Here is a 45,264-nt window from a genome sequence, read left to right on the forward strand (position 1 = left end):
GCGAGCCAACCCTCGTCCCGGCCGATCACCGACGCGATGCGCAGCGCGAAACATTTCTTGCCCAGCAGCGCGTTGCCGCCGTAGCCGGACCCGTAGCTCCAGATCTCCCGGCGCTCGGGGAAGTGCGAGATGTATTTGGTCGTGTCGCACGGCCACGCCACATCGGCCTGCCCGTCGCCCAGCGGCGCACCGACCGAGTGCAGGCATTTCACGAAATCGGTTCCCGGCGTGAGTTTTTCCCACACCGGAACGCCGGAGCGGGTCATGATTCGCATGGACACCGCGACGTATTCCGAATCGGTGATCTGCACACCGAATTTCGGGTCCGGCGCATCCAGCGGGCCCATGCAGTACGCGATGACGTACATCGTGCGCCCGGACATCGCACCGCGGTAGTGCTCGGTCATCACCGTGCGCATATCCACCGGGTCCACCCAGTTGTTCGTCGGACCGGCATCCTCGGGGGCCTGCGAGCAGATGAACGTGCGGTCCTCCACCCGCGCCACGTCGTCCGGGTCCGAGACGCACCAGAACGAGTTCGGCTTCGCCTCCAACGGGACGAAGGTGCCCTTGTCCACCAGCATCGCGGTCAACCGGTCCCACTCGGACCGGGAACCGTCGCAGAACACGATGCGGTCCGGGGCGGTCAAGTCGGCGATGTCGCTGACCCAGGACAGGATTCCGTCGTGCTCGGTCGGTGCCTGCACGGTGGCCACGGCGTCGGGGTGATCGGTCACTGCGGAACTCTCTTTCATAACTGCCAGGGTATTCAGTTTAGAAAAATAGCAAACAGGCGGGTCGGGCTGGGTCCGTCCGGAACGGGCCCGGTTCAGGCGGGTTGTTCGAGGGCCTCCGCTTGGCCCGCGACGACGCCGGTGAGGATGGCGCGTGCCGCGGCCAGAAGTTCGGCGACCTCGGGCCTGGTGATCTCGTAGGTGACCGACAGGCCCTCGCGGCGCGCGGCGACCAGCCCGGCGCGGCGCAGAATCGCCAGTTGCTGCGACAGATTCGCCGCCTCCACGCCGATTTCACCCAGCATCTCCGCGACCGTGTGCTCGCGCTGGGACAGCAACTCCAGCACGCGGATCCGCACCGGGTGGCCGAGGGTTTTGAAGAACTCGGCCTTCATCTGATAGAGCGGCCTGCGCACTCCGGGCATGGTCAGCCACTCCCTTCCCGCCGTGGACGGTTTCGCGACACTCATCGGTCGTTGTTTGCGAAGTTTAGCAAACAGGGCAAATACCTGGGATCGGGTCAGGGGCGTTGTCCGCGGGGAGTATCAGTACCTCGTCCCCGATCTCCGTATCTACTAGTTTAGCAAATATGAAATAAACAAACTACCTAGCTAGGGTCTATCGGCCCTTTCGGGCGTCGGGGCGGCGAAGCACCCTGATCCAGGCGATCGGAGCCTGGCCGGTCGAGAAGATGGAGGTGTGGTGGTGTCGCGTGAGTCGCGCCGGTGGGTGTCGACGGCGTTTCCGCATGTGGTCGTGTATGCACGCGGCCGGGTCCCCGCATTGGAAGTCGAGCGGTTCGCCGGTGCGGTCGGCCGACTGCTGGACCGCCTCGACCTCGGGGACGGCGCTCGCCTGCGGATCACCGGCACCAACACCGAAGACGGCCCGTTTCTGGTCCAGGTGAACCTGCGCGTCGGTGACACACCGGCGCGGATCCAGACACCCACACGCGGGCCGGGTGACGCGCTGCCGGTCGTGGTGCGACTCGAACAGCTGATCACCGCGATGCGGGCGCCGTGGCGGCCCAGACCATGGCCGGATCTCAAGCCGCTCCCGGAGACATCGGGGCCGGGCGAACTGGCCCGCCGCAAATCGGTCTCGTTGGCCGCCAGCCGGCCGCTGGGGGCCGCCGCGGTGATGGACGCGATGGACTACGACGTGCATCTGTTCACCGATGCCGCAACCGGCCAGGACGCCGTCATCTACCGCGCCGGTCCCTCGGGATTGCGGCTGGCCCGCCAGTGCGGCGTCCAATCCACGCGCGCGACTCCCGGCGAGCCTGGACCATTCACGGTCAATCCCCGTCCCGCGCCGGCGCTCACCGAGACCGGTGCCGTGGACCGGGTGCGCGAGCGGAGACTGCCGTACCTGTTCTACACCGACCCGAGTTCAGGCCGTGGGCATCTGCTGTACCGCCGTTACGGCACCGGCCTGACCCTGCTCACACCCCGCGGCGACGACGCCGCCAGCACCGGGTAACCGCACTCGGTGACTGCGACATCCAATGTTCGGCAACGAGAAAGGCAGACAACGACATTGACACGTGAATTGACGCAGTTGGAGATCCTCACGGAACTCGAACCCAACGCGGCGAACGCACTGAACCAGCATCTGTCCATGGCCAAGGACTGGCATCCGCACGACTACGTGCCCTGGGACTCCGGGCGCAACTTCGCCCTGCTCGGCGGCATCGATTGGGAACCCGGGCAATCCCGGCTGTCGGATGTGGCCAGAGCCGCGTTGATCACGAACCTGCTCACCGAGGACAATCTGCCCTCCTACCACCGCACCATCGCCGAGAACTTCTCCCAGGACGGCGCCTGGGGATCCTGGGTCGGTCGCTGGACGGCTGAAGAAGCCCGACACTCCACGGTGATTCGCGACTACCTCGTTCTCACTCGCGGAGTCGATCCCGTCGCTCTGGAGAACGACCGCATGACCCACATGACCCACGGCTTCGCTGCGCCGATCGACCAGATCGTCGCCCACGGCCAGGCCGGGTTCCTGTACTCGGTCGCCTACGTGTCGTTCCAGGAGCTGGCTACCCGGATCAGTCACCGCAACACCGCCGCCGTGTGCCAGGACCCGGTCGCCGACCGCATGCTGCAGCGGGTAGCGCTCGATGAGAACCTGCACATGATCTTCTACCGCACGATGTGCGGCGCCGCCCTGGACCTCGTCCCGGATCAGGCCATCGAGGCGATCGACATCATCGTGGAGAACTTCCGCATGCCCGGCACCGGTATGCCCAACTTCCGCCGCCACGGTGTTCTGATGGCCAAGCACGGCATCTACGACCTGCGCCAGCACCTGCAAGAAGTCCTGCAACCCGTCATCCGTCAATGGAATATCTTCGGTCGCAACGACTTCGGTCCTCGCGGTGAGCAAGCGCGCGACCGGCTCGCCGCCTACCTGGACGACCTCGAACACACACAGATACCGCGGTTCGAGGAACAGCGTGACCGCGCCCTCGCGCGCGACGCCGCTCGAGCCTGACGATCAACCCGAAAGATGCTCCAGCAGTAGTTTTTTCATCACAACCCCGCAGGACCGGAATCCCACTCCCTGCCCGCGTGCCGTCTCACCGTGACCGAAGCCCGTTGTCGCGCCGCTGTGCCGCAGCGTTATTCGGTACCTCCTTCTCTTGGAAGGGAGTACGGTACGGTTTCGCGGACGGGAGGGGATTCGCCGCTCCCGGTGCGAGATTGGATTTCCATATATGACATCGCTGGCCAAGCGCGCCGGTCTGCCGCTTGCGGTTCTGGCATCGGCCGTTCTTCTCGCGGGATGTAGCGGTTCCTCGAAAAACGCTGCAGCACAGTCGGACAGCGGTGGCGCCGACACCTCCTCGGCGATCTACCAGAAGGAGTGCCAGGCGATGCAGCCGATCTTCTCCGACTCCAGCGTGCCTGCCACGGCCAAGGATCCGGAGAAGATCATCTCGCAGTTCAAGAGCGGTCCCGGCTGGAGCGCGCTGACCAAGCAGCAGCAGACCGATGCCGTGGCGGGTATCCGTAAGGCCGCCACCGGTTCCTGTAACTGAGACCTGCGCAGCGTCTCCCCGGCGTAGGTGCGCGGCGACAGGAGCCGAGTGCGGCTCGGTCGCCGCTCCCACGCCGTCCGAGAGTGCCGGATTTCTCGAATCGGATACTGCCATCACGATGACGATGGTCGTATGGGCAAGTGCCGCAGCCGTTCTCGGTGCGGTGCGGTGACTGCCGAATCGATGTCGCGGCGTCGATCGGGAGCGCGAATGTCACATGCGAGTCCAGCGATCCGGTCAGCTGGGCAGCGTGCCCGGACCGCCATCGTCGAGTAGACGGTCTTTGGCGCGCTGGAACTCGGCGTCGGTGAGTGAGCCGTCCCGGCGCAACTGGGCAAGGTTCGCCAGCTGGTCGGCCAATCCCGTTGTCGCGGCGGCGAGTTCGAAGGTGAAGCGGTTCGGGTCGTGCGAGTCGTACTCGACCTCGACGCGGTCGCCGCGCCGCGGGATGGCCAACCGCGACACCAGCAGCTTGCTCTCGATATCGTAGGTGTCCTCGCCGGGCGGCTCGAGGCGGATACGGATTCGGATCCGCGGGTTGTCGTTGATCGTCCACCCGGTTTCGGCGACTTCCAGGACTGTGCCGGTGGCGCGCAGCAACCGTCCGGGCACGTGTTTCCGCGACCGCGGTGGGTCCGCGGGTCGGGCAAGTGTGTTGCGCATTTTCCGGGCCGCGACCAGAAACCTCTGGGTAGCCCTGCGATCGAGCAGTTCACGGGTGAGCTCGTTATGAGCTCGTGCGCGCACCTGGGTGAGTGCGGCTTCACCGTCGGCAAGGAGGTCCGCCAGGTCGCCACGATTCACCGAACCCGGCAGCGTTCCGCGGCCGGCCTGCCGCAACGCGGCCAGGTGTTCGGTGATCTCGCGTCCGATCACGTTCGCGGCCGAACGGCGGCCGAACGGGATCCTGCTCCCACAGCCGCAGAAACAATCGCCTGCCACGGTGAAACCCTGGCACAGCGATGAACCGCCGCGCAATCGGCGGTTCCGGCTCGGAGTCGAGAGCCACCGCTGGTTCGGCGCGCGGTGGATACGCCGATCCGACGTCGACGGTGAGAACAGACCGGGAACCAGGCGCTCGGGCGGTGTCGCATCAGGTGAGGGGCGTGGCGGACCGGCCGAATGCTGGCCCCAGGTGGGCGGTGTCGTTGAAGCAGCGCACGATCCACGACTCGCCGGTGACCACGATGTGCGAGATCGAGCCGTTGTCCGCGCCCAGGAAAGCGAACGAGCGGGAGCCGCTGGCCAGCGCCATCACCTGGCCGATGACGCCGCCATGGGTGAACACGGCCAGGCGTCGGTCGGGATGCTCGCCGGCGAGTCGTTGGACCGCCTTACGGACCCGGGTGGCGAATTCTTCGGCCGGCTCGGCGCCGGGGATGACGTCCCAGCGCTCCTCTGCCTGCATCTGTTGTGCGACCGGATCGCGTTCGGCCATCATTTTGCGCAGCAGTCCGCCCTCCCAGCTACCGAGATGCACCTCTCGCAGGTCCGGTTCCACGCGCGCGGTGAGCCCGAGGCGGGCGGTGAGTGGCGCAGCCGTCTGCGCTGTTCGCCGCAAAGTGGTGACATAGACGGCGTCGATGCGTTCCGCGCGGAGCCGTTCGGCCACACGTTCGGCCTGCTGTCGTCCCGCTGGGGCGAGTTCGGGGTCTCCCTGGCCGTTCACCAGGGGAAACGGTTCGTCTGGGTAAGCAGGTGCGGACTCGCCGTGACGGATCAGCAGCAGTTCGGTGGACCCGGTCGGCGGTTGGAAACGAGTTTGGCGGCACCCGGTCCGGGCTCTGGGGGTTGTCACAGCTCGGGAATCCTAGCGCCGCGGACCCGGCGGTGAGGACAACGGATGCTTCTCGTAGCCGCGCCGAGACGCCGGCAATGCCCGTGCACTGCCGCGATCGGGTGCATGCTGTGAATGGACCCGACAGAATGCCCCCGGGGAGGAGGAGTGGTAATGCGGAGTCCGTTTTTCGCGGTCTGGTACAGCATGCTGATGAGCGGTGCCGAACCACTCCTGGTTCGGCCGGTGCGCGCCGGGCTGCTGTCATCCGCGCGCGGCAATCTGCTGATCGTCGGGCTGGGACCCGGCCACGATCTGCGCTACCTACCGACGGCGGTCACCGCGGTGACCGCCGTCGAGCCGAACCCGGTGATGCGGCGAGTGGCCACACGCCGCGCGCGCAAACTCGGCGTCGAGTTGGAGCTGATCGATGGCGTCGCCGAAGCGCTGCCGTTCGCCGACTGCGCCTTCGACACCGTGGTGTCACCGTTTCTGCTGTGCAGCGTCGTCGACGTCGCTGCCGCTCTCGCTGAGTTCCGCAGGGTGCTGAGGCCGGACGGTGAACTGCTCGTGCTCGAGCACATCCGCGCCGGCGACGGCACCCTGCTCGGCCGTCTCCAGGATCTGGCCGAGTCGCCGTGGCACGCGCTCGCCGATGGTTGCCGCCCCAACCGGCGAACGAACAACGCCTTGGCTGCCGCCGGATTCGACGTCTCCGGCCTCGTCACCGGAATGTTCCCGCTCCCCACCCTCATCTCGCTCTATCTGGTCGGCCGAGCCCCCGTCGAGCCGCACCCCGCCGGCACTGCCGACACGGGTCGTGCGGTCCGCTGATCGGTGTCTGCTATGTACATATCGCCTGTGCCGACGTAGCGCTCGAACACGACCGCGATCGGATCGGAGCCGCGTGGGAACTCCCGGGGCGTCTGTCCGGTGAGCATCTACGCGCCCGGCCCGGCATCGACGCTGCTCCACGCTCCCGCCGTCGCAGTACTCGCAGCGACGGCCACCTGCGCCGGTAGCACCTCCAGCGTCCGAGCCTCGCCCGAATCGGTATGGCGGACAAGGTAAACCACGCCCTGGCCGCCACGGCCGGGCTCGCGGACCGGCTCGTAACCGCGGATCGCGATCAGGTCTTCCCGGCCCGCGGCGGCATCGCGGACCAGCGCCAGCGCCATCACGCGCGGATCACGTTTGCACGTGTCGCACACCGGCTTTCCCAGCCTGCGGCCGGGCAGCTCGCGTCCGCGGAGGGATCAAGAGGGCTTGCGGTCGGTGTGTGAACCGGGCGCGGTTCTTCCGGCGCGGCGATGCTGCCGGGCATGATCGTGCGGACATGTCGTCGCAGCAGCGTTACAGCACCCCGGTGACCAGCGGTGCGATGGTTCGGCGGGCGACCTCGCGTGCGACGTCGGGCTGATCGATATCGAAGCGGGGGTTTCCAGCGAGCAGATAGCCCAGTGTGAGCCGGATGATGGCCTCGGCTTGCATATCGGAATTGCCCTGCGGTAGAACACCTTCGGCCTGGCCTGCGACGATGTGGGCGGCGATGAAGCGGCGTCCGATCTCGAGGAGTGCGGGATCGCCCTGTTCGAGTATGGCCAGTAGTTCCCAGCCGTAGTCGGGTGACGAACGGCGTCGCAGGGCCCGGGCGCGCAGCTGCACGCAGGCTACGAAGGCCTCGGCGATGCGTTCGGTGGGGTCGGTGACCACGAGGAACGTATTCGCGATCGAATCCAGAAACCGACGCAGCTCGTGTGCGAGTGCAGTTTCGAACAGGGCGTCCTTACCGCCGAAGCGTCGGAAGAGGGTGGCGCGGCTGACCCCCGATGCCGTCGCCACATCGTCCATCGTCGCCAGGCGAGTGCCCCGCTCGGCGAGCACCGTCAATGCCGCGTCGAATATGTGCGCGTCAGCGTCGTCGTTCGTCTCCGCGGTGGCCGCCCGTTCCACCGCACGACCGAACAGACTGGACAAGGAGGCGCCGGGGCGAGTCACGAAGTCAGTATCGCAGTCGAGACTATTAAATGAGCAGTAGACTCATCGCGACGGCCACTAGTGATTGAATCATTGATTGAAACCTGTTCTAATTTCGGCGGCGGTGTCTGCGAACCGGCCGCCACCGGAATCGAAAGGGGTATTCATGACCGGCAAGACAGTGCTGATCACCGGCGCCGGGGGCGGTTTGGGTGGTGCCACCGCGACGCTGTTCGCCGAACGCGGCTGGCGGGTGCTCGCGGCCGATCTCACCCCACCCGCCGGCGCGGCCGGCCTCGTGTCGATCGAGCTCGACGTCACCGATCCGGAATCGGTTGCCGCTGCACTGAAGTCGGCGCAAGCGCATGCCCCGCAGGGGTTGGACGCGGTGGTGACGTTCGCGGGGACGATGTTCGTCGGCCCCCTGGTCGAGGTCGGCGACGACGATATGCGCCGCATTTTCGAGGTGAATGTGCTGGGCACCTATCGGGTGGTCAAAGCCGCGTTCCCGCTTCTGCGGCGCGCCGGCGGGCGCGTGATCACCATCAGTTCGGAAACCGGCTGGCAGAAAGCCCTGATGCTCAACGGGCCCTACGCCATGACCAAACATGCCATCGAGGCATACACCGACGCACTCCGGCGTGAGCTGATGTTTCTGGGTATGCCGGTCAGCACCGTGCAGCCGGGGCCGTTCCGGACGAACATGGTCGCGGGAATCCGCGCGACCTTCGATCGAGCGCGCCGCGACTCGACCGATTTCGCCGATTTGATCGGCACGGTCGGCGACCTCGCCGTCGAGGAGCAGCGGCGCGCCCACGACCCGGCGGTTCTTGCCGAAACCGTATGGAAGGCAGCCACTTCCGCGAAACCGCGCCGACGCTACTCGGTGCGACCGGACCTGCGCAGGGTGCTGATGCACCGGCTGCCCGACGCGGTGCTCGACCCCCTGCTGCGGAAGATGCTCGCACCGAACCGCCGGTGAGCGCATGGCAAATCGGCCCGGCGTCGTCGTTGTTCCCGTGAGTCCGTAGCGTCCGGGCGAGTCGCGTAACGAGTATCTTGATTGAGACTATTCTGCTAGTAATAGACTCATGACTGACGTGATCGGAACTCCGGGCGCCGCAGCCGTGGATTCGAGACCGGCCGAGCGTGCTCCGCTGGGGCCCGATTCGGTGGCGTGGCGGGTGTTCGGGGATTTGACGTTCGTGTTCGGCGCGTCGCGCCGGTTGCTCATCGACGTAGCTCATCCGGTGGTCGCGGCCGGGGTGCGCGACTACTCGGTCTTCGAAACCGATCCGTACGGGCGCGCGGAACGCACTGTCGACATGATCATGGGCGTTGTCTACGGCCGTGCCGAGGCTCTGGCCACCGCGCAACGCCTGCGGGACCTGCATCGGCAGTTCACCGGCGAACTCCCTGGCGGCGGTCGCTACAGCGCGCTGAACCCCGAGGCATTCCACTGGGTGCACGCCAGCCTGGTGCACGGCGTCGTCACGCTGCAGCAGATCTTGGGGCGGGGCTGGAAGCCCGGCGAGGCGGAGCGGTTCTACCAGGAAATGCGCCAGGTCGGGCGCCTCTACGGTGTGCGCGAGAAGGACATGCCGCCGGATTGGGCGTCGTTCCGCGCCTGGTTCGACGAGATGGCGCGGAACGAACTCGAACGTTCCGATATGACCGACCGGGTGTTCGCCGTGCTCAGTTCCCCGACACCGCCGCCGTTTCCGGTGTTGCGGTGGGGATTCGTCTGGAACCACACGGTGCGCCCGATCGCCGGCGGAACGAACGCCGTGATCACCGCCGGTCTGCTGCCGCCCGAACTGCGGGAACTGCTGGGTGTGCCGTGGGGCCGGGGCCGGCGTCTGCTGTTCACCACCTTCGCGGTGATCCTGCGCAATACGGTGCCCCGGCTGCCGGACTTCGCGCGCCTGGTGCCGCAGGCGCGGCGCGCGATCACCCGGGCGCACCGCGAAGCCGTCCGCCGATGAGCGCCCGCACCGGAGCAGCTCCGGAAATCATGACAGTCGACAGCGCCGACGGTACCCGGTTGTACACCGAGATCCGCGGTCCCGCGCAGGCGCCGACGCTCGTGCTCGCCCACGGCGTGCTGTGCGCAATTCCCTTCTGGCGCAATATCATCGACGAACTTGTCGGCGAGTACCGGGTCGTGTCCTACGATCAGCGCGGTCACGGGCGCAGCGAATCCCCCCGCCGGGACCGCTACACGCTCGACCACCTCGGTGACGACCTCGCTGCCGTCCTGGACGCCACGACCGGACCCGAAGAACGCGTCGTGGTGGCCGGCCACTCGATGGGCGGGATCGCCGTTCTCGCCTGGGCGGCAAGGTATCCCGATCAGGTGAGCGCAAAGATCTCCGCGGCCGCACTGATCAACACCACTCCCGGCGAAATCCTCGACAACGTCCGGTTCCTGCGTGGTCCCGAGCGCTTTCTCGGCGTCCGGCGGCGGCTGGCATGCACCGTCCTACCGCTGGCCGGCATTCCGTTGCCGCGCCGACTTCCGTTGCGGCACAGCCTATTGCGCATGGTGGCTGTCGGCAAGCGGACCCAACGGCCGGTATCCCTGGGCTTGGACCGGATTGTCGCTGCGACATCCAGCCGGGGGCGCGGTGGATACGGCGCCATGCTGGTGCGCATGGTGACCGCGCTGGACGGCGCCGCCCTCACCGTACCCACCCTCGTGATCGCCGGACGACACGACCGCATCACACCGGCCCACCGCTCGCACCGGATCGCGGAGCGATTGCCGCGGCTGGTGGAACTCGTCGAACTCGAGACCGGACATTGTGCCCCGCTCGAGGCGCCCGAGGAAGTCGTAGCGGCGCTGCGGCGGATCCTGCCGTTGTCGGTGGCCGAGGCGGTATAGCCGGTCCCGGTCGCGGCCGTCCGGTTTCGGATCGGAGGCGACGGCCCGCGGCGATCGAGGAAGAGAAGAGGAAAGCAATGACCAGTGGCCCGGACAATGGTGTCGATATCCGCCGGCCACGCCGATGGCGCGGGTCCTGGCCCCGCGAATCACGTTGGCGGGGCAGTCGGATGGCCGTGCGGACGGGGGGCGCGCTGACGGCGGTGGCCGTCCTGATGATCGGCTCGGCCGTCGGCACCGCGGCGCCGCCCCCGGGATTCGACGAGTTCACCGGCGTCTGGCCGACCGCGGTGGACCCGGCGTCGTGCCGTTCCGGAGACCGGGTCGAAACCGGCATCCAGGGTGAGGTTCCGCTCGCCGATCGCAAGTCCGGGCGCAGCAGGGCCGGTTACAACTGCAATCTCGATCTGGTCGGGCAGTATCAGGGTCTCGGTGCGGGCCCGGTAAGCCCCTCCTACGAGCACTGCGCCTATATCGCATCGACCTTCCCGACGAACCTGCTCGGCCCCGAGGCCGGGGTCCATGTCGTCGATGTCAGCGATCCGGCCCACCCGGTCCCGACGACGGTGCTGTCCGAGCCGGCCATGGTCGGCGGTACCTGGGAGTCACTGAAGGTGAACAAGGCCAGGGGCCTGCTCGTCGGCACCGGCGTCGGGCTGATCGAGGGCGCGGGTTTCATCTCGATATACGACATCTCCCAGGACTGCGCACATCCCCGGCTGCTGAACACCACTACCGGCTCGATGCCGCACATGCCGGTTGCGATCACTACACATGAGGGGGACTTCTCCCCGGACGGCAATACCTACTGGGCCTCCGGCATCGCGCCGGGGTGGATCAGCGCGGTCGATATCACCGATCCCGCGAACCCGATGGTGGTGTGGGGCGGGCTGACTGGAATCGAAGCCCACGGAATGGGTTTCACCCCGGATGGAAACACCATGTTCCTGGCGAACCTGGGCGGGCTGACCGTGCTCGACGTCTCCGCGGTGCAAAATCGTGCGCCGCGCACCGTGGTGTCGCAGCCGGTGCCTCATATCGGGCACAAATTCTGGACCGACGGCCAGATCAACCAGCACAGCATTTACGTCACCTACGCCGGCCGGCCCTATATCTTCACCGTCGACGAGGGCGGTTCGGGTGGCGTGAAACTGATGGATGTCAGCGAACCGGCGCGGCCGAAATGGCGCAACAGCATCAAACTGGCGATCAACCTCCCCGAGCATCAGAACCGTTGGGCCTCCAGTAGTTCGGGTAACGGGTTGTTCGGCTACGACGCGCACTACTGCTCGGTGGACCGGCCCGATAATCCGCGCGCCCTGGCCTGCGGCTGGATTCAATCCGGTATTCGGGTCTTCGACGTTCGCGACCCGGAACATTTCCGGGAGATCGCCTACTTCAATCCGCCCGCGCAGACCGGTAAGAATCTCCAGTTGCCGAACTCGTTGCATGCCACGATCGGCTCGATCCTCGGCCCGCCGCTGATCGGCACGCTGGCGCTGGCCCGTGCGGTGATACAGGGGCAGACCGGAGTCGACGGGGTCGTCAACGATCAGAGCCGGCTCGTGGGCAGTGACCTGTCCGCCGACTGGTGCCTGTCGCCACCGGAATTCCACGGCGACCTGCTGTACGTGTCGTGTATGGACAACGGTTTCATGTCCTTGCGGCTGGATCCGTCCGTATATCCGCCGCGATGAGCGACGCGGGTGCAGGCCGGTCGTGGCGCGTACCGGTGGCGGCGGCCGTGACAGCGCTGCTGTGTGTTGCGGCCGGGGTACTGGTCGGATGGTTCGGTCGCGCTGCCGGTCCGGAACCGCACGGGACGGCGATCGTGCTGGCGGACTCCGATATCGCCTTCGCCCAGCAGATGTCGGTACATCACCAGCAGGCGGTCAGGATGGTGGAGATGCTGGGCTCGGCGGTGGCGCCCGATGTCGCCGCGGTGGCCGCACAGATCACAACCGCCCAGTGGCGGGAGATCGGGGCCCTGACCGGCTGGTTGGAACTGGCCGGTGCACCCTTGCAGCAGCCGGTGCCCGCCAATGCGCACTCCCACGATCGCGGGGGGATGGCCGGGATGCCCGGGATGGCCTCGGACGCGGAGTTGACCCGGCTGTACAACGCGAAGGGTGCCGAGCGTGAGGTGCTGTTCCTGCAACTGATGATCAGACATCACCAGGGCGGCATCGACATGGCCGCGGCCGCCGCCCATTCCACCACCGTCCCCGCCGTGCGGGCTCGCGCGGTATCGATGATCAACGAGCAGCAGCAGGAGATCGCGCTGATGACGGTGTCGCTCGATCGGCGTGGGGCGACTCTACTGCCGTACCCGTGATCCCCGCCTGAGCATCCGGCGATGCGGCGGGCCGTACCGCCGCGCCGGACCCGGGCGAGCGGAGGCGAAGCTCACGGCCGAACGGCCGACCCGGGTTCACCGGAGGGAGCGGGCGAAGCGGCCCGGTGTAGTGCCGGTCCAACGGGTGAAGGCGTGAGTGAAGGCGGACGCGTCGGCGTAGCCCAGCCGGCGGGCTACTTCGTCGACAGTGGTGCCGAGGGTGAGAAGTTCCTCGGCGAGGAGGTGGCGGGTCTCGGCCACCAGGCCACGGTAGGAGGTACCTTCGGCGTCGAGGCGTCGGCGTAGAGTGCGCACACTCATGCGAAGGTCGGCGGCGATGTCCTCCTGCGCGGCGGTGACGCCGCGGGCCAGGAGGCCGGCGCGGACGCGGGCCGCGGTGCCGTCGCGCCGGCGCCGGCGTTGCATGATGTCGGCGGCCTGCTGTTCGGCGAGCGCTGCGACGTGTGGATTCGCCTGGGGCATGGGAAGTTCCAAGATTTCCCGCGCGAGGATGAGCCGGGTGACCGGCGCGTCGAAGAGGGGGGTGACACCGAGCAGTTCGGTGAACCGCGCGGCGTAGGCCGGTGCGGGGCAGGCGAGTTCGACCGTCGTCGGTGGCACCGCCGCGCCGAGCAGTTCGCGATCGAGGGTGATGAGTTCGGCCAGGTCGCGTTCGAGCAAGAATTGCCGCAGCTCGGACGGTGCCGCCGAGTAGTCCAGAGTCACCGTCGCGCCGGTGGCGGTTTCCTGGACGCGCCACCGGGCGAAGGAATACGCGATGTCCATATGCTCGATGCCGATACGCAGCGCCTCGCGCACGGTTCCGCTCGTCATCACCGCGAACGCCCAGATGCCGTGTGCGGCCAGGTGATATCGCTGGCCTGCGGACAGACCGAGGCCGGGAATGTGCCCCAGCCATGTGACCAGGTTCTGGACGACCCGCAATTCCTGTGCGGCACGGACCTCGCCGTTCGCGTCGTCCAGGACGGACAGGGTGATGCCCGAGCCGCCGAGGCATTGCGCGATGGTCAGGCCGTGTGTGAGACCGAGTTGAACCAGGATCGCGGCACTGGTGCTGGACCGCGGCATGTTCAGATGGACCGCCATGGGCCCATCGTCGGACAGAATGGCCGGAAAGAACAAATCTTGGCCGGTTACATCATGGAACAGTGGGGATTCGCTTCCTAGCCTCGTGATATGCGAGACAGCGAGGAGTGGGTATGGGTATGCGTCTCCACGGCATGCGGGTGGCGGTTACCGGCGGTGCGAGGGGCATCCGACGAGCAACCGTGGCGGCCTCGGCCGAGTCGGGAGCGCGGGTGGTGATCCCGACCAAACGTCTTGTCGCAATGAGAAATTCATTCATGGCACGGAACCTCGACAGTCTGGCGACCGGGCTCGGTGATGCGGCCGAGACGCTGCGAGCCGTAGTCCGGCTGCACCAGCGCGGCGTGATCGATCTGACGCGCCTGGATCGCGTGGCGCGCATGGCCCGGGAGAACCGGATCTACGGCCCACCGGCGGCGCTGATCATGGCGGGGGCCCGCCACCATCCGCACCGGCCCGCTATCGCCGACGAGCGCGGTGTGCTGACCTACGGCGAACTCGACGAGCAGTCCAATGCGCTCGCCAATGCCCTACTGGCGCAGGGCCTTACGGCCGGTTCGGTGGTCGGTGTCCTGGCGCGCGACCACCGCGGCCTGGTGCTCGCGATCAGCGCGGCCGGGCGTGCCGGACTGCGGCTGGCCATGATGAACACCGGATTCGCCAAGCCGCAGTTCGCCGAGGTGGCCGCCCGGGAGAATGTGCGAGCCATGTTGCACGACAGCGAGTTCGATGACCTGCTCGACGCGCTGCCGCCGACGCTGCCGCGCATTCTCACCTGGGTGGACGAAGGGCACGCGGTACCTGCGGGCGCGCGCACCGTGGATGAGCTGATCAACGGCGGCGACCACCGGATGCCACCGGCGCCGGCGCGGCCGGGTGGTTTCATCATCCTCACCAGCGGCACCACGGGTCTGCCCAAGGGGGCACCGCGCACCAAGGTGACACCGCTGGCGAGTGCGATGATCGCGGACCGTATTCCGTTCCCGCGCAAGGGCTGCGTGGTGATCGTGTCCCCGATCTTCCATTCGACCGGGTTCGGGACGTGGACCGTGGCCACCGCCCTGGGCAACAAGACCGTGCTGTTGCGCCGTTTCGATGCCGAGGCCACGCTGCGCGCGGTGCGCGAACACCGTGCCGAGATGTTGGTCGCGGTGCCGACCATGCTGCACCGCCTGGTGGCGCTGGGCCCGGAGATCATCGGCCGCTACGACCTGTCCTCGCTGAAAACCATTGCCGTGGCGGGCTCGGCGTTATCGCCGGAGTTGGCGACTCGTGTACAGGACACCTTCGGCGACGTTCTGTACAACCTCTACGGTTCGACCGAGGTCGCGGTGGCGACGGTGGCGCAGCCGCACGAATTGCGCCTCGCCCCGGGCACGGTCGGTCGCCCGCCGGTGACGAGCAAGATCGCGTTGTTCGACGACGAGGGTCGCAAGGTGACCGCCCGGAACGTCTCCGGTCGGGTGTTCGTGCGCAGTGGTGCGCCGTTCGAGGGTTACACCGACGGCCGCCACAAACAGTTCATCGACGGCTACATGTCCACCGGCGATATGGGCCGGATCGACGACCACGGGCTGCTGCACATCGACGGCCGCGACGACGACATGATCGTGTCCGGCGGTGAGAACGTCTACCCGCTGGAGATCGAGAACCTGCTCGCGGCACGGCCCGACATCGACGAGGTGGCGGTCATCGGCGTGGCCGACGACGAGTTCGGAAAACGCCTGCGCGCCTACATCGTTCCAGCGCCCGGCGCCACCGTGAGCGCCCCGGAGATCCAGGCGTACGTGAAGCGGAATTTGGCCCGCTACAAGGTTCCTCGCGATGTGGTCGTCATGGACGAACTGCCACGCAACGCCACCGGCAAGGTCCTGCGCCGGGTGCTACAGGAAATGAACTGATCGGGGGAGCCGCCGGGTCGGCTTCGCGAGCGTGTTCGGGCCGCGACAGGCAGCGGCGCCCCACCATCTCACCGCGACCGGTCGACCGGTCGCGGTGAGATGCCGGCTGGTCGAACCTCCGGCTCAGCTGTCGTAGCCGAAGAGCTTGGCCGCCAGATCCGTCATCACTTCGCTGGCGCCGCCGCCGATGCCGAGGATGCGTGCGTCGCGGTAGTGGCGCTCCACCTCCGACTCCCGCATATACCCCATGCCGCCGTGCAACTGGACCGCTTCGTCGACGACGTGTTTGACGGCCGCGACGGCGGAGTTCTTCGCCATGCAGGCTTCTCCGACGACGAATTCGCCGGCCGTGGCGCGCAAGGCGACCTGGCGCGTGTAGGTGCGGGCCAGTTCGATGTGCCGGCGCATCTCGACCAGCTTGTGCCGCACCACCTGCCGGGCGATCAGCGGCTTGCCGAAACTCTCACGCAGCCGGACGTGTTCGAGGGTCAGCTCCAGGCAGCGCTGCGCGATCGCGTACGCGTGCACCGCGATGTTGACCCGCTCGGTGACGAAAGCCGCGCCGAGGAGCGCGAATCCGCTGTTCTCGGCGCCGACCAGATTGGCGGCGGGTACCCGGCAGTCGGTGAAGGTCAGCTCGGCGGTGTCCGAGCACAGCCAGCCCATCTTCTCCAGCTTCCTCGACACGCTGAAACCCGGTGTGTCCGTGTCTATCACGAGCAAGCTGATGCCGCCCGCGCCCGGTCCGCCGGTGCGCACCGCGGTGGTCACGAAATCCGCGCGGGTGCCGGAGGTGATGAACAGCTTCGCGCCGTTGACGACGTAGTGGTCGCCGTCGGGCACCGCGGTGGTGCGCAGCGATCCGACGTCGGAGCCCGCCTCCGGCTCGGTCACCCCGAGCGAGCCGATCAGGTCACCGGCGAGGGTGGGGCGCACGTACCGGTCGATCAGGGTGGAGTCGCCGCTGGAGACGATGTGCGGTAGCGCGATCCCGTGTGTGAACAGGGCCGAATGGCAGCCCGACGAACCGCCGGCCTCGATGAAAGCCTCGGTGGCGATGGTCATATCGACGAGATCCCCGCCGTCGCCGCCGTACGCCTCGGGCGTGCCGATGCCGTACAGCCCGGATTTCGCCGCGGTGCGGTGCAATTCGCGGGGCAGGGCGCCCTCGCGTTCCCAACGGTCGAGATTCGGTGCGATCTCGCGGCGGACGAATTCGCCCACCGCCTCTCGTAGCGCTACACGTTCCGGCGTGCGGTAGGGGTCGGTATAAGCGACAGTCATGATCACTCCTCCAGATGTGCGGGATCGGATGCGCGAGTAGCGCTTTCGGGCGTAGGGGTAACGCCACCGCGGGATACGCGGTGAGGCGAAGGGTGGGCGGTGTATTCGGATGTCGTCGCGGGACGGTCCCGGACGGGTGTCGATCAGTCGATGGTTCCGGTCAGGATCGGCGCGACGGCGGCGCGGGCGACGCGTTCGGCCGCCGCGGGGTCGGCCAGATCGATGGCATGGTGGGGTGTGGCCAGGTAGCCGATTATCAGGTGCACCAGAGCGTCGGCCTGGGCGTCGGGGTCGCGGGCCGGAATCTTGCCGTCGGCTTGGGCTTTGCTGATGTTCGCGCGAATCGCGTTGAAGGCCAATGTGATCGGTGACGGGTCGCCCTGTCCGAGGGCCTGGATGAGTTCGGCTCGGCGGAGCGGGTCGGCATCGCGGAACAAGATGTGGTCGCCCAGCCTCAGCCCGGTGAGGAAGCCGAGCACCACCTGTTCGGTGGGATCGGTGACTTCGGTGAACCGGTCGGCGAGGACAGCCAGTATGCGGCCGATATCGCGTGCCAGCGCCCGTTCGAACAGCTGGTCCTTGCCGGTGTAGCGGCGGAACAGAGTCGTGCGGCCGACTCCCGCCTCGGCCGCGATGTCGTCCATGGTCGCCTCGCGGGTTCCGCGGCGCGCCAGGACCCGCAGCGCGGCGTCGAGGACCCGCGCGTCCGTTGCATCGTCGCTGGGCGCCGACTGCGGAAGCAGGGTCATCGCACGGCTGAGCAGGCTGGACAGCGGCGCACCGGGTCTGGTCACAGGGCCATCTTGACATGCGGAACCACTATCCGTCTAATAGTTCCACGGAACTATCTCGCAAATAATAGTTCCGCCAATGGAAAGGTAAGGTTGTGGCTGACGTGGGTCGACTTCCCAAGGTGGTGCGGCAGGCGCGTGCTCGAGTGCGCGCGGTGCGGGCCCTCGCCGACGCCGTGAAAAGCGATCCGGCGATTCTGCGCGACGTAGTCGGGGGAGTGCTGGGCAAGCCCGCCACGCCGGCCGACGCCCCGGTGGTCTCCGACGCATACACCCCGCCGGATGGGATCGCGGAATTCGACAAACGAGCCCATGCGAGCAAGCATCTCGACCGTCCGGTGGCCGAGGTCGCGGCCTATCTCACCGATCCGGGCCGCTTCGCCGAATGGCTGACCATGCACGCGGCCTTCCGTGGCGACGCACCCAGCGGTGCGTACCCCGGAGCGGAGTTCGCTCAGCAGGTGAAGTTCATGGGCATCCCCGCCGACGTCGCCTGGACCGTGATCGCGGTGGACGAGACCACGCTGGTACTGCGCGGCACCGGGCCGATGGGGCTGACCCTCGGATTCTGGCTGACGGTGCATGCCGATGCCAACGGCGCGACCGCCTACTTCGACGCCGGACTGTCGGGACAACCCGTCGAAGGCCCGTTGGGTGCGTCGCTGGTGCGAAGCCTGTCGGAGGCATTGCGGGGATCGCTGGACCGAGTGCCGGACCGGATCGCTGCGGCGGGCCCTTTCACCGGCGCGAAATCCGTACGGAAGCCGGTGTTGCACAAGGCATCCGGTCGCACGATCGCGCCCAATACGCCGGTCTTGGTCGGCGCTGGACAGCTGGTTCAGCATCATCCGAACACCGCCGAGGACCCGGCGGCGCTGGCGGTGCGGGCGCTGCGGCAGGCCGCGCAGGACACCGGGGTGGGACAGTCGCTGCTGTCGGCCGCCGACGCGGTATTCGCGGTCGCCAGCGCCTCCTGGCAGTACCGAGACCTGGGCGCCCTGGTGGCGCGGTCGGTCGGCGCCGCCGGCGCCGACACCGTGCAGTCCTCGACCTACGGTGGCGATGGTGGCCAATTGCTGGTCAATGAAGCGGCGCAGGCCATCTCCGACGGCACCTACGAGATCGTGCTGGTGACCGGTGCGGAGGCGGGCGCCACCATGGCCGCGGCGCAGCGCGCGGGGACCGAGGTGGCGTGGCCGGAGCAGGGGTCCGAGGTGGAGCCGACTCGTATCGCCGGGATCGACAAGGAGGCCAACAACGCCGCCGAAACGGCAGTCGGGCTGGGTGCGCCCATCTATATGTACGCGCTCATGGAGTCGGCCAACCGGCATCGGCTCGGCCGCGATCCGAAGGAGCATCTACAGGCGATCGGTGAGCTGTGGTCGCGGCTTTCGGCGGTGGGCGCGGACAATCCGAATGCCTGGCTGCCACAGCGGTTCAGCGCGCCGGAGTTGACCACGCCGACCACGGAGAACCGGACCGTGTCGGCCCCGTACACCAAACTGCTGTGCGCCAATCTGCAGGTGGATATGGCCGCCGGACTGGTGCTGTGCAGCGCCGCCGCTGCCGAGGAGGCCGGAATCCCACAGGACAAGTGGGTTTTCGTACACGCCGGAGCCAGCGCGCACGACGAATGGTTCGTCTCCGAACGCGCGGAACTGGCTGCCTCCCCGGCGATTCGGGCCGTCGGCGCGGCAGCGCTGGAGCACGCCGGCGTGACCATCGATCAGATCGGTCCCGCGGATCTGTACTCGTGCTTCCCGGTGGCGGTCCAGATCGCGGCCCGTGAACTCGGTATCGCGACAGACGATCCCGGCCGTTCGCTCTCGGTGACGGGCGGACTGACCTTCGGCGGCGGGCCGGGCAACAATTACGGCACCCACGCGATCGCCACCATGGTTCAGCAGTTGCGCGACGATCCCGATGCCTTCGGCCTGAGCACGTCGCTCGGCTGGTATGTCACCAAGCACGCGCTGGGCATCTATTCCGCCACACCGCCGCAGCGGCCCTACGCCCATCTGCGGCCGGTCGTCGACAATCCGCCCGCCCGTCCGGTCCGGACCGAGTACCAGGGTCCGGCGGTGGTCGAGGCCTACACGCTGCCCTACGGCCGTGACGGCGAGCCGGAGGCCGCCATCGTCAGCCTGATCACCCCCGACGGTGCGCGAGTTCTCCTGCGCAGCAATCGTTCCGACCTCGTCGCCGAACTGCGCGACGGCGACGCGCTGGGACTGTCCGTAACGGTCCAAGATGGCGATATCGCGTTCGACGGCACACAACGCCACCAGTTGCCCGCGCCCCCACCGCCGCCCGTGCTGGTGGAACGCCGCGGACCGATCATGATCATCACGATGAACCGCCCCGAGGTCCGCAACGCGGTCGATCACGCCATGGCCCTCGGACTCGAAAAGGCATGTGATGCGTTCGAAGCCGATCCGAACGCCCGCGTCGCCGTCCTCACCGGCGCAGGCGGCTACTTCAGCTCCGGCATGGATCTGAAGGCGATGGCCCGGGGAGAAGCCCCGCTCACCGAGAACCGCGGCGCCCTGGGGCTCGCCGGTAGACCGCCCCGCAAACCATTGATCGCCGCCGTCGAAGGCCCGGCCCTCGCGGGCGGCTGTGAACTGGCCTTGGCCGCGGATCTGATTGTCGCGGCGAGTGATTCGCAATTCGGCATACCGGAGCCCAAACGCGGCCTGATCGCCGCCGCCGGCGGCGTCATGCGTCTGCGGGAGCGCCTGCCGCGCAATATCGCCATGCAACTGGCGCTCACCGGCGACCCCATGCAGGCGACCCGGCTGGCCGAACTCGGCTTGATCAATGTCCTCGCCGAACCGGGCGGAGCTCTCACGGCGGCTCTCGAATTGGCCGAACGCATCGCCGCCAACGCACCGCTCAGCCTGGCGGGCAGCAAACGCATCGTCGACGAGACATCCGACTGGACCACCGCCGACGCCTTCGCCAACCAGTACGATATCGCCTCCACGGCACTGTTCTCCGAGGACGCGGCCGAAGGTGTGCGCGCGTTCACCGAGAAGCGCACCCCGGTCTGGAACGGCCGCTGAGTCCCGCACGACCGCCGGCGGTCGCGGATCGGCGCCCGCCGGCCTGAGCGAAACTCACGATCCGCGCCGCATCATCTCCGGATCACCCGCGCCGGATCGCTCCGCGACCGGCAGCCAGAACGATTTCGCGGTGGCGGCTGGTCTGCGGGGTCTTTCCGGACGCCGAGGTCGCCGATGAACCCGATCCGGCATTCGTGGCAGATCGGATAGTTGAGCATCCCGACCGGCGCGCCTTCTGGTTCTCGGGCCAGAACGTGATCGAGCGGAAGTCGGTGGCACGGCCCTCGGCGATCGGCGGCCTGTGGTGCTCGTACTGGACCGTGGCGCGTGTGCGTCAGATGGGTGTGCCAGTGGGCACGCCACATGCGGGGCCGTACCGGCCCGAACATTGACGCACCTATTGAGCGGACCGCTGATTGACGGTACATTAAACAGCGATATGATTGCCGTCACCTGAAAGAGGACCTGGGCATGGCAACGGTGCGACCTCCCTCGAAGGTGTCGGCGTCCCCGGATGCGCTGCATGCGGAAGATACGGGTTATCACAAAGCATTACGTCCGCGTCAGCTGCAGATGATCGCGATCGGTGGCGCCATCGGCACCGGGCTGTTCCTGGGTGCGGGCGGGCGTTTGGCCGGTGCGGGGCCGGGATTGTTCATCGTGTACGCCGTTTGTGGCGTGTTCGTGTTCTTCATTCTGCGGGCGCTGGGCGAGTTGGTGCTGCATCGTCCGTCCTCGGGGTCGTTCGTTTCCTACGCCCGTGAGTTCTACGGCGAGAAGCTGGCTTTCGCGGTCGGATGGATGTACTTCTTCCAGTGGTGCATGACCGGGATCGTGGACATCACCGCCGTCGCCACGTATGTCCATTACTGGGGGGCCTTCGCGGCGATACCGCAGTGGCTGATCGCCCTCGTCGCCCTGGCTCTGGTGGTGGGCATCAACCTCGTCTCGGTGAAGTGGTTCGGGGAGCTGGAATTCTGGGCCGCGCTGATCAAGGTCGTCGCGCTGGTCACCTTCTTGATCATCGGCACGGTCTTCCTCACGGGCCGGTTCACCATCAAGGGCGAAACCACTGGTCCGAGCGTGATAGTCCACAATGGCGGGCTGTTCCCGAGCGGCGTCCTGCCACTGGTTCTTGTCACCACGGGTGTCGTATTCGCCTACGCCGCAGTGGAACTGGTTGGCACGGCGGCCGGCGAGACGGAGAACCCGGAGAAGATCATGCCGCGTGCGATCAACTCCGTCATCGCCCGGATCGCGCTGTTCTACGTCGGATCGCTGGTGTTGCTCGGCCTGCTCCTGCCCTACACCGCCTTCAAGTCCGGTGAGAGTCCCTTCGTCACGTTCTTCTCGCGGATCGGCGTGGACGGTGCCGGGTCGGTCATGAACCTGGTGGTGCTGACCGCGGCGTTCTCCAGCTTGAATGCCGGCCTGTATTCGACCGGCCGTATCCTACGGTCGATGTCGATGAACGGCAGTGCGCCGGCGATCGCGGCGCGGATGTCCCGCGGCGGCGTACCTTACGTCGGGATCCTGGCGACCGCCGCGATCGCGCTGATCGGTGTCGGCCTGAACGCGGTAGTCCCGGAGAAGGCATTCGAGATCGTGCTGAATATGTCGACGCTGGGCACCATCACGTCGTGGGGCGCGATCGTCGTGTGTCAGCTGCAGCTGTGGCGTTGGTGGCGCAAAGGGCTCGCGGAGCGTCCATCGTTCCGTTTGATCGGCACGCCCTATACGAGCGTGGCGACGCTGATGTTCCTGGTGACCGTAGTCGCGTTGATGGCGTTCAGCGACGACGAGGTGCAGCGCGGCGCGGTGTTCACCGGGGGCGTGATCATGGTTCCGGCGCTGGTCGGAGGGTGGTTTCTGGCTCGCAAGCGAGTAGTGAGCATCGCACAGCAGCGCGCGGGCATCACAGGTCCGTTCCCGGTTCTGGCCGAGCGTCCGCAGCGCCGGAACGACGGCGGCGAACCGGTCACGGTTCTCGACGAACACGGGCAAGAGTAGGCATTTCTCCCTTCGCGCAGCAGAGGCAGGGCCCCGCCCCTGCCTCGGTCCGGCCGTTCGATGTGAGACAGGGGCGGCGGGGGAGCATCACCACAGTGCGTCAGGTCTGGTCGTCGGTCGCGGCCACTGGCGCATTCTTCATGACCGACTCGATGCCGTTGAGGGCGGCGGCCCTGCTCTCGTAGGCCTGCCCCTGGGCGATGATCTCGCCGTTGCCCGCCTTGAGCCTGAACCGGAATTTGCCCGCGCTGTCCTTGTACAGCTCGAACTTGGCAGCCATGCGATTACCTCGTCTCCACATCGAACACGGATAATGCTTCGGTCCGGAATCGACTGTAGATCTCCGTACCGCGGCCACCCTCGCCGGTTCGTTCATGCCTGCCAACCAGGGCTTACGAGAACTTCGTTGTTTTCCGGCGACTGGTCCGCGATGGAGACGGTCTCACCCTTCCACGCCGGCGAGGAACCGGTTCAGCTCGGTGTGGAAGGCGTCCCACTGTTCGGCGAAGCACAGATGCGACGCGTCCTCGATGGTCACCATTCGTGAGCCGGAGATGCGCCGCCGCATATCCTCGAGGTGCGCCGGGCGGCATTCGTCGTGCCGACCGCCGATCAACAGTGTCGGCACGCGGATCTCGCCCAGCCGCTCGGTGACGTCCCATTGCCTCAACGAGCCGGTCACGGTGAACTCGCTGGGCCCGATCATGGTGTGGTAGACGTCGTAGCCCGCCGCCGCGTACGCACGCTCGAGTCCCAGCGGCCAAGGCCGCATCCGGCACACGTGCTTGCGATAGAAGCCCAGCGTCGCGGCCTGATACTCGGGGCAGCCGGTGAACCCGTTCACCTCGTGTTGCCGAATCGTCCGCCGCACCTCGGCGGGTTCGTCCTCGAGTAGTTCCGCACAGTCCTTCGACCACCGGGGCATGCTGGCCGGAGTGCCGACCAGCACCAGGCTCTCCAGCGCCGGGCGTCGATCGAGCGTGTACTGCAGCGCCAGCATTCCGCCCCACGAATTACCGAGGAGATGGACGCGCCTCAGGCCCAGCGCCTCGCGCACGGCCACCAGTTCGGCCACGAACCGGTCCATCGTCCACAGCGAGGTATCGCTCGGCCGGTCGGAGTTGCCACAGCCGAGCTGGTCGTAGAAAATCACCCGGCGCTCGTCGGCCAACTGCGTGAGCGCCTCCAGATAGTCGTGCGGGAACCCGGGCCCGCCATGCAGGCACAGCAGCGGCGTTGCGTGCTCGCCGAGCGACCGGTACCAGACGCGCCCGCCGGGAACCTCGATACGGCCTTCCTCCGAATGCATGCCCGCTCCCTTCGCCGGGTCGGCAATGACATATCCCTGTTCCGAATCCGTGACGCCTTCGATACCTTCACCTCTCACCCGGCAGCCCGCGCCACCGCCCCGCCCGAGCATCCGCGCCTCGGTGCCCAGCGTCAGGCGCCGCTGCCGCCCGTCCGGATGCGGCGGCAAGGCTCGAAGGTCGCCGCCGAGCCCGGCAGCAAAACCGAAAATACCCTTACCACAACATTATTGGCGACAGTCGACGGTTACTTGCCATTTTAGGCCGGTCTCCGACAGCGTGACATGGGGTCTGGTCGGTCCCACCCGCGATAAACGACGGGGTATCGGTCTGTGGCCCGCTTCGGCCTCGCGAAGGGCCCACGCCACGGGCAGGTCCGACAGTCACCCAGCCGGGAAGGCGTTGATCCCGCAACGGTGCGGGCAAGGCGGGTCCTCGGCCGAATGCCGCCCGATCGGGACTTCGGTGTGCCGGGTCGAGGAACTTCGTCCCTTGCCGGGCACCCGGCCGGCACGATGTGCTGGAGTGCGAGCCGAACCGCTGGGACTCCGTAGACCTCCCCGGAGTCGGTCACGATCGAAGGGAAGACGAACCGTCGGAACCCGGCGGAAAATGTAGGCAGGTTGCAGACATGATGCGTCCACGAGCAACGAGTACCGATTCACTGCTACAGGTTTCGATCGGCCACCACATTCCCGCCGGCGCGGCCGACTACGCACGCGAAAAGATCGGCCACGCGCTCACTTTCGCTTCCGAGCCGGTACTGTCCGCACGCGTCCGTATGAGCCGGCGCGGAGATCCCGCGGCCGCGAAACCGATGATCGCCCAGGCGAATGTGAACATGAACGGCCGCGGAATACGAGTCCAAGTCGCCGCTGATACCGCTCCGGAAGCGATCGACCTGCTCGAGGCGCGGTTGAAGGAGCGATTCGAACGATTTGTCCGGCATTGGGAAGGCATCCGCGGTCGTGTCCCGGAGCTGGGGTCCCGCCAGTGGCGCCACGACGCCCCGCCACGGACGCCGCTCTCGTACTTCCCGCGGCCGCGCGCGGAACGTGAGGTGGTGCGGCACAAGTCGTATGCGCTGATCGATGAGACCTGCGAGGAAGCCGCGTTCGACATGGAGATGATGGACTACGACTTCTACCTGTTCACCGAGTCCGGCAGTGGTGTCGACAGTGTGCTGTACCGCAGCGACGACGGCTACCGACTCGCCCAGGTCGAACCATCGCCCGAAGCTGTCGTTTCCGGCAGCGTACCGATCACAGTCAGCCCGGCAGCCGCGCCCGTGACGACCACCGATGGCGCCATCGAAAGGCTCGAACTCACCGGGTGGCCGTTCGTGTTCTTCAACGACCCGGATCGTCACCGTGGCTGTGTCCTCTACCATCGCTACGATGGTCACTACGGGCTACTTACTCCAGCCGAATGAGCGCAGGTTGATTGCCGTGGGCGGGCGCTATGAACATGGGAACCTGCACGCATCAGCGAGCTCGTTCACCAGCGATCGAAATCTCTCCCTCGGGCAGCCAACGTATTCCTGAAACGCTTCATCCGAAGGAACCAGAGTATCCGCCCAGCCCAATGCCGAAATTATGATCACCAACTCCTCGCGAGTCATCTTGACATCGAACTCTTCCTCGACGAACTCGATTCGCATTTCAATACTCCAATTCGAAGAATTGCCAGGCCTTGTGGACCGGCAGTTTCAGGCGACCCCCGGTGGGTGCGAGTGATCCGGGGGCCGGTTCGGCCGGGGTGATGCCGATCGGCCGTTCGCGAAAGAGCTTTGCGGGCGCGCTATTCGCGGTCGGTCGGCAGCAGCAGCCCGGTTTCCGGGTCGTACCAGCGACAGGATCGCCAGGGGAGATGGAGCGACAGCAAAGCGCCGGGTTCGGCGCGGAAGGCCGGTGGCGCTTGAACTTTCACCGTCTGCCCGGCGATGGTGGTGGTGAGCAGGGTGGCGGAGCCGAGGGGTTCGAAAACCTGGAGTTCGGCGTCCACGGCGTGGTCGCGGTGCTCGCCGTTCACGACGATGGACTCGGGGCGGATGCCGAGCCTGATCTCCTTACCCACGAAGCTGGACAGGGCGGCGGGTGCGGGCAGTGATTGGCCGCCCAGGTCGAGCCGGGGGCCGGACTTGCCGGCCGCGATCGTCCCGGTGAGGAAGTTCATGGGCGGGCCGCCGAGGAATCCGCCGACGAATTCCGTTGCGGGATCGTCATATACGTCGGTGGGTGCGCCGCACTGAACCACCACGCCCGCGCGCATGACCGCCACCCGATCGCCCAGCGACAGCGCCTCCACCTGGTCGTGCGTGACATAGATCGTGGTGGTACCGAGCTCGGCGACCAGCTTCTTCAACTCGGCGCGAAACGACATGCGCAGCAGGGCATCCAGATTCGACAACGGCTCGTCCATGAGCAGGACGTCGGCGTCCATCACGATCGCGCGGGCCACCGCGACCCGCTGGCGCTGCCCCCCGGACAGTTTCGCCGGATAGCGATCGAGATACGGTGTGAGCTGCAGCAGTTCGGCAGCCCATGCGACCTTGCGCCGTACCTCGTCGCCTGATACCCCGCGCATGCGCAGCCCGAAACCGATGTTGTCGGAGACCTTTTTGTTGGGGAACACCGCATAGGACTGGAACACCATCGACAGGTTGCGCCGTCGCGGTTCGAGGTAGGTGACGTCCCGGCCGCCGATCACGATCTGCCCCGAGTCCGGCACCTCCAGTCCGGCGATCATCCGCAGCAATGTCGTCTTGCCGCAGCCGGAAGGCCCCAGCAGCACCATGAATTCGCCGTCGGCGATCGCGAGTGAAACGTCGTCGGTGGCGCGGGCCGTGCCGTCTGGATAGGTCTTCACCAGGTCGCGCAGGACCACCTCAGCCATCGCAGATCCCTGTCGTCGGAGAGTCTTTCATCGAAGCGTCGTCCCCCACATGTTCACCAGATAGCGGCGCATCACCAGGATGAACAACAGCGCCGGGATGATCAGCGCGAACCCGCCCGCGAAGCGGTACGGCGCCGACGCCTCCGACAGCGAGGTGAGTACCTGCGCCGGCAGCGTGCGGTGGCCCAGCGTCACGATCGTCGCTCCCAGGATCTCGTTCCAGGACAGCACGAAGGTGAAGATCGACGAGGCCGCCAGCCCCGGAAGCGCCAGCGGCACAACCACTTTGCGGGCGGCCTGCCAGCGCGTGCAGCCGAAGACCCGCGCGGCCTCCTCCAGGTCGGCCGGCACCGCGACGAAGATGCTCGCGGTGATGAGCACGGTGGTCGGCAGGGCCAGTGTGGTGTGCACGAGCGTCACCGCCAGGACGGTGTCGTAGACGTGGGCGTGCAGGAAGATCGTCGCCAACGGAACCGACAGCACCACGATCGGCAACGCCCGCACCAGCAGAATGAAGACCTGATAGGTGTCCTTACCGCGGAACGCGTAGCGCGCCAGCGCATATCCCGCGGGCGCGCCGATCACCAGCGACCAGAACACCGTGTAGACCCCGACCAGCACCGAATTACCGAAGGCGGGCACCGTCCCCGTCGCCCGGAAGAACGACGACAGCGTTTCGCCCGAAAAGTGATCGGGGATCAACGGTTTCGGAAACCTGTCGAGTGTCTCGCGCGAGGACACCGCCGAAAATCCGATGAGTACGATCGGCAACGCCATGAACACCGTTACCATGGTGCACCCCAGTTGGACACCTACGGCTCGCCACCGTCGCCTGCGCAGCGGTGCCCGGTCGACCGGCGGGAGAACCGTTTGCGACTCGGCGGCAACGGTGTTCGGGATCACCTCGCTCATCGTGCACCCCCCGGCTGCCGCACGGTCCGCAGATACAACACCGCAGTGCCGAGCGAAATGACCAGCACGACAAGGGAAACGCAGCTCGCCACCGCGGGATTCTGCAGATTCGAGTACCACTGATAGGTCTCGCCGACCAGCAGCGGGAAATCCCGCCCGGTCAAGGCCTGCGCGACCGCGAAGGCCTGCAGCGCCAGGATGGTTCGCAGGATCAGCGCCGCCTGCAGGCTCGGCCCGAGCAACGGCAGCGTGACGTGCCGCAGCCGCTGCCAGAGGCTCGCGCCGAAAACTTGTGCGGCCTCGTCGTAATCTCGCGGAATCAGCTGCACTCCCGCGATCACGATAACGAACACCAGCGAAGTGGCGCGCCAGATCTCGGCGACCACGACGGCCAACAGCATAGTGCCGGTGTGCTGGTAGCTCAGCCATTGCACCCCGTCGTGAGACAGCCCGAGCCATACCAGCAGCGAATTCAGGTATCCGCGATTGCCGAAGATCGACAGCCACACCAGGCCCGCGGCCAGCTCCGAGATCGCCAGTGGCAGACACCAGAGATAGAAGTGCCCGCCCGCGAATCCGGGCCGGGCCTGCAACAGCAGCGCCATCCCGACGGCGAGCACCAGCTGGATCGGGACGACGATGACGAGCAGCAGCAACGTATTCCGCAGCGCTTTCAGGAAGTACGGATCACCGAACAGACGCTGCCAGTTGGCCAGCGTGAACCCGTGACCGTTTCCGAAGGCGGCCAGCACGCCCTGTAACAGCGGCCAGCCGAACAGCGCCGTCATCAGCACCAGCGAGGGCAGCAGCAGCATCCACGGAGAGCGCAGTCGTGCGGTCATGGCTAGTCCACCCGGCACAGTTCGGCGGCCGGGTCAGGAGCCCAGCACGGCACCTTCAGGTCATCGAGGATGCCTTGCAGCACCCGCGCCTGCTGATCCAGTGTCGATCGAATATCCGCCCCATCCAGCACGATCGAGCGAAAACTGTCTTGGAACACCTTGCTCACCTCACCCTCGCGCCGGCCCAGGCCCACCGGCGGCAGCGAGACGATCGCGTCCGGTGCCTGCTGCTGGCGTTGCACCGCATCGGCCTCGAGTTCGATCGCCGGGGGCAGATCCTGCGGGATCGCCACGCTGACGGCGGGGAAGAAACCATTGGAGCGCAGCAGCGCAATCTGCTTGTCCGGCTGGGTGAATGCGGTGATCGCGCGCTGCGCCAGCTCGAAATCCGGGCAGCCCTTGGGAATAGCCAGCCCGGCCAGCACGGCCATGTAGCCCTGTCCGTGTCTGCCGCGGGGCGCGGGCATCATCCGCCAATTCTGGGGATCGCGTTCGGGCGCGTGCACCAAGCGCACCACGTGATCCCAAGCCATGCGCACCTCGCCGCTCTCGAGCGGCTCCTGCATGAAGTCGTAGGTCGTGCTCGCCGGGACGCAGTTGGCCCACAACTCGCGCAAGTACTCCCAGGCGGTCACGGCCTCGGCGGAACGAAACGTGGTGATCTGACCGCCGGTGAACGACGGCAGCAGATAGCCCTGAGTGAACCTGTGCAACAGCCCTTTCGGGCCCGCGGGCAGGCCCAGCATCGGGCGATTGCCGTTGGCGCGGCGGGCCGCGACGGCCCAGTCGAGAAATTGGTCATAGGTCAGTGCCGCGGCGTCAGCGCCGGAGGGCAGGTGCTCCAGCGCGTCGGCGTGTGCGGCGAGCACGTAACTCGCGGTGGCCCAGGGGATGTACCAGGTGCGGTCGGTGCCGGACTTGGCGAGCTGCAGGTAATCCGTTGACCAGCCGCGGTTTCCGAGATCGATGAGCAGGCCGGTCAAGTCCTGCAGGTATTTCGGGGCCAGTGGGGCCAGGTCGCCGTGCAGCCCGGCGAGCAGCCCGATCTTCGTCGAACCCGCCACCACCTGACTGCGCACCTGCGTCGAGAACGGGCCCTCCTCGACGGTCACGTAGCTGACGCCGGGTGCGGTCCGGCTCAGCAGGGCCCGGAAGCGTTCGGCCTCGTCTGCGGGCCGAAACTGGGTGGACAGCAGGATCATTGCGCCACCGCCGGTAGTGGCGAAGCCGGTACATGCCGCTGCGGTGAGCGCCGCCGCGCCGATACCCGCCGCGTGCAGCAGGGATCTGCGCGTCGTTCCCGGTGGTGGCATCCCTTGCCCCTTGCAGCGCTAACAGTGACATACAGCACGTTGCCAGGGTGGAACTTAAGTGGCGCAAGGGCGATTGTCAAAGGAACCGACAGGAAGGAACAAGCTCGTTACATCGCGGTTCGTGCCGTTCCGAGTGCTCGTCGACAGCAGCCTGTCGCACCTCAGCAGGGCGATACACACCGTACTGATCGCCCAGCCGCACGACGTCGCCGGCCACCTCGTCGGCTACGACAGCCCCACACGGTTCAACCGCGAATACTGCCGCTTGTTCGGAGCCTCACACAGCAAGGACACGGCCCGTCTCCGTGCCGGCATGACCGTACCCATCGCCGACCCGCTGCCATGACAACTGTTTTCCACACCCTGTCCGGACATTTTCGCCGGTTCTGCGGTAGGTGACATTCTCATGACATCTCAACTACCGATATCGATGACTTCATCGATGTTCAACTGTCACGGAAGGTGAACTGGAGTCCGATTCGCGACCCTTGAGAAGTGCGATGCTGGTGACGAAAGGCTCTGGACACAGTTGGAGAACTTCCTGATAGATTTGTGCGAACAGCCTTTTCCCGGCTCACCCCCCCGCGGGAATCGCGCGAGAAACGTACAACTTCACCTCTGGACCTGCTGCGGCGATCGCTGACGCATTGAGTACCAGATCGTGTACCGCACCCAGCGCACCGCACTATGGCTCCTCAATATCAATCGGAGGATTCATGACCGCCCGATCCGAAACCATAGTCTGCACTCCGAAAAGCTTGCCGAGCGACCAATTGCGCGAGGCCGCCCGAGTTGCGATGGATATCAATCCGGCAAATCGTCCTTATTTGCGACCTGTCGCTGGAATAGTCGGCGAGCGCGCGGTGACCAAGGAGTTCATCTGTGCGCTTACATCGAAATACTGGCAGCCCAATGGTGTTCATCTGCAGGTTAGATTCCTGGACACCAACGACAAGGATTTGAAGAACCGGATCATCAGTCATATGAATGCATGGTCCGAGAAGGCGAACATCTCGTTCAAAGCGAGTCAGAGTAATGACGCTCAGGTCAGGATCGCTCGAACACCTGGAGACGGATACTGGTCGTATCTGGGCACGGACATCGGGCAGATCTCCAGTGACGAGCCGACCATGAATCTCGACTCGTTCGGTATGAACACCGACGAGAGCGAATATAAGCGGGTGGTCAGGCATGAAACTGGTCATACGCTGGGCTTCCCGCATGAGCATCTGCGTCGTGAAGTCGTGGACCGTATCGACAAGGATATGGCGGTACGGTACTTTTACGACACGTGCGGCTGGAGCAAGGCAGTGACGATCGCCCAGGTATTGACTCCGCTGGAAGAACTCGAGCTGATCGAAGGCCAGTTGGACACCGAATCAATAATGTGTTATCAGCTTTCCGCATACATAATGAAAGACGGCACCGCCGTTCCCGGAGGACTCGATATCGACAAGTTGGACCGCATCTTCGTGCAGAGGCTCTATCCGATGCCGGCGCGGGGAGACGTGAGAAATAAACAACGGGCGCGTTCGCTGCGCAAACCGCCGGCCGGTGTAACTTGATCATCCCCGCGGTTGGCCATCTCCGCAGGGTTCGGCCCCTGGGGCCCGGGATGGTTACCTCGGTTTTCTCCGGACTCCGCAAGGGGGTTCCGGCCTCGGCGGCTTCAAGGCCTTGACGCCGCCCAGTACGGGTGCGATCGCCCCAGTGTGAAATCTTGTCGCCGGTTCGAGCAGATCGCTCGAGGGTGCCTGACCCTCGGTATCATAGATGAGCCTGTTCAGGGCGTCGTGCATTGCCTGAAGTTCAAACTGCCGGACAGAATGGCGTCGGCTGGACGTACTCGAGGTCCGAATTCGCGTCCCGGAGCCACTTGCCGCCGGGTTGACTCGAAGTGATCGAAATGCATGAACGGGTGATCCGGTTGCCGCCGGACTTGGACCTGTTCATGGCGCCCTACGTGGACGTCTACGCCGGTTCTGCTGAGGAAATGACATTCCTGCAACACTTCGGCCACCGATATCGATGACGTCATCTATGCGCAACTGTCAACGAAAGTAGCCGACACTCCTGGGAACGGCGATGCTTGTGACGAAAGGCTCTGGACACAGTTGGACAGCTCCCTGAGACTTGACCTGCCATGTGGTTCCGGTCATTGCTCAGATCAGGCGCTTCCCGCTGAGCATGGGTGGTTGAGGCCGTTCTGAATTTTGGCGACAGCTGAATAGATCAATATTGAAACACAATCGGGTGCCGAAGGTCTACGGCGACTCCGAATGAACCTGTCTGCAAGGAAAGAAATTCGGCCCAGCCAATGAGTCCGGCAGCGGGATGTGTACGTTCGACTTTCACTCTCCGGACTACGGCGGATACGCCTTCTGATTCTTCCCGGTACCCCTTTCGGTGCTGCTTCCGGCAGCTGACTGAGGCGTGATTCTTGTCGTGATTCCGTAACAAGAGCAACCACCGCCACAAGGAGGGCATGCGATGCATGAGAAGTACTTCCCTCTCGAAGAGGGGAAATGGTCGCTGGTACAGGTGTACAACCCGGATCAACCCCATTATGGAGTGGATCTGGCTGCTGCTTCGAGGACTCCGGTTTATTCGGTGTCCGATGGTGTGATGGCTCATGTGGGGATTCACGACGATGAACCGAGCGGGTACGGGTCGTGGTTGGTGGTGGATTCGCAGCGGCAGTGGGGTCTGGATTTCACCTATGGACATATGCCGCCGACGTCGTTCGTGAATCCGCGGACCGGGCGGACGTGGGAAGTCGGCGATGCGGTGCGGGCCGGTGACAAGATCGCCGAGGTCGGTTCGGAGGGGGGCTCGACCGGTCCGCATCTGCATTTCGAGGTGTCCGGTCCTCCCGGACGGTTCGGTGGCCGGTGGCTGGATCCGATGAGCGCGTGGTTGGACACGGCGGTAAATCCGGTCCATGCGCATTTGCGGCCGTCGGCCGCACCGTTGGCGGCCGCGCAGCCTGGTGTCGGGTCGGCCGACGGAAGTCTCGTGGGTAAGCAGTTGGCCGATTACTCCGCTGGAGTTCCTTCCGCGGCGGCGTTGAAAGGCGCCGGGTTCGTCGGTGCGGTGCGGTATGTGTCGGATCCGCGTGAGGGGTGGATGAGGGGTAAGCCGTTGAGCCGGGCCGAGGCCGACGATCTGCGCAACAGCGGCATGGTGGTGGTGTCGAATTACCAGTTCGCCAAGGGTGGCAGTGATACTTCGGATTGGATCCGCGGCTACGAGGGCGGCCGCCAGGACGCTGTGCGTGCACAACAGCTGCACGAAGCGGCCGGCGGGCATCGTGAGGGTGTCATCTACGTGTCGGTGGACGCGAACCCGAATCAGTGGGAGTGGGACAACCAGGTCAAGCCGTATTTGACGGCGTGGCAGGAAATTCTGGGCCGGGAACGATTGGGTGTGTACTGCAATGCCCGGGTGATCGATTGGTGCGACCGCGATGGGATCGGCACGTATTACTGGCAGCACAACTGGTCCGGTGATACCTCGATCAATGGTGATCATCCCAAGGCGCATATCCACCAGTTCGAGATCGACAAGGCCAGCGCCGACGGTGTGGGTGTCGATCGCAGCGTCATCCTGAAACCGAACTTCGGACAGTGGGGCAGAGAGACCGCGCCCGCTGGTGAACAGCTCCCGCCGGCCCCCGCGGTGAAATCGCCAGGGGGATATGCGGTCGCGGACGGGTTGGGGCTCGGGTGTGGGTACAACGCGGGTCACGGGCAGCGATTGCGGATCTACATCCATACCACCGAGAACCAGGACTGGATCGGCACCGCCGAGGCGGTGGCGAACTACCAGGCCAATACCCAGGACAGCAGTTACCACGACATCATCGACGACACCCACATCCTCAACGCCGTGCCGTACCAGCACACGGCGTGGAGCATTCTGTCCGACAACCCGGTCTCGATCAACATCGCGCTGGTCTGCACCTCGGGGACGGTCGGACAGTGGAGCGGGAACAACCCGAACGTCGAAGGCAAACCGAAGACTCGCGAGCAGTGGCTCGAACACGAGGCGATGTTGGACATGCTCGCCTGGGATCTGGCTCAGCACTCCCGTCGGGAACGGATTCCGCTGGAGCGGGTCGATATCGAGGGCGTCGGTCAGAACAAGCCCGGGGTGTCGAGCCACAACAACTACTCGTACGGGTCCAGAAAACTCAAGGGTTATCAGGACGGGTCGCATTGGGATGTGCCCGACACTTTCCCGTACGACGTCGTGCTCGCGGCGGCGTGCGCCTACGCCGGACAACCCATACAGCCGCCGAAACCTCCCGATATGGATGTCTATCCGCTGCGATGGGACGGGATCCGCGAATGCTGGGGACCGCTGGAGGGCCCGGACTGGTGTGTCAGCAACCGGTACGGCACCGAGTCGCAGGCGAGCAAGGATGGTTTGAAGCGCTGGCAGGAAGCACTGGGTATTCCGGGCACCGGTGTATACGACGATGCCACCAAGGACGCGGCAACTCGCATGCAGCAACTCAAACAATGGCGACCCCACCCGGATTACGGTTACGGACTGGTGTGGAAGGGGGAGTGGGACGCGGTCATCCGCGAAGGCTGGCGGTTCCCCGCAGCGGCAACCCTGCCCACGCTCGCACCGATCCCGGCGTCGGCCGCTCCTATCGACCCGGGCCCCAAAACCCAGAGAAGCAAGAAGATCGCCGATGTGACGGGTCCCGGCCATACGGACCGCTTCGGTATCGGCGGCACTGATCTGGGCGTCATGTGCAGGACACCATCCGGGCGCATTCTGGCGGTCTTCGGCGACACATTCCTCAACCCGGGCGTCGGGGGACCGGACTGGCGGTCACCGGTCGGGTTGTTGAGCGACACCACCAGTCTCGACCGAGGAATCGGATGGAACGAGGCGTGTGGAGACGATCCTCGATACGCTCGTCAGCTCCTGCCCTATTCCCACGAGACCGGGGAATACACCACCATCCTGCCTTCGGACGTGGTCACCATCGGCGACAAGATCTATCTGCATGTCATGGTGAACAAAGGTTTACACAACGTCATCCGCACCGAGCTGTGGCGCTCCGACGACGACGGCAGACACTGGACCAACACCGGCGTGCGCTTCCCCGGGGACCTGCACCACAACCTGGCCCAACTGATCACCTGGGACTGCCACCCCAACGGCTGGGTCTACATAATGTCCACCAGCTTCACCCGCGACGCCCCGCTGATCCTGCGCCGCGTACCACACGATCAGATCGAGAACCCGGACGCCTACGAAGGCTGGGGCTGGGCCAATGGCAGCTGGAACTGGGGCAACCCACCTACTCCGATCCTCGAGGGTGTCACCTCCGGGGAGAAATTCGGAGAGATGTGCCTGCGCTACATCCAGGGCCAATGGGTACTGGTGAACTTCGATGCCAGCTCCAGCGGCGGCTACGACATCGACGTGCGCGTGTTCGAGAACATCACCGACAATCTCTACGCCGCCCGCAAATCCTCGCCCATCCGCGGCACGGCCTGGGGTATGGAAGGTGACGACGCGGTCGCCCAACTCTACGGTCCCAGCATCGTTCCGGGATCGACGCTCGACGGCGGATTCCACATCTTCGTCAGCCAATGGAATACCGGCGTCGCCAACGGCTGGCCCTACCGGGCCATGCAATTCAAGATCCCCGTCGACCCCGTCGTACCACCGGTCCGTGCCGCCGCCGGAACCGAACCGATGGAACCGCGAGCAGAAAAAGTGGTTCAGCAGGTACTCGAACAATTCCGGGTACCAAGTGGTTAGCCATGCCGAACTGCAAGACAGCCGATGACCGACAGCGCCCGCGACCGGCTCCAGGTGGCGGCGCTGTCGGTCACGGGCGAAATCGGACCGCTACTTCACCAGCGAAGGGGATAGCAGGTGGACACCGAAACGAAGATCGATGAGACATTGGCCCACCGCCTCTCCGAGGCCCTCTGGGTGGTATGGCGCCAGGAGACGAGAACCGGTCGACGTACCGATGGTAGTGATCGACGGCGTTTAGGTGTCGCCCGTTGGATAACAGATGACGACCATCTCGCCAAAGCGATCGCGGCCGAACTCGACGGTCTGTTCGAGCGTGACGGCCAGCTGGTCGAACTCATGGAATCCGCAAAGGGCCCCGAGGGGCGGAAGCGGCTCGAGCATCATATCGAAGAAAGATTACGGCAGGAGGACAAGCGCCATTTACGTCAATCACTGTTGGAGCTTATATCGTATTGCGGCGAATACCAGAAGAGCGGAACCATCCTGGAGAAGAGGACCCGTGAACCGACGAAGCGGATCGGCAGGCTGGAACTATGGCTGTATCGCCGGAGCCGCCGACCCAAGGCGTGGCTCGAGCGGCAGATCCCGCTCATCCTGATGCATGCTCTCATCGCGGTACCGATCGTTGTCGCCCTGGTGGCCGTGCCAGGTGGTGCGGCAGGAACCGGACATTCCACCGGCAACAGTGGCGCCGATATTGCTACCGCGCTCATGAAGATATTTGCGATAGGAGTTCTGTCCTTCCTTCCGCCATGGCTGTACATTCGTTTCCTGCGGCAGCGTGCGACATCTCTGTGGAACGAGTACGTGATCTATCTTCATCGTCTCGGAATGGACGAACCTCAAAATCTTCCGAGGCCGCCCAGATCATCTGAATTCTGGGATCCATGGCTCTACAGCGGCGGATATCTCCAGGACGAGAAGAGCAATCTGTACCGTCAGAAATTCGATGCGTTCTATGGCTCCTCTGCGGCATCGTCGGCCACGGATACAGGCTCGCCGGTGAAGGTGGAGTCATTGTTTCCCATATTCCTGACGACAGCCGTCCTGGCCGTCTGTTGGACGGCTGTCATGTGGAATTTAGATTTCGTCGTCAACCTCGAAACAAGAAATTTCTGGTCGTTTTTGAAATTCGGCTTCCTCGGTGCGTATTTCTTTACGTCGCAAAGTCTCATCCGGCGATATTTCCAGGCTGACCTGCGTCCGAGCGCCTACGCCTCGTTGTTGCTCCGAATCATCATCGTCTTTCTGATCTTGGCAGTGGTATACCCGCTGACCGGAACCATTTCGCGATACGTCCTGGCAGCTACTGCGTTCGTAATCGGATGGTTTCCCATAGCTGGGGAATATGCGATACGGCGAGCCACGATGAGAAGCCTGGGTAAGACCACTCCGACTGCTACCCGAGATTATTCTCTGAATCGAATAGACGGTCTCAATGTATGGTATGCCTATCGGCTCGTCGAAGAAGGTATCGAAGACATGCAGAGTCTCGTCACGGCCAACCTCGTCGACTTGATACTCCATACCAGAGTTCCGGTGGGCAGGTTGGTGGATTGGATCGACCAAGCGCAACTGTATCTCCATTTACCTCCTGAAAACAAAAAGGGGGTCGGTGGTGACTCCGGGGACGTCGGCCCGGAGTTGTCGCGACGAAAGCTGCGCGAATACGGCATTCGCACGGCCACGGACGTGCTGAACACGTTCGGCAGTCACAGGGATGGCGAAGAATATCCGGCTGTTCCGAAACCGGCCGAACTCGACAGCAAGAAGCTCGGAATTCTCGTCCATGTACTGGAGGAGAGTTCTGATTTGAGCCCGATCGAAAAGTGGCAGCGCGGCAGCGCGGACTTCCGCAGAGAACACGGCGAGGATCCGCCACCGCGGAAACTGACACCCCAGCTGGGGCAAGTCTATTCCACCGGCCACTCACCGAAATAGTCGGCAAGTGCGAGAAGAATCACCGAAAGTGAGGTGCGGCATGAGCAAGGACGACTACGCGCGCGCTATCATCGAGGAAGGTCGGCGTATGGGTATCGCGCCGCGGGGCATTGTTATCGCCCTGGCAACTGCCCTGGTCGAATCCGATTTGGTGATGTACGCGAATTCGAATGACCCGGAATCTCTCAACTACCCGCACGAGAAGCTCAGCTACGATGCGAATAGTTGTGGTCTGTTCCAGCAGCGTGATCCGTGGTGGGGCACGGCCGCGGACAGGATGGATCCGGCACGAAGCGCGCGGATGTTCTACAACGAGTTGCAGAAGCTGGACTACAACGACACCTCGTGCTCTCCCGGCTGGTACGCCCAGGAGGTGCAGAAATCTGCATATCCGGGTAGATACGACCAGCGGATGAGCGAAGCGCAAGAACTCTACGACCGCTTGGCGGGAACGCCTACTGCACGAGAAGTACCCGCAGGCAAGCCGGAATATACGGAGATCGACCGTATGGGAAATTCGCGGGATATGCGAAGCCGCCCGCTGACCAACTTCCTCTTGCATACCGAGGAGGGCGATTCATCTGCTGAAGGCCTGGCCGGATACCTGAATAATACGAATAACGGCGTATCGTACCACTACACGCTACGAGATGGAATTCTGGTAGATGTAGTCGACACCGATTACGCATCGTGGTCGGCGTTGAACGCTAATGCCTTCACCCTCAATCTGTGTTTCGCCGGCTCACATGCTGCGTGGTCTCGTGACGAATGGATGCAGCGCGAACGCGACATCGAAATCGCGTCATATATCGCCGTTCAGGACTGCCATAAGTACGGCATTCCACTTCAGGTAATCAAGCCGCCCTATGTCCAGGCGTCGGGAATCACGGATCATCGCTACGTCACCCAGTGTCTCGGCATCGGGACCCATACCGATGTGGGTGACGGATTTCCATGGGATGTGTTCGAAAACTATGTGAACAAATGGTCGGGTGTCTCGGCGCCCGTGGTCACTGGAGGTGAAGATATGGCGTGGGGCGAAATCATTCACAATTTCAATGGTCAGCCGGTCAGCCGGGAGGACATGATCAAATACATGGACGCACGCCTGGAACGGGTGGAGCGGATGGTTGTCGCCCTGCTCGACCAGGTGGCGGGCGCCGGGGCCGGAACCGCCGTGGCGCAGGGGCGGCCGGCCAAGTTCGAGGGATTTTCCGAAGGAGGTAACCGGTCACTGTACGACCTGGCCTCGGCACTCGGTGCCGAGCGCGGCATCGCGGGATGCAAAGACGTGAAGTCGAGCACCTTGGTCGACGCGCACTGATTTTCGAAAGGTGCCGGCAATGGTCGAGACTGTTGCCGGCACCAAGTCACGTCGTGGTCGGTCGGCGAAAGCCTCCGCTGCACAACCTGATTCCTCCTTCGGGACAGTGGATGGCCGGCTTCGATCACCTGTTTCGATCGTGCGAATTACAGTGAGCGCGGGAACCGTTGCGGGCCTGACTGTTTCGAGTGTGGCCAATGGTGTGATCGGGGCTGGGCGACGGCGGAGGAGGGGTGCGGTCGATATGCCTGTGTCCGAGGTCAGCCGGGCAGTGCACGAAAATCGTTGCCGCCAACGCTGAATCTCGGCCGCCGCGGCTTTGGTGCGACGCATCTGATTCGCAGGCGGCGCACCCGCCGGCATCGCAGCTCCGAAACCGTACGAAAACGAACCATGGAACGGTTGTCGAAATACCTTCGCTGGAGAGTTACTGAATATGGCTGACCCGTGACAAGATCGAGAGCCGTTGTCGCGCAACCATTTCAGTCCTCGCGAGCGTTAGGAAGAATACGATGGCACCTCTAATTGTGTCACTTACCCCCTCGTCCGGCCCCGAGGCGGGGTTCAACTCCGTGGTGATTGCCGGCTCCGGGTTCGGTGATGCCGGCCCACTGACGGTGGTTTTCGGCACGACGGCAACGACATTCACCATCGACTCCGACACTCGGATCTCGGCCATCGCCCCGCCGGGGACCGGCACGGTGGACGTCACGGTCACCGCACTGCTGGACGGCACGAGCAACGCGATGCCCTACACCTACAACGCTCCTGCCGAGGGTCTCATCTATGTCAGCGACGGCATAGACACGGTGTATTCGATACCGGCCGCCGGCGGCACGGCGACCCCGGTGGTGTCCGGCCTGAGTCGACCCATGGGAATTGCCCGCGTAGAAAGCACCCTCTACGTGGCGGAATTCGCAGCCAACCGGGTGGTGTCGGTGCCGACAACCGGCGGCGCGGTGACCCCCGTGGTCCCACCGGACGGTGGCCAGGGGGAGCGTTTCGCTGCGAGCGGCCTGTCCGGCCCTACCGACGTCAAGGTTTCGGGTAGAAGGCTGTACATCACCGACAGCGGAAATTTGCGGGTGGTATCCGCGCCGATCGGTGGAGGGAACCCCACCTTGGTCGCCGGTGGTCTTACTGGCGCATCCGGCATCGCAATCTGAGCTGATCATCAGGACCGCAGCGGAGTCCGCATCCGGAGCGCAAGGGGTCCCCGTGGGCCGGTAAGCGCCACGCTGCCCCGGATGCGGCAGTCCAGCCGGCGGTCTCACATCTGCCCTGATGCAGCAACGCGCGTACCGTCCTCACGGCCGCGCTAGCAGTCGACAGCCGGCCACCGTGCTCGGGATTTCGATCATCGAGTGCTGGTGGGAAGCGCTTGACGACAGCGTGGTCGCAATGGTGGGTAGGTCCGCCAACACCGATGTGGTGGCTCGCGATCCGGTTCCCGCATTCGGCATTTATCAGTCGTCCGGCGTGAATGGTCAGTCGCCGGAAGTGGATTCGGGCAGGAATCGACGATTGACTGGTGGTGGGAGGGCTGCGCGGCGGTGGGCGATCGTGCTGGATTGCGCCGGGAAGGGATTGTGGCAAGGCAGTTTTCGTCGACGCAACAGGTACCCGGTCCGCAAGTGATGGAAGCCGGCAGCGGCGTTGGCCACGTTCCGTTCGTGCGATTCGCTCCGAGTCGTGTGCCGTTCGCCGTGGTGTACCGGAGTCCTCGATGCCGGGGACGGAAGGCTCTGTGACAGCCGCGCCGAGCACGGAAGCGTAGCGGGTACGGGCCGTGACTGGGCGGTCCGGGCATCGAAGGAGAAACCGGTGAGCAGTACTTTTTCGCAGCCGCCGTATCACAACCGGCCCGGGGAAAGCATCGCAGACATTCTCAGCGTGCCCATCGTACTGTTGTTTCTCGTCGGTGGCGCTGGTGCGGGCCTGGCGCTGATCAGTGCGGCAGAGCACGCTTACGGTTGGGCCGCGCTGGCCGGCGGTGTCGGTGCTGTGTGCTTCTTCGCGGCGATCACTCTGATCGTGCTCGAACACCAAAAGCTCAGCCGTCGCGAACACCGGGTCCGGCCGCCATGGAACAGCCGGTGAGACGCGGCACACTCATATGAGCCCATTGCGACGCCTCGCTCGCGTGCTGGTGGCGTTCGTGTTGGTGACACTGGCGGGCACCGGCGGTTACAAGCTGCTGGGATTCGGTTTCCTGGATGCGCTCTATCAGACGGTCACAACGATATCGACGGTCGGATTCCGCGAGATCCATCCACTGAACGCGTCGGGCAAGATATTCACCATGGTGCTGATCCTGGTCGGCGCCGGCACTCTTTTCTACATGTTCGGGGTCCTGCTCGAGGTTCTCATCGACGGGCACCTACGGCGCCACTTGGAGCGGAGGCGAATGAATCGCCGAATAGAACGCATGCGTGGTCACGTCATCGTGTGCGGCTGGGGACGAGTCGGCCGCTCTACTGCGCAATACCTGAGCAGTCTCGGCCGTTCGATCGTGGTCATAGATCGCGAGCCCGAACGGTTGCAGGGCCTCGAATTCGAATACATCCCGGGCGATGTGACCGACGACAGCGTCCTCGGTGTGGCGGGTATCGAGCATGCATATGCTTTGATCGCGGCGCTCGACAGCGATGCCGACAACGTCTATGTGACGCTATCGGCCAGATCCCGGCGCCCGGATCTGGTGATTATCGCACGAGCGCGCAACGAGAACTCCGAGTCGATCCTGCTTCGCGCCGGAGCGAATCGGGCTGTCAATCCGCAATTGATCGGAGGCCGCCGGATGGCGGCATTCGCGTTGCAGCCCAACGTGGCCGAGTTCCTCGACGTTGTCATGCACGATGAGAATCTCGAATACCGCATCGAGGAGATTGTGATCAACGCCGAGTCACCGCTGATCGGCCGTTCTCTGACCGATACCGCGCTACGCACCGCCACCGCGGCACTGGTGCTCGCCCTGCGAACACCCAGCGGCCGGTTCATCGCCAACCCCGCGGACGATACCCGAATTACCCCCGGCACAATTCTGATCGTTTTGGGTACTGCGAGCCAACTGGACTCCGTGCGCAGCTTGACCGGGAACTGAGCCATTCTCCCGGCCGGCTCCCTGCGAGATTCGTCATCTCCGCGCCAGGCTCGGGACTGTCCCGAGCCGAACTCGATTTCGCTGCTGCCTGTGTAGCCGACGATAACCGGATTCTGCCGCAACGCCGCAGCGACGGCGCCCGTCGGGTTCGACCGGCGGTGCGACATGTACGCGGTAGCCCGCGATGACCGGCGCACTGTGCTGTCTCGCCGTGCGCCTCTTGACGTTTGTGTCTGGATAGACGACCGTGATCCGGGTGCCTGGCGCAACGAGTGTCTTTCATCTCTAGACTGTGGTGTTGTAGCCGACTATTTGCCTCCATGGAGGAGGGCGCTGTCGTGACTGGTTTTCCGGATCACCACCGGGTGCTTGGATCGGCCGGTAGCGGGGGCGGCCTGGTGCGCGAGACGCTGTCGCAACTGCGGTTGGGGGAGTTGCTGAACGAGGTGCCGATCCATATCCGGGAGGCCGCACGAGCACGTCGAGCGTGGATCGCCGCCATCGCGGATCTCACTACCGCATTCCTGACTGCCGCCGACCCCGACCGGGTGCTCGGCCAGGTCGTCGACCGTGCCCGTGAGCTGTCGGGCTCCGATCGCGCGTGGCTGGCGACCTGCCCCGACCCAGACCTGCCGTCTGCCGAGGTCACCGACCTGGCCATTACACACTGGGCAGGACCGGGCAGCCATTCAGCCCGAGTCCCGATCGCGGGTACTGTCCTGGCCGATGTGTTCGGCCACCACACCCCGCGGGCATTCGACAGCATCGACGCCGAGCTCTCCGCGACCGGGCTGCCGTTGTGCGGCGGACCGGCACTGCTGGTGCCCCTGTATACCGAGAACACCGCACTCGGTGTTCTGGTGGTCGAACGCGACCCGGCACGGTCGCCATATCCGGCCGACACCGCGCGGCTGACAGCGACGTTCGCCGGGCAGGCGGCGCTGGCGATGCAGTTGTCCTCCGCCCAGCAGCAGATGCGAGAGCTGCAAGTGTTGTCCGATCGTGACCGCATCGCCCGCGACTTGCATGATCACGTCATTCAGCGCTTGTTCGGCATCGGATTGGCCGGACACAGCATTGCCGCTCGCATCCGCGACCCCGAATTGCGGCAGCGACAGGCGGCACTGATCGACGATCTGCAAGAGGTCATCACCGAGATCCGCACCGTGATCTTCGACCTGCATCGCGGCGACACCACTCCGACCCGCCTTCGGCAACGTCTCGATGATGCAGTCCGCGACCCCACCATCGATACCGGTATCGCCACCCAGCTACGGGTGGCCGGGGCACTGTCGGCAATCGGTCCCGCCTTGGCCGATCACGCCGAAGCCGTGGTTCGCGAAACGGTATGCAATGTGGTCCGTCACGCTCATGCCGATAGCCTTACCGTCGAGGTCACCGTCGATGACCGTCTCACCATTGTCGTGGAAGACGACGGGGTCGGTATCCCGGACGCCGTCACCCCCAGCGGTCTGACCAACCTGGCGCAGCGGGCCGCGACTGCCGGCGGTCGATGCGAATATGGCACGGCGACCCGACCGGGCAGCCGTGGTCCCGGTACCCGAGTGTGCTGGAGCGTTCCACTGCCGTAGGGAGGGAACCAGGCTGAACCGACTCGCGCGAGGCCCTTCATGCGACGGGGGCCGCCGGTGGGCATCGGCCCACCGACGGCCCCCGTCGGGTCCGCTGTCAGACGTAGAGGAAAGCGAGACCGTTACTGGTGCCACCTGCGGTCGTGGCAGTGATCAGCGCTGTCCCGGCCACCCCCGCCGGGCTGACGGCGGTGATCTGGGTGGCGGAGTCGACGCTGAACGAGGTCGCCGGTGTGCCACCGAAATCCACCGCGGTCGCACCGGTCAGGTCCGTCCCGGTGAGGACGACGGTCGTCCCACCGGCGACCGAACCGGTGGCCGGCACTGCCAGAACCAGGGCAGGAACCGCGGCATAGGTGAAGGAGACACCGTCGACCGTTCCTCCGGGTGTGGTGACGGTGACCAGGACGGTCCCTGCCGTTCCGGCGGGGGCGACCGCGGTGATCTGGGTGCCGGAGTCGACCGTGAACGAGGTCGCCGGTGTGCCACCGAAATTCACCGCCGTCGCGCCGATCAAGCCCGTCCCGGTGAGCACGACCGTCGTCCCTCCGGCGACCGGTCCCACGTTCGGCACCGCCGAGATCAGGGTAGGAACCACCTCATAGGTGTACGAGACACTGTTGCTGGTTCCGCCCGCGGTCGTGACGGTGACGAGCGCCGTCCCGGCTGTCCCGGCAGGGGCGATTGCCGTGATCTGGGTCGCGGAGTCGACGGCGAACGCGATCGCCGGTATACCACCGAAACTGACCCCGGTGGCGCCTGTCAGGCCCGTTCCGGTCAGGGTCACGGTGGTCCCGCCGGTCACCGGGCCTGAGCTCGGAACAACCGACGTCAGCGCGGGAACGGGGGCATAGGTGAAGGAGACACCATCACCGGTACCGCCTGCGGTGGTAACCGTGACCAGCACCGTCCCGGCCGTCCCTGCGGGCGTGACGGCGGTGATCTGGGTGGCGGAGTCGATGGTGAACGAGGTCGCCGGTGTGCCACCGAAATTCACCGCCGTCGCACCTGTGAGGGCCGTCCCGGTCAGTATGACGGTCGTCCCACCGACGACCGGCCCCGCGTTGGGAACGATGGCGGTCAGGGCAGGCACGGCGAGATAGGTGTAGCCGACGCCGTTGCTCGTTCCGCCCACGGTGGTGACCGTGACTTGCACCGTTCCCGCCGCGCCTGCCGGCGCGACCGCGGTGATCTGGATGTCGGAGTCGACGAGGAACGAAGTCGCCGGTGTCCCACCGAAACTCACCGACGTCGCGCCGGTCAGATTCGTCCCGGTCAGTACGACCGTCGTGCCGCCTGCGACCGGACCGACGTTCGGTACCACCGTGGTGAGC

The 45,264-nt window shown here is 65.2% G+C and carries 41 protein-coding genes (1 of these 41 cut by a window edge); 25 read left to right on the forward strand and 16 right to left on the reverse strand.

From position 1 onward, the window contains the following. A protein-coding gene (locus NV1_RS27700) for a phosphoenolpyruvate carboxykinase (GTP) (protein ID WP_067897583.1) crosses the window boundary here: on the reverse strand, positions 1–755 show its 5' end (the start). The gene continues 1,090 nt to the left of window position 1, outside the view; 755 of the gene's 1,845 nt are visible here — the first part of the coding sequence; the start codon lies at positions 753–755; its stop codon lies beyond the left edge, outside the window. Positions 756–829: 74 nt separating this feature from the next. After that, the gene (locus NV1_RS27705) at positions 830–1,159 is read right to left on the reverse strand and encodes an ArsR/SmtB family transcription factor (protein ID WP_067897703.1); all 330 of its coding nucleotides are present in this window, start codon (positions 1,157–1,159) and stop codon (positions 830–832) included. Positions 1,160–1,439: 280 nt separating this feature from the next. Here NV1_RS27705 and NV1_RS27710 point away from each other — a divergent pair, with 280 nt between their 5' ends. The 3 genes from NV1_RS27710 (at position 1,440) to NV1_RS27720 (ending at position 3,780) form a co-directional block, all read left to right on the forward strand. Further along, positions 1,440–2,216 (forward strand): sigma 54 modulation/S30EA ribosomal C-terminal domain-containing protein, encoded by a 777-nt coding sequence (locus NV1_RS27710; RefSeq protein WP_245713957.1) that lies wholly within the window; start codon positions 1,440–1,442, stop codon positions 2,214–2,216. 57 nt (positions 2,217–2,273) lie between these two features. Beyond that, on the forward strand, positions 2,274–3,233 hold the full coding sequence (locus tag NV1_RS27715; RefSeq protein WP_067897586.1) for an acyl-ACP desaturase: 960 nt from the start codon (positions 2,274–2,276) through the stop codon (positions 3,231–3,233). Between the two features lie 223 nt (positions 3,234–3,456). Next, on the forward strand, positions 3,457–3,780 hold the full coding sequence (locus NV1_RS27720; protein ID WP_067897589.1) for a hypothetical protein: 324 nt from the start codon (positions 3,457–3,459) through the stop codon (positions 3,778–3,780). A gap of 237 nt (positions 3,781–4,017) precedes the next feature. On the opposite strand, the gene NV1_RS27725 is transcribed toward NV1_RS27720, so the two are convergent. Then, positions 4,018–4,722 (reverse strand): SHOCT domain-containing protein, encoded by a 705-nt coding sequence (locus NV1_RS27725; RefSeq protein ID WP_157117408.1) that lies wholly within the window; start codon positions 4,720–4,722, stop codon positions 4,018–4,020. A gap of 151 nt (positions 4,723–4,873) precedes the next feature. After that, positions 4,874–5,578, reverse strand: coding sequence for a histidine phosphatase family protein (locus NV1_RS27730; protein WP_067897595.1), 705 nt, complete (start codon positions 5,576–5,578; stop codon positions 4,874–4,876). A gap of 153 nt (positions 5,579–5,731) precedes the next feature. Between NV1_RS27730 and NV1_RS27735 the strand changes: the two genes are divergently transcribed. Next, positions 5,732–6,391, forward strand: a complete 660-nt coding sequence (locus NV1_RS27735; protein ID WP_169813418.1) for a class I SAM-dependent methyltransferase — start codon at positions 5,732–5,734, stop codon at positions 6,389–6,391. 107 nt (positions 6,392–6,498) lie between these two features. Here NV1_RS27735 and NV1_RS27740 read toward each other — a convergent pair whose 3' ends face one another. Both NV1_RS27740 and NV1_RS27745 read right to left on the reverse strand, forming a co-directional pair. After that, entirely contained in the window at positions 6,499–6,768 is a 270-nt protein-coding gene (locus NV1_RS27740; RefSeq protein ID WP_157117410.1) for a hypothetical protein, read from the reverse strand. Between the two features lie 142 nt (positions 6,769–6,910). Further along, positions 6,911–7,555, reverse strand: coding sequence for a TetR/AcrR family transcriptional regulator (locus NV1_RS27745; protein ID WP_067897600.1), 645 nt, complete (start codon positions 7,553–7,555; stop codon positions 6,911–6,913). A gap of 145 nt (positions 7,556–7,700) precedes the next feature. Here NV1_RS27745 and NV1_RS27750 point away from each other — a divergent pair, with 145 nt between their 5' ends. The 5 genes from NV1_RS27750 (at position 7,701) to NV1_RS27770 (ending at position 12,753) form a co-directional block, all read left to right on the forward strand. Further along, the gene (locus NV1_RS27750; protein WP_067897602.1) at positions 7,701–8,516 is read left to right on the forward strand and encodes an SDR family NAD(P)-dependent oxidoreductase; all 816 of its coding nucleotides are present in this window, start codon (positions 7,701–7,703) and stop codon (positions 8,514–8,516) included. Between the two features lie 109 nt (positions 8,517–8,625). Next, positions 8,626–9,519, forward strand: coding sequence for an oxygenase MpaB family protein (locus tag NV1_RS27755; protein ID WP_067897604.1), 894 nt, complete (start codon positions 8,626–8,628; stop codon positions 9,517–9,519). Between the two features lie 29 nt (positions 9,520–9,548). Then, entirely contained in the window at positions 9,549–10,418 is an 870-nt protein-coding gene (locus NV1_RS27760) for an alpha/beta fold hydrolase (protein WP_169813419.1), read from the forward strand. Positions 10,419–10,588: 170 nt separating this feature from the next. Next, positions 10,589–12,115 (forward strand): LVIVD repeat-containing protein, encoded by a 1,527-nt coding sequence (locus tag NV1_RS27765; RefSeq protein WP_067897714.1) that lies wholly within the window; start codon positions 10,589–10,591, stop codon positions 12,113–12,115. After that, complete coding sequence (locus NV1_RS27770) at positions 12,112–12,753, forward strand: DUF305 domain-containing protein (protein WP_067897610.1); 642 nt, start codon at positions 12,112–12,114, stop codon at positions 12,751–12,753. The genes NV1_RS27765 and NV1_RS27770 overlap by 4 nt, the downstream gene beginning before the upstream one ends. 96 nt (positions 12,754–12,849) lie before the next feature. Here NV1_RS27770 and NV1_RS27775 read toward each other — a convergent pair whose 3' ends face one another. Further along, positions 12,850–13,860 carry an AraC family transcriptional regulator gene (locus tag NV1_RS27775; protein WP_084525840.1) on the reverse strand — a complete coding sequence of 337 codons (1,011 nt, stop codon included), beginning with the start codon at positions 13,858–13,860 and terminating at the stop codon, positions 12,850–12,852. 257 nt (positions 13,861–14,117) lie between these two features. Between NV1_RS27775 and NV1_RS27780 the strand changes: the two genes are divergently transcribed. After that, entirely contained in the window at positions 14,118–15,761 is a 1,644-nt protein-coding gene (locus tag NV1_RS27780; RefSeq protein WP_067897719.1) for an acyl-CoA synthetase, read from the forward strand. 123 nt (positions 15,762–15,884) lie between these two features. Here NV1_RS27780 and NV1_RS27785 read toward each other — a convergent pair whose 3' ends face one another. Together NV1_RS27785 and NV1_RS27790 are read right to left on the reverse strand one after the other, a co-directional pair. Further along, a complete protein-coding gene (locus NV1_RS27785; RefSeq protein ID WP_067897722.1) occupies positions 15,885–17,045 on the reverse strand; it encodes an acyl-CoA dehydrogenase family protein in 1,161 nt (386 codons plus the stop codon). Positions 17,046–17,188: 143 nt separating this feature from the next. Then, on the reverse strand, positions 17,189–17,839 hold the full coding sequence (locus NV1_RS27790) for a TetR/AcrR family transcriptional regulator (protein WP_067897613.1): 651 nt from the start codon (positions 17,837–17,839) through the stop codon (positions 17,189–17,191). A gap of 92 nt (positions 17,840–17,931) precedes the next feature. On the opposite strand from NV1_RS27790, the gene NV1_RS27795 reads away from it, so the two are divergent. From NV1_RS27795 to NV1_RS27805, 3 genes are all read left to right on the forward strand, one after another. Then, positions 17,932–20,901 (forward strand): crotonase/enoyl-CoA hydratase family protein, encoded by a 2,970-nt coding sequence (locus NV1_RS27795; protein WP_245713958.1) that lies wholly within the window; start codon positions 17,932–17,934, stop codon positions 20,899–20,901. Positions 20,902–21,095: 194 nt separating this feature from the next. Beyond that, positions 21,096–21,293, forward strand: coding sequence for a hypothetical protein (locus tag NV1_RS27800; protein ID WP_067897619.1), 198 nt, complete (start codon positions 21,096–21,098; stop codon positions 21,291–21,293). A gap of 79 nt (positions 21,294–21,372) precedes the next feature. Beyond that, a complete protein-coding gene (locus NV1_RS27805) occupies positions 21,373–22,911 on the forward strand; it encodes an amino acid permease (RefSeq protein WP_067897623.1) in 1,539 nt (512 codons plus the stop codon). 100 nt (positions 22,912–23,011) lie between these two features. On the opposite strand, the gene NV1_RS27810 is transcribed toward NV1_RS27805, so the two are convergent. Continuing rightward, on the reverse strand, positions 23,012–23,191 hold the full coding sequence (locus NV1_RS27810) for a YegP family protein (RefSeq protein ID WP_067897626.1): 180 nt from the start codon (positions 23,189–23,191) through the stop codon (positions 23,012–23,014). A gap of 162 nt (positions 23,192–23,353) precedes the next feature. Next, positions 23,354–24,388 (reverse strand): proline iminopeptidase-family hydrolase, encoded by a 1,035-nt coding sequence (locus NV1_RS27815; protein ID WP_373864660.1) that lies wholly within the window; start codon positions 24,386–24,388, stop codon positions 23,354–23,356. A gap of 461 nt (positions 24,389–24,849) precedes the next feature. On the opposite strand from NV1_RS27815, the gene NV1_RS27820 reads away from it, so the two are divergent. Beyond that, a complete protein-coding gene (locus tag NV1_RS27820) occupies positions 24,850–25,650 on the forward strand; it encodes a ribosome hibernation promotion factor (protein WP_245713959.1) in 801 nt (266 codons plus the stop codon). 368 nt (positions 25,651–26,018) lie between these two features. On the opposite strand, the gene NV1_RS27830 is transcribed toward NV1_RS27820, so the two are convergent. Genes NV1_RS27830 through NV1_RS27845 form a run of 4 tightly spaced genes read right to left on the reverse strand, consistent with a single transcriptional unit; the run spans position 26,019 to position 30,180 of the window. Next, on the reverse strand, positions 26,019–27,113 hold the full coding sequence (locus NV1_RS27830; RefSeq protein ID WP_067897632.1) for an ABC transporter ATP-binding protein: 1,095 nt from the start codon (positions 27,111–27,113) through the stop codon (positions 26,019–26,021). A 27-nt stretch (positions 27,114–27,140) separates the two neighbouring features. Beyond that, complete coding sequence (locus NV1_RS27835) at positions 27,141–28,025, reverse strand: carbohydrate ABC transporter permease (protein WP_067897635.1); 885 nt, start codon at positions 28,023–28,025, stop codon at positions 27,141–27,143. After that, positions 28,022–28,867: a carbohydrate ABC transporter permease gene (locus NV1_RS27840; protein ID WP_067897638.1), complete on the reverse strand. Its 846-nt coding sequence runs from the start codon at positions 28,865–28,867 to the stop codon at positions 28,022–28,024. The genes NV1_RS27835 and NV1_RS27840 overlap by 4 nt, the downstream gene beginning before the upstream one ends. Before the next feature lie 2 nt (positions 28,868–28,869). Then, a complete protein-coding gene (locus NV1_RS27845; protein WP_067897641.1) occupies positions 28,870–30,180 on the reverse strand; it encodes an ABC transporter substrate-binding protein in 1,311 nt (436 codons plus the stop codon). Positions 30,181–30,301: 121 nt separating this feature from the next. Here NV1_RS27845 and NV1_RS46475 point away from each other — a divergent pair, with 121 nt between their 5' ends. From NV1_RS46475 to NV1_RS27890, 11 genes are all read left to right on the forward strand, one after another. Then, a complete protein-coding gene (locus NV1_RS46475) occupies positions 30,302–30,526 on the forward strand; it encodes a hypothetical protein (protein ID WP_067897644.1) in 225 nt (74 codons plus the stop codon). 370 nt (positions 30,527–30,896) lie between these two features. Next, positions 30,897–31,745, forward strand: a complete 849-nt coding sequence (locus NV1_RS27855; RefSeq protein WP_084525841.1) for a M12 family metallopeptidase — start codon at positions 30,897–30,899, stop codon at positions 31,743–31,745. Between the two features lie 341 nt (positions 31,746–32,086). After that, the gene (locus tag NV1_RS46480) at positions 32,087–32,212 is read left to right on the forward strand and encodes a hypothetical protein (RefSeq protein WP_281181902.1); all 126 of its coding nucleotides are present in this window, start codon (positions 32,087–32,089) and stop codon (positions 32,210–32,212) included. Between the two features lie 458 nt (positions 32,213–32,670). Continuing rightward, positions 32,671–35,967 (forward strand): DUF4185 domain-containing protein, encoded by a 3,297-nt coding sequence (locus NV1_RS27860; protein ID WP_084525842.1) that lies wholly within the window; start codon positions 32,671–32,673, stop codon positions 35,965–35,967. A gap of 117 nt (positions 35,968–36,084) precedes the next feature. Beyond that, positions 36,085–37,911: a hypothetical protein gene (locus NV1_RS27865; RefSeq protein WP_067897654.1), complete on the forward strand. Its 1,827-nt coding sequence runs from the start codon at positions 36,085–36,087 to the stop codon at positions 37,909–37,911. 40 nt (positions 37,912–37,951) lie between these two features. Next, on the forward strand, positions 37,952–39,235 hold the full coding sequence (locus NV1_RS27870) for an N-acetylmuramoyl-L-alanine amidase (protein ID WP_067897656.1): 1,284 nt from the start codon (positions 37,952–37,954) through the stop codon (positions 39,233–39,235). Between the two features lie 512 nt (positions 39,236–39,747). Further along, positions 39,748–40,401, forward strand: coding sequence for an IPT/TIG domain-containing protein (locus NV1_RS27875; protein WP_084525843.1), 654 nt, complete (start codon positions 39,748–39,750; stop codon positions 40,399–40,401). A gap of 175 nt (positions 40,402–40,576) precedes the next feature. Beyond that, positions 40,577–40,873: a hypothetical protein gene (locus tag NV1_RS43870; RefSeq protein WP_157117411.1), complete on the forward strand. Its 297-nt coding sequence runs from the start codon at positions 40,577–40,579 to the stop codon at positions 40,871–40,873. Positions 40,874–41,059: 186 nt separating this feature from the next. After that, the gene (locus tag NV1_RS27880; protein WP_067897663.1) at positions 41,060–41,335 is read left to right on the forward strand and encodes a hypothetical protein; all 276 of its coding nucleotides are present in this window, start codon (positions 41,060–41,062) and stop codon (positions 41,333–41,335) included. A gap of 16 nt (positions 41,336–41,351) precedes the next feature. Beyond that, positions 41,352–42,338: a potassium channel family protein gene (locus tag NV1_RS27885; protein WP_067897666.1), complete on the forward strand. Its 987-nt coding sequence runs from the start codon at positions 41,352–41,354 to the stop codon at positions 42,336–42,338. Between the two features lie 338 nt (positions 42,339–42,676). Then, entirely contained in the window at positions 42,677–43,930 is a 1,254-nt protein-coding gene (locus NV1_RS27890; protein ID WP_169813420.1) for a sensor histidine kinase, read from the forward strand. 97 nt (positions 43,931–44,027) lie between these two features. On the opposite strand, the gene NV1_RS27895 is transcribed toward NV1_RS27890, so the two are convergent. Then, the coding region (locus NV1_RS27895; RefSeq protein WP_067897731.1) for an IPT/TIG domain-containing protein at positions 44,028–45,264 on the reverse strand (1,237 nt) is incomplete at its 5' end.

The sequence above is a fragment of the Nocardia vaccinii NBRC 15922 genome (assembly GCF_001613305.1).
GTDB lineage: Bacteria > Actinomycetota > Actinomycetes > Mycobacteriales > Mycobacteriaceae > Nocardia > Nocardia vaccinii.

Coding starts and splice junctions, on each gene's coding strand:
- NV1_RS27705 (WP_067897703.1), bottom strand. CDS start 1,159: ATGCCCGGAGTGCGCAGGCCGCTCTATCAGATGAAGGCCGAGTTCTTC.
- NV1_RS27720 (WP_067897589.1), top strand. CDS start 3,457: ATGACATCGCTGGCCAAGCGCGCCGGTCTGCCGCTTGCGGTTCTGGCA.
- NV1_RS27735 (WP_169813418.1), top strand. CDS start 5,732: ATGCGGAGTCCGTTTTTCGCGGTCTGGTACAGCATGCTGATGAGCGGT.
- NV1_RS27750 (WP_067897602.1), top strand. CDS start 7,701: ATGACCGGCAAGACAGTGCTGATCACCGGCGCCGGGGGCGGTTTGGGT.
- NV1_RS27755 (WP_067897604.1), top strand. CDS start 8,626: ATGACTGACGTGATCGGAACTCCGGGCGCCGCAGCCGTGGATTCGAGA.
- NV1_RS27760 (WP_169813419.1), top strand. CDS start 9,549: ATGACAGTCGACAGCGCCGACGGTACCCGGTTGTACACCGAGATCCGC.
- NV1_RS27765 (WP_067897714.1), top strand. CDS start 10,589: ATGGCCGTGCGGACGGGGGGCGCGCTGACGGCGGTGGCCGTCCTGATG.
- NV1_RS27770 (WP_067897610.1), top strand. CDS start 12,112: ATGAGCGACGCGGGTGCAGGCCGGTCGTGGCGCGTACCGGTGGCGGCG.
- NV1_RS27775 (WP_084525840.1), bottom strand. CDS start 13,860: ATGGCGGTCCATCTGAACATGCCGCGGTCCAGCACCAGTGCCGCGATC.
- NV1_RS27780 (WP_067897719.1), top strand. CDS start 14,118: ATGGCACGGAACCTCGACAGTCTGGCGACCGGGCTCGGTGATGCGGCC.
- NV1_RS27785 (WP_067897722.1), bottom strand. CDS start 17,045: ATGACTGTCGCTTATACCGACCCCTACCGCACGCCGGAACGTGTAGCG.
- NV1_RS27805 (WP_067897623.1), top strand. CDS start 21,373: ATGGCAACGGTGCGACCTCCCTCGAAGGTGTCGGCGTCCCCGGATGCG.
- NV1_RS27810 (WP_067897626.1), bottom strand. CDS start 23,191: ATGGCTGCCAAGTTCGAGCTGTACAAGGACAGCGCGGGCAAATTCCGG.
- NV1_RS27820 (WP_245713959.1), top strand. CDS start 24,850: ATGATGCGTCCACGAGCAACGAGTACCGATTCACTGCTACAGGTTTCG.
- NV1_RS27830 (WP_067897632.1), bottom strand. CDS start 27,113: ATGGCTGAGGTGGTCCTGCGCGACCTGGTGAAGACCTATCCAGACGGC.
- NV1_RS27835 (WP_067897635.1), bottom strand. CDS start 28,025: ATGAGCGAGGTGATCCCGAACACCGTTGCCGCCGAGTCGCAAACGGTT.
- NV1_RS27840 (WP_067897638.1), bottom strand. CDS start 28,867: ATGACCGCACGACTGCGCTCTCCGTGGATGCTGCTGCTGCCCTCGCTG.
- NV1_RS27845 (WP_067897641.1), bottom strand. CDS start 30,180: ATGCCACCACCGGGAACGACGCGCAGATCCCTGCTGCACGCGGCGGGT.
- NV1_RS27855 (WP_084525841.1), top strand. CDS start 30,897: ATGACCGCCCGATCCGAAACCATAGTCTGCACTCCGAAAAGCTTGCCG.
- NV1_RS46480 (WP_281181902.1), top strand. CDS start 32,087: ATGCATGAACGGGTGATCCGGTTGCCGCCGGACTTGGACCTGTTCATG.
- NV1_RS27860 (WP_084525842.1), top strand. CDS start 32,671: ATGCATGAGAAGTACTTCCCTCTCGAAGAGGGGAAATGGTCGCTGGTA.
- NV1_RS27870 (WP_067897656.1), top strand. CDS start 37,952: ATGAGCAAGGACGACTACGCGCGCGCTATCATCGAGGAAGGTCGGCGT.
- NV1_RS27875 (WP_084525843.1), top strand. CDS start 39,748: ATGGCACCTCTAATTGTGTCACTTACCCCCTCGTCCGGCCCCGAGGCG.
- NV1_RS27885 (WP_067897666.1), top strand. CDS start 41,352: ATGAGCCCATTGCGACGCCTCGCTCGCGTGCTGGTGGCGTTCGTGTTG.